50 protein-coding genes and 2 pseudogenes (1 of these 52 cut by a window edge) are annotated in these 57,535 nt (G+C 66.6%); 30 read left to right on the top strand and 22 right to left on the bottom strand.

Annotated elements, in window-relative coordinates; all coding sequences use genetic code 11:
• The 4 genes in view from prsK to VF643_RS09040 are tightly spaced (at most 24 nt apart) and all read left to right on the top strand, a layout consistent with a single transcriptional unit that may run on beyond the window.
• Nucleotides 1–1,454, top strand: the 3' portion of a protein-coding gene (prsK, locus tag VF643_RS09055) for an XrtA/PEP-CTERM system histidine kinase PrsK (RefSeq protein WP_331043060.1). It extends 562 nt beyond the left edge of the window; 1,454 of the gene's 2,016 nt are visible here — the last part of the coding sequence; its start codon lies off the left edge, out of view; the stop codon is at nt 1,452–1,454.
• A complete protein-coding gene (gene prsR, locus VF643_RS09050; RefSeq protein ID WP_331043059.1) occupies nt 1,451–2,800 on the top strand; it encodes a PEP-CTERM-box response regulator transcription factor in 1,350 nt (449 codons plus the stop codon). Before prsK ends, prsR begins: the two co-directional genes overlap by 4 nt.
• Complete coding sequence (locus tag VF643_RS09045; protein WP_331043058.1) at nt 2,793–4,745, top strand: tetratricopeptide repeat protein; 1,953 nt, start codon at nt 2,793–2,795, stop codon at nt 4,743–4,745. The genes prsR and VF643_RS09045 overlap by 8 nt, the downstream gene beginning before the upstream one ends.
• 24 nt (nt 4,746–4,769) lie before the next feature.
• A complete protein-coding gene (locus VF643_RS09040) occupies nt 4,770–5,582 on the top strand; it encodes a DUF815 domain-containing protein (protein ID WP_331043057.1) in 813 nt (270 codons plus the stop codon).
• Nucleotides 5,583–5,874: 292 nt separating this feature from the next.
• Here the strand turns inward: VF643_RS09040 and VF643_RS09035 are convergent, their stop codons facing one another.
• The 3 genes from VF643_RS09035 to VF643_RS09025 are packed head-to-tail and all read right to left on the bottom strand — an operon-like array spanning nt 5,875 to nt 9,427.
• Entirely contained in the window at nt 5,875–7,311 is a 1,437-nt protein-coding gene (locus VF643_RS09035; protein WP_331043056.1) for a M20/M25/M40 family metallo-hydrolase, read from the bottom strand.
• 50 nt (nt 7,312–7,361) lie between these two features.
• On the bottom strand, nt 7,362–8,765 hold the full coding sequence (locus VF643_RS09030; RefSeq protein WP_331043055.1) for a sensor histidine kinase: 1,404 nt from the start codon (nt 8,763–8,765) through the stop codon (nt 7,362–7,364).
• Entirely contained in the window at nt 8,762–9,427 is a 666-nt protein-coding gene (locus tag VF643_RS09025) for a response regulator transcription factor (RefSeq protein WP_331043054.1), read from the bottom strand. Before VF643_RS09025 ends, VF643_RS09030 begins: the two co-directional genes overlap by 4 nt.
• 58 nt (nt 9,428–9,485) lie before the next feature.
• Here VF643_RS09025 and VF643_RS09020 point away from each other — a divergent pair, with 58 nt between their 5' ends.
• The gene (locus tag VF643_RS09020; RefSeq protein ID WP_331043053.1) at nt 9,486–10,589 is read left to right on the top strand and encodes an ABC transporter substrate-binding protein; all 1,104 of its coding nucleotides are present in this window, start codon (nt 9,486–9,488) and stop codon (nt 10,587–10,589) included.
• Nucleotides 10,590–10,601: 12 nt separating this feature from the next.
• On the opposite strand, the gene VF643_RS09015 is transcribed toward VF643_RS09020, so the two are convergent.
• Both VF643_RS09015 and VF643_RS09010 read right to left on the bottom strand, forming a co-directional pair.
• The gene (locus tag VF643_RS09015; RefSeq protein WP_331043052.1) at nt 10,602–11,912 is read right to left on the bottom strand and encodes a CitMHS family transporter; all 1,311 of its coding nucleotides are present in this window, start codon (nt 11,910–11,912) and stop codon (nt 10,602–10,604) included.
• A 210-nt stretch (nt 11,913–12,122) separates the two neighbouring features.
• Complete coding sequence (locus VF643_RS09010; protein ID WP_331043051.1) at nt 12,123–14,405, bottom strand: TonB-dependent siderophore receptor; 2,283 nt, start codon at nt 14,403–14,405, stop codon at nt 12,123–12,125.
• Nucleotides 14,406–14,617: 212 nt separating this feature from the next.
• Between VF643_RS09010 and VF643_RS09005 the strand changes: the two genes are divergently transcribed.
• A complete protein-coding gene (locus VF643_RS09005) occupies nt 14,618–16,186 on the top strand; it encodes a serine hydrolase domain-containing protein (protein WP_331043050.1) in 1,569 nt (522 codons plus the stop codon).
• 22 nt (nt 16,187–16,208) lie between these two features.
• Here VF643_RS09005 and VF643_RS09000 read toward each other — a convergent pair whose 3' ends face one another.
• Nucleotides 16,209–16,820, bottom strand: coding sequence for a 2-hydroxychromene-2-carboxylate isomerase (locus VF643_RS09000; RefSeq protein ID WP_331043049.1), 612 nt, complete (start codon nt 16,818–16,820; stop codon nt 16,209–16,211).
• A gap of 171 nt (nt 16,821–16,991) precedes the next feature.
• Here VF643_RS09000 and VF643_RS08995 point away from each other — a divergent pair, with 171 nt between their 5' ends.
• Both VF643_RS08995 and VF643_RS08990 read left to right on the top strand, forming a co-directional pair.
• Complete coding sequence (locus VF643_RS08995; RefSeq protein ID WP_331043048.1) at nt 16,992–17,750, top strand: SDR family NAD(P)-dependent oxidoreductase; 759 nt, start codon at nt 16,992–16,994, stop codon at nt 17,748–17,750.
• A 4-nt stretch (nt 17,751–17,754) separates the two neighbouring features.
• Entirely contained in the window at nt 17,755–18,294 is a 540-nt protein-coding gene (locus VF643_RS08990; RefSeq protein WP_331043047.1) for an AMP-binding protein, read from the top strand.
• A 367-nt stretch (nt 18,295–18,661) separates the two neighbouring features.
• On the opposite strand, the gene VF643_RS08985 is transcribed toward VF643_RS08990, so the two are convergent.
• Both VF643_RS08985 and VF643_RS08980 read right to left on the bottom strand, forming a co-directional pair.
• Nucleotides 18,662–19,126 carry a helix-turn-helix domain-containing protein gene (locus VF643_RS08985; RefSeq protein WP_331043046.1) on the bottom strand — a complete coding sequence of 155 codons (465 nt, stop codon included), beginning with the start codon at nt 19,124–19,126 and terminating at the stop codon, nt 18,662–18,664.
• Nucleotides 19,127–19,309: 183 nt separating this feature from the next.
• Nucleotides 19,310–20,029, bottom strand: coding sequence for a Crp/Fnr family transcriptional regulator (locus VF643_RS08980; protein ID WP_331043045.1), 720 nt, complete (start codon nt 20,027–20,029; stop codon nt 19,310–19,312).
• Between the two features lie 255 nt (nt 20,030–20,284).
• Here VF643_RS08980 and VF643_RS08975 point away from each other — a divergent pair, with 255 nt between their 5' ends.
• Nucleotides 20,285–22,201 (top strand): peptidase M61, encoded by a 1,917-nt coding sequence (locus tag VF643_RS08975; RefSeq protein WP_331043044.1) that lies wholly within the window; start codon nt 20,285–20,287, stop codon nt 22,199–22,201.
• A gap of 132 nt (nt 22,202–22,333) precedes the next feature.
• Here VF643_RS08975 and VF643_RS08970 read toward each other — a convergent pair whose 3' ends face one another.
• The 6 genes from VF643_RS08970 to mnmA form a co-directional block, all read right to left on the bottom strand.
• Nucleotides 22,334–23,563, bottom strand: a complete 1,230-nt coding sequence (locus VF643_RS08970) for a dicarboxylate/amino acid:cation symporter (protein WP_331043043.1) — start codon at nt 23,561–23,563, stop codon at nt 22,334–22,336.
• 25 nt (nt 23,564–23,588) lie between these two features.
• Nucleotides 23,589–24,587: a methyltransferase gene (locus VF643_RS08965; RefSeq protein ID WP_331043042.1), complete on the bottom strand. Its 999-nt coding sequence runs from the start codon at nt 24,585–24,587 to the stop codon at nt 23,589–23,591.
• Nucleotides 24,588–24,600: 13 nt separating this feature from the next.
• Nucleotides 24,601–24,777: a hypothetical protein gene (locus tag VF643_RS08960; protein ID WP_331043041.1), complete on the bottom strand. Its 177-nt coding sequence runs from the start codon at nt 24,775–24,777 to the stop codon at nt 24,601–24,603.
• Between the two features lie 56 nt (nt 24,778–24,833).
• Complete coding sequence (locus VF643_RS16130) at nt 24,834–25,139, bottom strand: DUF6894 family protein (protein ID WP_414713835.1); 306 nt, start codon at nt 25,137–25,139, stop codon at nt 24,834–24,836.
• Between the two features lie 472 nt (nt 25,140–25,611).
• On the bottom strand, nt 25,612–25,902 hold the full coding sequence (locus VF643_RS08955; protein WP_331043040.1) for a UvrB/UvrC motif-containing protein: 291 nt from the start codon (nt 25,900–25,902) through the stop codon (nt 25,612–25,614).
• Complete coding sequence (gene mnmA, locus VF643_RS08950) at nt 25,899–26,996, bottom strand: tRNA 2-thiouridine(34) synthase MnmA (RefSeq protein WP_331043069.1); 1,098 nt, start codon at nt 26,994–26,996, stop codon at nt 25,899–25,901. Before mnmA ends, VF643_RS08955 begins: the two co-directional genes overlap by 4 nt.
• 170 nt (nt 26,997–27,166) lie before the next feature.
• Between mnmA and VF643_RS08945 the strand changes: the two genes are divergently transcribed.
• From VF643_RS08945 to VF643_RS08935, 3 genes are all read left to right on the top strand, one after another.
• Nucleotides 27,167–27,394 (top strand): hypothetical protein, encoded by a 228-nt coding sequence (locus VF643_RS08945; protein WP_331043039.1) that lies wholly within the window; start codon nt 27,167–27,169, stop codon nt 27,392–27,394.
• Nucleotides 27,395–27,518: 124 nt separating this feature from the next.
• Complete coding sequence (locus VF643_RS08940; RefSeq protein ID WP_331043038.1) at nt 27,519–27,818, top strand: DUF1153 domain-containing protein; 300 nt, start codon at nt 27,519–27,521, stop codon at nt 27,816–27,818.
• Between the two features lie 111 nt (nt 27,819–27,929).
• The gene (locus tag VF643_RS08935) at nt 27,930–28,202 is read left to right on the top strand and encodes a GlsB/YeaQ/YmgE family stress response membrane protein (RefSeq protein ID WP_331043037.1); all 273 of its coding nucleotides are present in this window, start codon (nt 27,930–27,932) and stop codon (nt 28,200–28,202) included.
• Nucleotides 28,203–28,269: 67 nt separating this feature from the next.
• On the opposite strand, the gene VF643_RS08930 is transcribed toward VF643_RS08935, so the two are convergent.
• Nucleotides 28,270–29,001 (bottom strand): SIMPL domain-containing protein, encoded by a 732-nt coding sequence (locus VF643_RS08930; protein WP_331043036.1) that lies wholly within the window; start codon nt 28,999–29,001, stop codon nt 28,270–28,272.
• 207 nt (nt 29,002–29,208) lie between these two features.
• On the opposite strand from VF643_RS08930, the gene VF643_RS08925 reads away from it, so the two are divergent.
• From VF643_RS08925 to VF643_RS08880, 10 genes are all read left to right on the top strand, one after another.
• Nucleotides 29,209–30,384 carry an efflux RND transporter periplasmic adaptor subunit gene (locus tag VF643_RS08925; protein WP_331043035.1) on the top strand — a complete coding sequence of 392 codons (1,176 nt, stop codon included), beginning with the start codon at nt 29,209–29,211 and terminating at the stop codon, nt 30,382–30,384.
• Nucleotides 30,385–30,388: 4 nt separating this feature from the next.
• Nucleotides 30,389–33,502 (top strand): efflux RND transporter permease subunit, encoded by a 3,114-nt coding sequence (locus VF643_RS08920; protein WP_331043034.1) that lies wholly within the window; start codon nt 30,389–30,391, stop codon nt 33,500–33,502.
• Nucleotides 33,503–33,559: 57 nt separating this feature from the next.
• On the top strand, nt 33,560–34,819 hold the full coding sequence (locus VF643_RS08915; protein ID WP_331043033.1) for a DUF445 domain-containing protein: 1,260 nt from the start codon (nt 33,560–33,562) through the stop codon (nt 34,817–34,819).
• A gap of 105 nt (nt 34,820–34,924) precedes the next feature.
• Nucleotides 34,925–36,034: an ABC transporter permease gene (locus tag VF643_RS08910; protein WP_331043032.1), complete on the top strand. Its 1,110-nt coding sequence runs from the start codon at nt 34,925–34,927 to the stop codon at nt 36,032–36,034.
• Nucleotides 36,034–36,885, top strand: coding sequence for an ABC transporter ATP-binding protein (locus VF643_RS08905; protein ID WP_331043031.1), 852 nt, complete (start codon nt 36,034–36,036; stop codon nt 36,883–36,885). Before VF643_RS08910 ends, VF643_RS08905 begins: the two co-directional genes overlap by 1 nt.
• Nucleotides 36,885–37,847, top strand: coding sequence for an MlaD family protein (locus tag VF643_RS08900; RefSeq protein WP_331043030.1), 963 nt, complete (start codon nt 36,885–36,887; stop codon nt 37,845–37,847). The genes VF643_RS08905 and VF643_RS08900 overlap by 1 nt, the downstream gene beginning before the upstream one ends.
• 1 nt (nt 37,848) lies before the next feature.
• Nucleotides 37,849–38,433: an ABC-type transport auxiliary lipoprotein family protein gene (locus VF643_RS08895; RefSeq protein ID WP_331043029.1), complete on the top strand. Its 585-nt coding sequence runs from the start codon at nt 37,849–37,851 to the stop codon at nt 38,431–38,433.
• Between the two features lie 274 nt (nt 38,434–38,707).
• Nucleotides 38,708–40,291, top strand: coding sequence for an EAL domain-containing protein (locus VF643_RS08890; protein WP_331043028.1), 1,584 nt, complete (start codon nt 38,708–38,710; stop codon nt 40,289–40,291).
• A gap of 100 nt (nt 40,292–40,391) precedes the next feature.
• Nucleotides 40,392–41,402, top strand: coding sequence for a type VI secretion system-associated FHA domain protein (locus tag VF643_RS08885; RefSeq protein ID WP_331043027.1), 1,011 nt, complete (start codon nt 40,392–40,394; stop codon nt 41,400–41,402).
• Between the two features lie 8 nt (nt 41,403–41,410).
• Entirely contained in the window at nt 41,411–42,154 is a 744-nt protein-coding gene (locus VF643_RS08880; RefSeq protein ID WP_331043026.1) for a PP2C family protein-serine/threonine phosphatase, read from the top strand.
• A 27-nt stretch (nt 42,155–42,181) separates the two neighbouring features.
• Here VF643_RS08880 and VF643_RS08875 read toward each other — a convergent pair.
• The 3 genes and pseudogenes from VF643_RS08875 to VF643_RS08865 form a co-directional block, all read right to left on the bottom strand.
• Nucleotides 42,182–42,715: pseudogene (locus VF643_RS08875) on the bottom strand (hypothetical protein); the annotation flags it as partial.
• A gap of 327 nt (nt 42,716–43,042) precedes the next feature.
• Nucleotides 43,043–43,228, bottom strand: coding sequence for a hypothetical protein (locus VF643_RS08870; protein WP_331043025.1), 186 nt, complete (start codon nt 43,226–43,228; stop codon nt 43,043–43,045).
• A 35-nt stretch (nt 43,229–43,263) separates the two neighbouring features.
• Nucleotides 43,264–43,893 carry a hypothetical protein gene (locus tag VF643_RS08865; protein ID WP_331043024.1) on the bottom strand — a complete coding sequence of 210 codons (630 nt, stop codon included), beginning with the start codon at nt 43,891–43,893 and terminating at the stop codon, nt 43,264–43,266.
• 166 nt (nt 43,894–44,059) lie between these two features.
• On the opposite strand from VF643_RS08865, the gene VF643_RS16125 reads away from it, so the two are divergent.
• The gene (locus VF643_RS16125) at nt 44,060–44,803 is read left to right on the top strand and encodes a PEPxxWA-CTERM sorting domain-containing protein (protein ID WP_414713834.1); all 744 of its coding nucleotides are present in this window, start codon (nt 44,060–44,062) and stop codon (nt 44,801–44,803) included.
• A 1-nt stretch (nt 44,804) separates the two neighbouring features.
• Here VF643_RS16125 and VF643_RS08860 read toward each other — a convergent pair whose 3' ends face one another.
• A complete protein-coding gene (locus tag VF643_RS08860; protein ID WP_331043023.1) occupies nt 44,805–45,236 on the bottom strand; it encodes a retropepsin-like aspartic protease family protein in 432 nt (143 codons plus the stop codon).
• 184 nt (nt 45,237–45,420) lie between these two features.
• Here VF643_RS08860 and VF643_RS08855 point away from each other — a divergent pair, with 184 nt between their 5' ends.
• The gene (locus tag VF643_RS08855; protein WP_331043022.1) at nt 45,421–45,666 is read left to right on the top strand and encodes an XrtV sorting system accessory protein; all 246 of its coding nucleotides are present in this window, start codon (nt 45,421–45,423) and stop codon (nt 45,664–45,666) included.
• A gap of 16 nt (nt 45,667–45,682) precedes the next feature.
• Here VF643_RS08855 and VF643_RS08850 read toward each other — a convergent pair whose 3' ends face one another.
• Nucleotides 45,683–46,522: a hypothetical protein gene (locus VF643_RS08850; RefSeq protein ID WP_331043021.1), complete on the bottom strand. Its 840-nt coding sequence runs from the start codon at nt 46,520–46,522 to the stop codon at nt 45,683–45,685.
• Nucleotides 46,523–46,710: 188 nt separating this feature from the next.
• On the opposite strand from VF643_RS08850, the gene VF643_RS08845 reads away from it, so the two are divergent.
• From VF643_RS08845 to VF643_RS08820, 6 genes are all read left to right on the top strand, one after another.
• A complete protein-coding gene (locus VF643_RS08845; RefSeq protein WP_331043020.1) occupies nt 46,711–47,598 on the top strand; it encodes an archaeosortase/exosortase family protein in 888 nt (295 codons plus the stop codon).
• Complete coding sequence (locus VF643_RS08840; RefSeq protein WP_331043019.1) at nt 47,595–48,290, top strand: exosortase C-terminal domain/associated protein EpsI; 696 nt, start codon at nt 47,595–47,597, stop codon at nt 48,288–48,290. The genes VF643_RS08845 and VF643_RS08840 overlap by 4 nt, the downstream gene beginning before the upstream one ends.
• The gene (locus VF643_RS08835) at nt 48,287–48,835 is read left to right on the top strand and encodes a hypothetical protein (protein ID WP_331043018.1); all 549 of its coding nucleotides are present in this window, start codon (nt 48,287–48,289) and stop codon (nt 48,833–48,835) included. The genes VF643_RS08840 and VF643_RS08835 overlap by 4 nt, the downstream gene beginning before the upstream one ends.
• Nucleotides 48,836–48,970: 135 nt before the next feature.
• On the top strand, nt 48,971–53,563 hold the full coding sequence (locus VF643_RS08830; protein ID WP_331043017.1) for a Calx-beta domain-containing protein: 4,593 nt from the start codon (nt 48,971–48,973) through the stop codon (nt 53,561–53,563).
• 172 nt (nt 53,564–53,735) lie between these two features.
• Entirely contained in the window at nt 53,736–54,116 is a 381-nt protein-coding gene (locus VF643_RS08825) for a hypothetical protein (RefSeq protein ID WP_331043016.1), read from the top strand.
• 40 nt (nt 54,117–54,156) lie between these two features.
• Nucleotides 54,157–56,133, top strand: a complete 1,977-nt coding sequence (locus VF643_RS08820) for a M10 family metallopeptidase (protein WP_331043015.1) — start codon at nt 54,157–54,159, stop codon at nt 56,131–56,133.
• A gap of 601 nt (nt 56,134–56,734) precedes the next feature.
• On the opposite strand, the gene VF643_RS08815 is transcribed toward VF643_RS08820, so the two are convergent.
• The gene (locus tag VF643_RS08815; protein ID WP_331043014.1) at nt 56,735–57,235 is read right to left on the bottom strand and encodes a class I SAM-dependent methyltransferase; all 501 of its coding nucleotides are present in this window, start codon (nt 57,233–57,235) and stop codon (nt 56,735–56,737) included.
• A gap of 184 nt (nt 57,236–57,419) precedes the next feature.
• A pseudogene (locus VF643_RS16120) lies at nt 57,420–57,533 on the bottom strand (polysaccharide pyruvyl transferase family protein); the annotation flags it as partial.
• Nucleotides 57,534–57,535 lie beyond the last annotated feature (2 nt).

The raw sequence follows: 57,535 nt of genomic DNA, 5'->3' as shown, positions 1-57,535 counted from the left end.
CCGCATTGGCGATGGCGGCGCTGATCCTTCTGGCCGGGCAGCGCCGCGACGACCGTCACGTCGTGATGTCGCGCACCGTCGCGGTCCGCTCGCTGTCCGCGGCTGCATTGGCCGCCTACACCGGCATCATCGCGCTGCTGACGAGCGTCGCCGCGGCGGTGGGCGGCGATCACGCGCGCCTCGTCCAGACCGCGATCGTGATCGGCGCGACTGCCGCACTGCTGACCCTGCTGTCCACCCCGTGGCTGCGCGCCTGGGCGAAGGTAAAGATCGCCAAGCATCTGTTTAGTCATCGCTACGACTATCGCGTGGAATGGCGTCGGTTCACCGACACCCTGGGTCACCCCGACGCAGGGCCGCTGGCCACCCGCGTCGTCAAGGCGATCGCCGACCTGACCGATTCGCCTGCCGGGCTGTTGCTGGTCGCCGATGGCGCGCGGCTCGATGGTGGAGTGGCGTGGAACTGGGAGGGGATCGGGCAGCAGGCCGATTCGGTTGCGCTGGCGAGTCACCTCGCGCGTACCCAGCGCATTGTCGAACTGGACGCGGTTCGCGCCGGCACGGCGGAGGCGGACGAGACCGCGGCGATCCCGGCGTGGCTGGCCGCGCGCGCGGACGCCTGGGCGGTCGTGCCGCTCGCGCACGGCGGACGCTTGGCCGGCGCGGTGGTGCTCGCCCGCCCGCCGGTGGATCGCGCGCTGGACTGGGAAGACCTGGACCTCCTGCGGCTCGCCGGCACCCAGGCGGCCAGCCATTTGGCCGAGGATCGCGCGCATGCCGCGCTCGCCGAGGCGCAACGCTTCGATGAATTCAGCCGCCGCTTCGCGTTCCTGATCCACGACATCAAGAACGTCGCCAGCCAGCTGGCGCTGGTCGCGCGCAATGCCGAGCGCCACGCTGCCAACCCGGATTTCCGCGCGGACATGGTCGCGACGTTGAAGGATTCTTCCGAGCGCATGGCCATGTTGCTGGCTCGCTTGGCGCCGCAGGAGAATGCGCGCCCCGCGACGCTGGCGCCGGTGGACGTCACCCGGCTCGTGCGCGATCTCGCGCACGCCCGCCGCGCGCAGCATCCGGTGATCGTCGATGGCGAACCGGCCCTGGCGATCGCGCATCCTGCGCGGATCGAACAGGCGATCGGCCATCTGATCCAGAATGCGATCGAGGCAAGCCCCGCGGGCGTCCCCGTCCACCTGTCCGTCTCGCAGGAAGGGAACCGGGTCGCGATCACGATCGCGGACGAAGGCGCTGGGATGACCGCTGCCTTCGTCCGCGACGAATTGTTCCGCCCGTTCTCCTCGACCAAGCCGACCGGCTTCGGCATCGGCGCGTTCGAGGCGCGTCAGCTGATCGCCGCGATGGACGGCACGGTGAGCGTCACGACGCGCGAGGGCGAGGGGACGTGCTTTCGCATCCTGCTGGCCGCGGTTCCGGCGATGGAGAATGCGGCATGACCAGGCCCGTGCTGCTCGTCGTCGAGGACGACGCCGGCCTCCAGCGCCAGCTGCGCTGGGCGTATGAAGGCTATGAGGTCGTCATCGCGGGTGATCGCGCGGCGGCGATCGACGCGGTGCGGCTCCACGAACCCGCGGTCGTCACCCTCGACCTGGGGCTTCCCCCCGACCCGGACGGCACCGCCGAAGGCTTCGCCACGCTCGCCGAGATCCTTCGCCATGCGCCGCATACCAAGGTGATCGTCGCGTCAGGCCACGCCGCCCGCGAGAGCGCGCTGCGCGCGGTCAGGGAGGGCGCGTGGGACTTCTACGCCAAACCGATCGACATCGACGCACTTGGCCTGATCGTCGCGCGCGCGTTCCACGTCCATGCTCTGGAGGCGGAGAACCGCCGCCTCGTCGCGCGCGACGGCGCAGGGGGGTTCGGCGGCATGATCTACGCCTCGCCGGAAATGGCCAAGGCGATCCGCACGCTGGAGCGCGTCGCCCCGGCCGACGTGTCGGTCATGCTGCTCGGCGCCAGCGGCACCGGCAAGGAATTGCTGGCGCGCGGGCTGCATGAGGCATCGCCGCGTCGCAAGGGCACCTTCGTCGCGATCAACTGCGCGGCCATCCCCGAGACCCTGCTCGAAAGCGAATTGTTCGGGCATGAGAAGGGTGCCTTCACCGGCGCGTTCAAGACGACCGAGGGCAAGATCGAGCAGGCGCAAGGCGGCACCCTGTTTCTGGACGAGATCGGCGACGTGCCGCTTGCGCTCCAGGTCAAGCTGCTGCGTTTTCTGCAGGAGCGAGTGATCGAGCGCGTCGGTGGGCGGCGAGCGATCCCGGTCGACACGCGCATCGTCTGCGCCACACACCGCGATGTCGATGCGATGGTTGCCGGCGGCAGCTTTCGCGACGACCTCTATTATCGCCTTGCCGAGATCGTCGTGCGCATCCCTGCGCTCGCCGAGCGCACCGGCGACGCCGGCCTGCTCGCCCGCGCCTTCGTCATGCGGCACGCCAAGGCGCTCAACCCCACCATCGTCGGCCTAGCGGCGGACGCGCGGGCGGCGATCGACGCATATCGCTGGCCAGGCAACGTCCGCGAGCTGGAAAGCCGGATCAAGCGCGCGGTCATCATGGCCGAGGGACGCCACGTCACCGCCGCCGATCTGGATATGGAAGATGGCGTGGACGACGGCCTCGCCGTCAATCTGCGCGCGGTGCGGGAGGCCGCCGACCGTCGCGCGATCGGCCGCGCGCTGGCCCGAGCGGACGGCAACATCTCCGGCGCCTCGCGGCTCCTGGGCGTCAGCCGCCCCACGCTGTACGACCTGCTCAAGAGCTACGATCTGCATGGCTAGCCGTTCCATCCAGCGCCCTCGCGTGTATCCGCTGCTTCATCGTCGCCGCAGCCGGCGGCGACTGCACCTTTCGGTGCGTCCGCGCCTGCTGGCGCTGGCGGTCCTGTGCATCGCGTTACTGGCGGCCGGCGTCCTGGTCACCCGGCGGATCGTGCGGCCGAACGCGCAGCAGCTGCTCGCCGAAGCGACCGCGACGCTGGCGGCGGGCAATTACAATGCGGCGCGCAGCAATGCGGGCGCCGCGGTCGCAGCGGGCGCGAAGGGAAGCGCGGCGCATATCGTGCTGGCACGCGCCTATCTGATGCTCGACGATGGATTGGCGGCCGAGGCCGAACTCGATCGCGCCCGCACCGCCGGCGAACCGGCGCTTCCTGCGCTGCGGGCGCATGCGCGCCTGCTCCAGGGCGATGCGCAGGGCGCGCTGATCCAGGCGAGGCGCGCGGACACGCGCAACACCTACGCTCTGCGCATGCGCGCCCGCGGGCTCGCCGCCCTCGGCAAAGCCGGCGCCGCGAGGACCGCGCTGGAGGAGCTGGTCGCGGCCGCACCGCAGGACGGCGCTGCGTGGACCGATCTGGGCCGGCTGCGCCTGACCACCGGCGATGTCGGCGGCGCGGCGCAGGCGAGCGCGCGCGCACTTGCGTTTGCCCGGCGAGACCCGGCGGTGTGGACGCTGGCGGGTGAGATCGTGCGCACCCGCTATGGCCCACAAGCGGCATTGCCCTGGTTCGCCTCGGCGCTCCGCCGCGACGCCTATCATTATCCGGCGCTGATCGAACAGGCTGCGACGCTCGGCGATCTGGGGCGCAACCGCGAAATGCTGGCAGCGACCCGCCGCGCGCTTGCCGCACGGCCGGGCAGCCCGCAGGCATTATACCTTCAGGCCGTGCTCGCCGCGCGCGCGGGCCGGGCCGCTCTCGCGCGTCGGTTGCTTCAGCTGACCGGCGGCGCGATCGACGACATGCCCGGCGTGCTGCTTCTCGGCGGGGTACTCGACTACCGCCGCGGCGATACCGATCAGGCAGTCGCTAAATGGCGCCAGCTGGTCGAGATGCAGCCGATGAACATGGCGGCGCGCCGTCTGCTCGGCCTCGCGCTGCTGCGCTCCGGCGATGCGCGCGCGATGATCGACACGCTGCGCCCGATGCTGCTGCGCGGCGATGCCGACGGCTATACCTTGCGGCTCGGTGCGCGCGGGCTGGAGCGGCTGGGCGACCGCGCGGGGGCGGCGATCCTGCTCGATCGAGCGGCGCGTGGTGCTGGTCAGGCTGCACCCTTCGCGTCGGATACCGCGGTCGGTGCGCTGGCGGCCGGCGCTGCCGGCGCGGCCGGCGACCCGACCTATCAGATCGGCCTGATCCGCGGACTGATCGGTGCCGGCGATACGGCGGGTGCGCTGGCGCGCGCACGCGCTTTGGTCGAGGCCAGCCCCGGCGCGCCCGCTGCCCGCGTCGCCCAAGGTGACGCCTTCATGGCCGGCGGGCTGCGCGACGATGCCGGAGGCGCCTATGCGCGCGCCGCCGACCTGGCGTTCGATGCGCCGGTCATGCTGCGGCTGGTCGACGCGCTAAGCACCGGCGCTCGGGCGCGCGAGGCCGCGGCGGCGGTCTCGCTCTACCTCGCGCAGAACCCGCGTTCGGTCGACGCCCGGCGCATCCTGGGCCGTTGGCAGCTTGCGGCGGGTGACGTCGCCGCCGCCATCGCCACCTTGGAGGGCGTGCGCCGCACCGTCGGCAATCGCGATGCCCGCCTGCTCGCCGAACTCGCCTCGGCCTATGCCGCCAACGGTGATGCCGGCGCGGCTTTGCGCTATGCTCGTGACGCCTATGCGCTGGCGCCGATGAGCCATGAAGCGGTGCACGCCTATGCCCAGGCACTCACGGCCGCCGGTCGGCACGACGGCGCACGCCAGCTCGCCGAAAAAGCACGCCTGCTTGGCGGCTGACCGGCCGCGCGCTAGCAGGCGGGCATGTCCGAGCCGCTAGAACGCATCGCCGCCGCCCTCGAACGGCTGGCGCCACCCCCGCCGCCTGCCGCCGATCCGCTGGCGCATTCTGCCTATGTCTGGCGGGCCGGAGCGCTGGCACCGTCGTCCCTGGCAGCGCAGCCGCTCGATGCGCTCGTCGGCATCGAGCGGCAGAAGGAGGCGCTGGTGGCCAATCTCCGTCGCCTGGCCGCCGGTCATGCCGCGCACGACACGTTGCTTTGGGGCGCGCGTGGCACAGGCAAGTCGGCGCTGGTGAAGGCCGCCGTCGCCGCGGTGCAGGGGGAAGGGGGCAACCTCGCCCTCGTCGAGGTCTTCCAGACCGAAACCCTACCCGCTCTTTTCGCTGCCGTCGGCTCCGTTCCGCGCGCCTTTGCGGTGTTCATCGACGACTTGGGCTTCGACGCGGCGGGCGAAGGGCGTGCGCTGCGTTCGATGTTGGAGGGGGGCGCCGCCGCACGACCCGACAACGTCCGCCTGCTGGTCACTTCGAACCGCCGCCACCTGCTGCCGCGCGATGTCGGCGAGCAGGAAAGCGCAATCAACCCGCGCGACTCGATAGACGACCAACTCGCGCTCGCGGACCGCTTCGGTCTCAGCCTCGGCTTCCACGCGCTCGACCAGGACGGCTATCTCGCGATCGTCGCGGGCTATGCCGCCCTGCACGCGCTGCCGTTCGACGCGGCGGACGCGGTGCAATGGGCAACGCGCCGCGGGAGCCGATCTGGCCGCGTCGCCTGGCACTATGTCGTGGAGGTCGCCGGGCGAGAGGGACGGGCGCTGCCTTATGGCGCCTGAGGGTCCGATGGTGATGGGTTAAGCGATTCGAGTAGCCGGTGCCGAGCAGCGAGGCGTCGTCGAGATCCTCGAGCACGAGCAGATAATGGCTCGACAGCAGCGGTACGGCTTCAGCGAACCTCACCGCGGAACGGTGGACTTCTCGGCCAGCACCTTGCGGTCGGCTGCAAGTATGGTCATTCCCGGCGCCAGGCTATAGCCACAGGTGAGGTCGACGTCGGCGTCGCAAACCGGTCTGCCAACCAGTTCCGTGACTTGATCGCGCTGCTTATGCCGCGATCATCCCCGTCCGTCATCGCGCGGGTTTCCGGTCGCCCTTGGCGTAGCCGCGGACCAGGCGGTATAGGAATACGCGGCCGTTGAGCAGCGATTTCACCCGGATGCGTTCGTCCAGGCCGTGGACGCCGTTGCCGTCGGGATCGCCGAACATGCCTGAGACGCCGTAGGTGGGAATGCCGGCCGCGTTCAGGAAGCGGCCGTCGGTTGCGCCGCTGCTGATCGCCGGGATGACGGGCACGCCGGGCCACATCGTGCCCGCGATCTGCTCGATCGGCCCCATGATCTCGGGGCTGAGCGGCGGGGCGGGGGGCTGCGGTCCCGGCGGGGCTGCGAGTGTCAGCGTGACCTTCGGATCGTCGATCGTCCGCACGAGCCGGGCACGCACCTGATCGACCGTTTCGCCCGGCATGATCCGGCAGTTGACGTTGCCGCGCGCGCTTTGCGGCTGGGCGTTCTCGGCATGCCCGCCTTCGATGAGGGTCGGGATGCAGGTCGTGCGCAGGAAGGCGTTCCACAGTGGGTTCGTGCCTGCGACGCGCTCGAACGCCGCTGCGTTCGCGGTGCCGCCGCCGATCGCGGCCATGTCTGCACGCAGCGGTTGCGGATGCAGCGGCGCCGAGCGCGCGAAGAAGCCTCGCGAGGCCGGCACCAGCATGATCGGGAAGCGCATCGCGGCCACCCGCGCCATGGCGCCGGCCAGCCGGGCGATCGCGTTGTCATCGGTCGGGCGTGCGCTGTGCCCACCGGGCGCGGTCGTCGCCAGCGAGAAGTCCTGATAGATCTTCTCGCCGGTCTGCACGCCAAACGACACCGGTTTGCCGGCCTCGTCCAGCTGGCCACGCCCGCCCTCGTTGATCGCCCAGCCGGCGCGGAGCGTGTCGGGCTCGCGGGCCAGCAGGTAGCTGACACCGTTGAACGTCGCGTCGGTCTCCTCGCCGCAGGTCAGCGCCAGCTTGATCGTGCGGCGGGGGCGGAAGCCTTCCTCGCGATACCGCACCAGCGCATCGACGAACGCCGCCGCCATCGCCTTGTCGTCGACCGCGCCGCGGGCATAGAAGAAGCCGTTCTCCTCGACGAGCTTGAAGGGGTCGCGCTGCCAGTCGGCGCGCCTGGCCTCGACCACGTCGATGTGCGCCAGCAGCAGCACGGCGGGCAGGCGCGGTTCCGATCCGGCCAGTCGCGCCACGAGATTGCCCTGTTTCGGGAACGCATCCGGCACGATCACGCGGGCGTCGGCGGGCGCGAAGCCCGCGGCGTGCAGTCGCGCCGCCATGCGCTCCGCCGCGAGCGTACAGCTGCCGTTGCTGAGCGTCGTGTCGGTTTCGATCAGCTCCCGGTAGGTCTCGCGGAACCGCCGCTCGCCGGCGTCATCGGACGCGGCGGGCGCGGCGACCGACGACAGCAGCATGGAGGCCGCGAGCGCCGGGACGATCAGACGATATGGGGTCACATTGGCCTCCCTTCGATTGCTTGTGCACGGTGCAGGCTTTCAACCGGCTGTCATGCGGTGCCGGGGAACGCGATCCGCGCCCGCATGCCCGGGGCTGGGGTCCGCGCCTCCACCGTAACCTTGGCGCCGATTGCTTCGGCGAGCGTAGCGACGATGGCAAGTCCCAGGCCGCTGCCTTCGTGCTTCTGATCCCGAGCGAGCCGGCGGAAGCGGCGGAACATGTCGTCGCGCGATGCGGCTGGTATGCCCGGACCATCGTCCTCGACCGTGACGAGCACGCCGGCGCCCGCCCGCTGGACCGCGATGCACACCCATCCGCCGGCGCGATTATAACGGATCGCATTGTCGACGAGGTTTGCGAGGATTTCGCGCGCCAGCACCTCGACACTGGCCACGACGGCGGCGTCGTCCCGCGCGTCGAACTGAAGATCGACGCCGGACGATAGCGCGACGGGCACATAGGTTTCGGCCACGCCGCGCGCGAGCGCGACCATCTCGACCGGTTCGACGAACGACGCCACGGCGCCCGCCGCTCCATCTGCGCGGGCGAGCGCGAGCAACTGGGTCAGCAGGCGCTGGAGGCGGACGGCCGCCGCCTCGACGTCGGCGAACGATTCCCGACCGGCGGCGCTGTCCAGCCCCTCGCGCCGAATGACCGTCAGATGCGTCCTGAGGATCGACAGCGGCGTGCGCATCTGGTGCGACGCATCGGCACTGAACCGGCGCATCCCCTCGACCGCCTCCTGCAACCGCGACAGCAGGCCGTTAAATGCTTCGAGCAAGCTTCGCAGCTCGATCGGAACGCGGTGCGACGCGAGCGGCGTGAAATCGGTCGGCGAGCGCCCGTCGATCTCCCGGCGCAGCCGCAGCAACGGCGCCAGACCCCACCGCACCGCGATCGGGAGCAGCACCACCAGCAGCAGGATCAGCATCGCTTCGAGTATCACGACCCCGCGCAGCAACTGGCCGCGCAGGCCGATCCGCGCATCGAGGGTCTCGCCGACCTGGATGACCACCGGTTCGGTGAGGCGGGGCACGCGGCGTGTGATCGCGGCGAGGCGGATGCGCGCTCCACGGTATTCGGCATAGTCGAAGACGATGTCGCCTGTCGCTGCGCCGGCCCCGGTTGCCACCGGCAGGTCCGGATAGCCGGTGACAAGCTCGCTGCCCTTGCGGACGCTGTAGTAGACGTTGTCGCGCGCGTCGTTTTCGAGCATGCCGAATGCGGATGCGGGCAGGTCCAGCGTGACTTCGTCGTCCTCCAGCGCGACGGTGTCCGCGATGGCGCGCGCCGATGCTTCCAGCAGCCGGTCGTTCACGCGCTCCACGATGCCGTCGATCGCCCAGGCCCCGCCGACCCCCAGCAGCAGTGCGAGCGCCGCCGTCGGCAGGATCAGCCCGACCAGCAATCGCACCGTGAGCGAGGAGCGCACCGCCGCGGCAGCGATCCTCATTCTGCCATCACATAGCCCAGCCCGCGCATCGTCCTGATGGGCGGGCCGTCGGGCCCCAGCTTGCGACGCAACCGCGCGATATAGACCTCGATCGCGTTGGGCGCGACCATGTCGTCATATCCGAACACCTCCGCCGACAGCCGCTCCTTCGACACCACCTTGCCCACCCGCACGACGAGCCTTTCGAGCAGGACCCACTCCCGGCGGCGCAGCTCGATCGGCTCGCCGTCGACGCTCGCCACGCACCGCGACCGGTCGACCTCCAGCTTGCCGATCGTGATGACGGGTGAGGGATCGACGTTCGGGCGCCGCAACAGGGCGCGCAGCCGCGCCGCGAGTTCCTCCGGCTCGAACGGCTTCACCAGATAGTCGTCGGCGCCAAGATCCAGGCCGGTCACCCGGTCGAGCAACTGGTCGCGCGCGGTGAGCATGATGACCGGCACCCTGCAGCCGCGCGATCGCAGCCGCTTGAGCACATCGAAGCCGGACATGTCGGGCAGCCCGACGTCCAGCGTGACGAGCGCGTAGGGCTCGTCGGCCATCATCTGCAAGGCGCTCTCGCCGTCGGCGGCGACATCCACCGTGTAGCCGCCCGCCTTCAGCGCCGCGGAGAGGCCGCGCGCGAGCGCCACGTCGTCCTCGACCAGCAGAATACGTGCCACGGACTGTACCCCCCCCCCACGAATTGGCAACCTGGCCGCCGTCTGGCATAGACGCCGCATGGGGTGGGGGGAAGGCAATGCTCCGGCGCGGGTCCGCCGGCTGCTCCGCGCGGTGGCGCTGGCGGCATGCGGCGCGGTCCTCACGGCTGCGGCGGTTCCGCGCCACTATCCGCGATCCTACGGTGCGACCGTCGAGGGCGCCCGGCGCGAAGGCGTCGTCGTCATCGCCTCATCGACCGATATGCACGAGGTCAGCGGGCTGCTTGCCGCGTTTCAGCGCGCCTTCCCGTTCGTGCGGGTCGATTACCGGGAGCGCAAAACGCACGAACTTTACAACCAGATCGTCGATGCGACGCGGCGACGCGCCGCCACGCCAGACCTGGTGTGGAGTTCGGCGATGGACCTGCAGACCAAGCTGGTCAACGACGGCTATGTCCAGGCCTATGCATCGCCGGAAAAGCCATACTTGCCGCCCTGGGCGATCTGGAAGAACGAGGCCTATGGCGTCACCGCGGAGCCGTTCGTGTTCCTCTACAACAGCCGGCTGGTCCCACCGGCCGACGTGCCGCGCACCCATCCCGATTTCGCCCGGCTGCTGCGCGGCAAGCCGCGCTACCGGGCAAGCATCGCGACATATGATCCGGTCCGGTCGGGCGCCGGATACCTGAGCATGACGCAGGACGAGGCGGTGAGCCGCGACGTGTGGGAACTGGTCGCGGCGTTGGGCGCGAACCAGGTGCAACTGCACGATTCCAGCCGCGCCATCACCGCGGCAGTCGCGTCGGGACGGCAGGCGCTGGGCTATAACGCGATCGGATCCTACGCGTTCGAGGCATCGGCGAGGAACCCCGAGCTGAAGGTCGTCGTGCCGCAGGACTATGCCCTCATCATGTCGCGCATCGTGCTGATCCCGAACGAGGCGCGGCACCCGAACGCGGCCAGGCTGCTGCTCGACTTCCTGCTGTCGCGTCAGGGGCAGGTTGAGCTGGCCAAGGCCTATATGGGTCCGGTGCGCAGCGACGTGCCGATCCACCCCGGCACCAGGCCGGTCGCGGCGGTCGCGCGCCCGGTCCGGCTGGGGCCGGCGCTGCTCGCCAATTTGGACCAGATCAAGCGCCGGCGGTTCCTGACGCGCTGGCGCCGGGCGCTGGCCGGAAAATAGCCGCGCATGGGGTCACCCGGCGCGCCAGGGGAAGAGCCCGAACGCGAGGGATATGACGAAGAACACGACGCATGCCCCCAGCGCCCACTTCATCGTGAAGCGCTGATGATCGCCAAGTTCGATGCCAGCCGTGCCCACCAGCAGATAGGTCGATGCCACCAGCGGGCTGAGCAAGTGGATCTGCTGTCCGACCAGCGACGCGCGCGCGATGTCGATCGGCGCGACGCCGTAGCCCGCCGCCGTCTTGGCGAGGATCGGCAGCATCCCGAAGTAGAAGGCGTCGTTCGAGATCAGGACCGTGAACGGCACGCTGAGCAGCGCGGTGATCGGCGCCATGTATGGACCGAGCGTAGACGGGATCGCGGCGATGACGGTCCCCCCCATCGCATCGACCATCCGCGTGCCCGAAAGCACCCCGGTGAAGATCCCCGCGGCGAACACCAGCCCGGCGGTCGCCAGTGCGTTGCCGGCGTGCGCCGCCACGCGCTCGCGCTGCGCCTCGATCCCCGGATAATTGACCATCAGCGCGACCGCGAACGCCAGCATGAAGACGATCGGCAGTGGCATCGTCCCGAACACCAGCATGCCCATCAGCGCCAGGGTCAGCGCCGCGTTGAACCAGAACAGCTTCGGCCGCCGGGTGACGAGGTCGCCGGCCTCCTCCTCAAGCACTTCGTCGGCGTCGGCCTGCTCGCCAAGGTCCGCCGAGGCGGCCAGCCGCGCTCGCTCGCGGCGGCCCAGGACATAGGCGACGAACACCACCCATAGCGCGGTGGCGACGACCGGCGGAATCATCGAGATGAACAGCGCGCGCGCGTCCAGGCCGAGCGCCACCGCGACGCGCGACGTCGGCCCTCCCCATGGCAGTAGGTTCATCGTGGCGACCGACATGATGAGGATGCACGCCATCACGCGGACGTCCATCTTCATATGGCGGTACAGCGGCAGCAGCGCCGACACCGTAATCATATAGGTGCTCGTCCCGTCGCCATCGAGCGCGACGACGAGCGTCAGGATCGCGCTGCCCACGGTGATGCGGACGGGATCGCCGTGAACGACCCGGACGACGAACCGAATCAGCGGGTCGAACAGCCCGGCATCGATCATCACGCCGAAGAAGAGGATCGCGAACAGCAGCATCACGCCGGTCGGGGCGAGATCGGTGACGCCCTTCAGCATCATGTCCCCGACGCCCGGCCCGAAGCCGGCGGCGAAGGCGAACAGCGTCGGCACGAGGATCAGCGCGAGCAGCGCCGACAGCCGCTTCGTCATGATGAGCGTCATGAAGGTAGCGACCATCGCGAACGCGAACAGTGCCAGCATCAAACCCGTCCTCTCCCCTTGCGTACCCGTCGCCGCGTGGGCGCGGTCGGCGCCATAGCCCCTCCCCTTCGGGGGAGGGTTCGGGGTGGGGGAGTGCCGCAAGCGCATCGCTCATGGATAGCCCCCACCCCCAGCCCCTCCCCCGAAGGGGAGGAGAGAGCAAACCTGTTCGCGAGCAACTCTAGCGGCGCTTCTCTGTCCTCACGCCGCTCAGAAGCCGGTCGAAACGGCGAACTTCACCGTCGAAGGCGTTCCTTGCGCAAGGAAGTCGGCGCCCGCGGTCGCCCAGTAGCGCTTGTCGCCGACATTCTCCCAGTTCAGGCGGAAGTTGGTTCGCGCGCCCGAGATTTCCAAATCGTAGCCGGCGCCCATGTTGAACGTCGTGTAGCCCGGAACGATCAGCAGGTTGCGGGCGTCGAGCGCGCGGCTGCCGACATGGAAGACGCCGGCGTTGACGCTGAGACCCGGCAATACCGCGGAGAGCTTGTAGTCGGCGGAGAGCGAAAAGGTGTTCTTCGGCGCGCCATCGACCCGGTTGCCGACGTTCGTGGTCGTCTGGCAGCGCAGCGTCCCGGCGTTGCTGGTCGGCACCGTCGTGGTGCAGGCCCCGGTCGTCGCGTTGAGGTAGGTTGGGACGCCGGCGGCGTTGGTAGACAGTACCGTCCCCGAACCCTCGACGTACTTCGCATCGAGGATCAGCGCGGTGGCATAGACCGTCAGGTTGCGGGTGAAACGCCCGGTCGCGCTGAACTCGCCGCCGCGATAGGACTGGCGACCGTCGACCACGTAGACGTTGGCGCCGTTCACGAAGGCGGCCGAGCGGGCGATGTCGAAATACGTCGCGGTCAGCAGGACGCCGGGCTTGGGCTCGAACTTGATCCCCGCCTCATATTGCTCGCTCTGCGAAGGGGGAAGCTGCGCGCCCGAATTGACTGCCGTCTGAGGCGCGGCCGGCGTCGGCTCGAGACCCTCAATGTAGGTGCCGTAGATGCTGAGCGAGCGCATGGGCTTAAGCACCGCGCCATAGGAAAACGACGTCGGCGTATCGTGGAACGTCGTCACGCCCGTGAACCGCTGACGCTCCGTATAGTCAGAGAAGCGCACGCCTCCGAGGACGTCGACCACCTCACCGAAGCTAAGACGATTGAATACATAATAGCCGATGTCATTGATCTGAACCCGTCGGGCGTTGACGACAGCACCGGTGTTGTAGTTGGGGGCCGCAAACGGCACTTCGGCGAAGGACAGGGGGTTGGCGATGTTCTGCCGGAACGTCGTGTTGACGGTGTTGGGATTGTCGCGGTTGCGAATGTTCTGCGACGCGCCGGCAAGGATGTTGTTCTTGATCGAACCGAGCGAGATCACGCCGGCAAGTTCGGCGCGGTAGTTCGTGTTGAGGTTGCGCTCGCGCGGCGCATTGCCGATCGTGAGGGTGTAGACGTCGCCGCCGAGCGGCCGGCCGAAGTCGATGAAGCCGGATTTTCGATATCGGTAGGAGTCCGACGAGCCGATGCTGCCGCTCAGTTCCCAGGCGCGCGCGAACTTCCACCGGACGCTGGTCAGCACGTTCGTCTCGCTGGCGTAGGTCTTGACCCAATCGCCTGCGCCGAAGTTGAGCGTGTTGCGGCGAAACGCCGGAAGGGTGCCCATCGGGTCGGGGTTGCCCACGGTCTGCGCCGGGAAGGTCGCGTAGCGATAGGTGGCGGGCTCGCCGGCGCGGGTGTAGATGTGCTCAAGGTCGAGGGTGACGATCAGGCTGTCGGTCGGCTTCATGTCGAACGCGCCACTGATGAGCGACCGGCGCCCGGCGGTGTTGTCGATACCCGAGTCGAGATGCGCGTAGACGCCGTTCAGTCGCGCGCCCAGCGCACCGTCCATCCAGGTGTTGCCGTAATCAGCCGAACCGCCGAGTTCGCCGTGCGAATTGCCGAACACGGCCGCTCCGAACGTCTGCTCCGACGTGGGCCGCTCCATAATCATGTTGATGATGCCGGACGGGCTCGTGAAGCCGTAGTAGAGCGCAGATGCCCCCTTCAGCGCCTCGACGCGCTCCTTGTTTTCGAGGGGCAGGCCGACGAGGTTAACGATCGGCAAGCTGCCGTTGAGGCGGTAGTTTCCGCGATTGTCGATGTCGATACCGCGGATGGCGAGGTTGCTGTAGAAGGTCGAGGACACTTGCGACGTGGATACGCCCGCGGAGTTCTTCAGCGCGTCGCCGACCGAGCGTGCCAGCTGGGTTTCGATCAGCTCCTTGGGGATCACCGAGATAGTCAGGGGGACGTCGAGCTGCCGGGCGCCGCGGAAGCTGCCGACCTGCACTGCTTCGGTGCCGGTACGGTCCGCGGTGACGACGATGTCCTCCAGCCCGCCGCCATCGTCCTGGGCGGGCGAAGTCTGCGGTACCTCCTGGGCAAAGGCCGCGGGCATTGCGGTCAGGGCGGCCATGCTGACGGCGATCAGCAGCGCGCGCTTCTTGAGTTCGATGCAGGACATCAACTTGCCTCCCTTGCTGCGACGCCGAATGGTTCCGGTCGACGCCCTTTGCGACTCCGCGCCGGCCCCTCCCGTCGGGTCGGTCGCGCAGGTGCGTGGGGATAGAGGTAGCGAGAAGTTTCTGACACAAAGCTGTCGCGGCCGTTTCCGCATGACAGGATGGTGAAAGCTCGGCGTTTATACGCGAGCAGGATAAAGCAGGGAGCCGGATCGTGCCGAACTCGAACACTTCGCCGCCCCTCACCGATGTCTCGCGTCGGCGCTTCGGCACGCTGGTCATGGGCGGCGGCGCCTACCTTCTGACTGGCGGTTGCGCGCGCCCGATCGCCCTTCGCGGCGCTGCTGCCACACATCCGGACGGTCTTCTGCGCAGCACGCCCGAGGAGCAGGGCGTATCCTCCGCCGCGATCCTCGCCTTCCTGGCCGAGGCCGAGGCGGCGGGCCTGGAGCTGCACGGCATGATGCTGATGCGCAACCGCCACGTCGTGGCCGAGGGCTGGTGGTGGCCGTATCGCGCCGACCGCGTGCACATCACGCATTCGCTGACCAAGAGCGTCACGGCCTGCGCCGTCGGCCTGGCGATCGACGAGGGTCGCTTTGGCCTGGATGACAAGGTCGCCGGGTTCTTTCCCCAATATCTGCCGGCCGACGCGAGCGCGAACCAGCGCGCGATGACGGTCCGCGACCTGCTGACGATGCAGACGGGCCAGGTCGTCGAGACATCGGGATCCGTATGGCGTCCGATCGAGACGAGCTGGGTAGCCGAATTCTTCAAGATCCCGGTGCCCGAGCAGCCGGGCACGCGGTTCCTCTACACCAGCGCCGCCAGTTACATGCTGTCGGCGATCATCACGAAGACGACCGGCCGGCCGATGGCCGAATACCTGCGACCGCGCCTGTTCGAGCCGCTCGGCATCGACGCCTGGCGCTGGGATACCAGCCCCGGCGGCATCAGTCCCGGCGCCAACGGTCTGACCTGGACCACCGCGGCGTCGCTGAAGCTCGGCGACCTGCATGCGCAAGCCGGCATGTGGAACGGCCACCGCGTGCTGTCCGACGAATGGGTGCGCGCGGCCACGAGCAAGCAGGTGGCGAACAAGGACGACGGATATGGCTATCAATGGTGGATGGGTCCGGGAGGATCCTATTATGCGCTGGGACTGTTCACCCAGTTCGCGATCGTCTTTCCGGCGGCAAACGCCACGCTCGCGATCTTCGGCGCGATCGACAAGAGTTCGCGCCTGAAGCCGTTCATCTGGAAGCATTTTCCGGCCGCGTTCGGCCCCGCGCCTTTACCCACGACCGCGGCCGCGACGGCGCTCGCGGCAAAGACGGCCAGCCTTCGGCTGCTGCCGCCGCTGGCACCCATCGCGGCCCCGGACAGCCGGGCGCGGAGCGGGCGCTACGGGGTCGAGGCGAACGACCAGGGCGTGCGGTGGGTGTCGTTCGACCTCTCCGCCAGCGCTTGCGACTACCGCATGGCGGACGCGCACGGAGAACACCGGATTGCGGCCGGACTGAGCGACTATGTCGAACAGGACACCACGATGACCGGCAACCGCCTGCACCACGAGTATCGCCCGGCGACGATGCGAGTCGTCGCCGGCGCGCGATGGCGCGACGCCGATACGCTGGAAATGACGTGGCAGTTCGTGGAATCGGCGTTCCGCGACACGGTGGTGTGCAGATTCCACGGCAACGCGGTGTCGATCGACCGGAGCGTGAACGTCAATTCCTCGGAAATGAGCCTTCCAACTCTGGAGGGCATCCGGACAGCGTAGATTGGCGGAGACGATTTGCCCGTCAGGCAGCGGAAGACCTTGCGATGGCCTCCTCCACGTCGCGCAAGCGGTCCTTGCCGAAATACAGGTCGTCGCCGACCAGGAAGCTGGGGCTGCCGAACGCGCCCCGATCGAACGCCGCTTGGGTATTGTCGAGCAGGCGCTGTTTCACCTCGGGCGTCTGGGCCAGCGCGCACAGCCGCTCGACCGGCAGGCCCGCTTCGCCGAGCGACGCCGCGACCAATTCGGGCTGGCCCATGTCGAGCCCGCGGGTCCACATATCGTCGAAGACGCGGTCGACATAGGCGTCGACCACACCGAGTTCCTCCGCCGCCACCGCGCCGCGCATCAGCAGAAGCGTGTTGATCGGAAAGTGCGGGTTCATCCGGAAATCGGCGATGCCGTGCCGCGTGATGAACCGCTGCATCTCGACGCGTTCGTACTCGGGCTTGTTCTTGACCCCGGCGAAGGCGGTCGCGGGCGACTGGTTGCCGGTCAGCTTGAACAAACCGCCCAGCAGGATCGGCACATAGGTGAACGTGGCGCGCGTCCGCTTTTCGACCGCAGGGATCACGCGGTGGCACAGGAAGGCGTTAGGACTGCCGAAATCGAAATAGAACGCTATGTCTGGCACCGTGGCTCTCCATCGACCCGTGATACGGGTTCCGATATCCTACTGACCATCAGGCGGGGGTCAAGGGATGGGCCTATAGCGGCGTCGCCCGCTTGACGAACGCACGTCGGTGAGTTCTACATTGAAACCGACAACGATATTCCGGCCGCAGCGACGGGGAGGAGAATGACGGTGGAAAGGCACGAGACGGGCCAGCGCAACGCGACCGCAGCGATCATCGGCGCGGGCGATTTCATCGGGGCTGCAATAGCGAAACGCTTCGCCGCCGAAGGATATACCGTCTTCATCGGCCGACGGCAGGCCGAGAAGCTGGAACCGCTCAGGCTGGAGATCGAAGCGGCGGGTGGCCGCGTGGTTGCCCGCTCGCTCGATGCCCGCGACGAGGATCAGATGGCCGCCTTTCTCGCCGAGGCGGAGGCATACGCGCCGCTGGAAGTGTGCGTGTTCAACATCGGCGCGAACGTCAGCTTTCCGCTGGTCGAGACCACCGCGCGCGTGTTCCGCAAGGTTTGGGAAATGGCCTGCTTCGCGGGTTTCCTCGCCGGGCGCGAGGCGGCGAAGCACATGCTGGCGCGGGGCAAGGGCTCGATCTTCTTTACCGGCGCGACCGCGGGCCTGCGGGGCGGCGCCGGCTATGCGGCCTTCGCCAGCGCCAAGTTCGGCCTGCGCGCAGTGGCGCAGGCGGCGGCGCGCGAATTGGGGCCGCAGGGCATCCACGTCGCGCATCTCGTCATCGACGCGGGCGTTGATACCGCGTGGGTGCGCGAACGGATCCGTGAGCGCGCCGGCGACGCGGCGGCGGACGGCATCCAGCCGGGACAGCTGATGCGGCCCGAGGCGGTTGCCGACACCTATTGGGCGCTCCATCAGCAGCCGATCGACGCCTGGACCTTCGAACAGGAAATCCGCCCCTTCGGCGAGAAATGGTGAGCCTGTGAACGCCTCCGCACGGTCGCGCTTCGCTCCCCGTGCGGTCGAGGTCAGCTACCGGACGGACGGCGCGATCGTGCTGCGCTCGCCGATCCCGCTCGACGGCTGCGAACGCCACATCTGCGCCTATCTCGAACGCTGGGCGGGCGAGGCGCCCCGCCGGACGTTTCTGGCGCAGCGCGATCACACGGGCGAGTGGCGGCATTTGCCTTACGCGGAGGCTTGGACACGTGCGCGCGCGATCGCGCAGGCGCTGCTCGATCGCGGCCTCGGGCACGACCGTCCCCTTGCGATCCTGACCGCCACCTCGATCGAGCACGCGCTGATGACTTTCGGTGCGATGATTGCCGGGGTGCCCGTCGCACCGATCTCGCCTGCCTACAGCGCGAGCGCAGGCGGACGGCGGCGCCTCGCCGAGGTCGCCGCCATCCTGAAGCCCGCGATGATCTGCGCGCAATCGGCCACGGCGCTGGGCGACGTTCGCGTCATGCCGGAGCTCGCCGGCGTTCCCTGGGTAACGGTCTGCGCTTCGCGGGGCGGCTGAGCGAGAATTTCAAGCTTTCGAACGGCAGCTGGGTGCTGACCGGCGAATTGCGCGCCGCGGTGCTGGCTGCAGTACCGGACGTGGCCGAACTCGTCGCCGCGGGACACGGCCGCCACGATGTGCGGCTACTGGTCTGGTCGGCCGGCAAAGATGATCCCGAGCAAGTCCAGGCCGCAATTGCGCGCGACCTGGCGGCGTACAACGCCACGAACCCCGGCGCGACGCGCCGCGTCGCCGGTTTTCTATTAGTGGATGCCCCGCCGTCGATGGCTGACGGCGAACTGACCGACAAGGGCATGTCAACCAGCGCGCCGTTCTTGCGAACCGCGCGGAACTGGTCGCGCGGCTCTACGAGCGTGACGGTTCGCTATGACCGGCTGATCGGCCGCCGCGCGCTTGCGGCAACCGTCGTGCGTCGCGCAGGCCCGCCCCGGGGCAGCACCCGCACGTCGCGCGGGTCGATCGGCGCTGCGCACGCCGAGCACGTGGTCACGGGATCGAAGACGTGCCCGCACGCGACATGTTCGTGCACCACCGGCCGCCCCGCGCGCCCGGAGAGGTGGACATCGCCCCAGTGCACGATCGACAGCACGACCGGATAGAGATCGAGGCCCTTCGCAGTCAGCCGATATTCGTAGCGGGTCGGGTGCTGCTGATAGGCGACCTTTGTCAGCACGAAATTGTCGACCAGCTTGCGCAACCGATCGGTGAGGATCGGTCGGCCGATCCCCAGCCTTTCCTGAAACTCGTCGAACCGCCGCACGCGCAGGAAGCATTCGCGGAGAATCAGCAACGTCCAGCGGTCCCCGATGACGGCCAACGTCCGCGCCATCGAACAATCCTGTTCACCAATGGCGTTCCATTGCATCGACCACCGGCTCCTTTCGGTTCGAGACCAAAAACCTTAGCAGTGCTCCCCGCGCGACGCTATCACATCCCTCGTCCCGACTTTTGGCACGAGGTTGTCTCCCAAGATGAATTCTCGAGCATCCCGTGTTGCGGCCGAACGTCGATCTCAGCGCGGTCGGCGTTCAAGATACAAATAGGTAGGGTCGAACTCCGCGATCCGCTCGAGCATCGGCAGGTCGAGGATCGTCACACGGCCGCCCTGGATGGCGACCACACCCTGTTCGCGCAGTTCGCGCACGGTGCGATTGACGTGGACATTGGTCAGACCGAGACATTCGGCCAGATCGGTCTGCGTGAGCGGGAGATCGAACCCTTGGGCGTTGGCCAGATCGACGACCTGCAACCGCAGGCGAAGTTCACACAGCAGTGCCGAGACTTTCGCGATGGCAGTACGTCGGCCTAGCGACAATTCCCATTCCCGGTGAATGGCGGCATCGAGGTTCGTGCTGAACCAGTAGAGCCGAGTCAAATGCGGCGATGCGCTGGTGATCTCACGAAGGCGGCTGTGGGGTACGATCGCGACCTTGGAGGGTGTCAGCGTCATCACGCTGTGGTCCAGGTGCTTCAGGGTGAAGCTGTGCAGATCGGCGAAGTCCCCCGCGACGTGAAGTTCGGTGATCTGGCGTTGCCCGCTGCGTAGATCGCGGTATCGGCACAGCCATCCCTTCACCACCAGCGTGCTGTGGTTCAGCTCTTCGCGCGGGCGGATGAAGGTGTGATCGGCCGGATACTCGCGATACTGCGAAACTGCGCTGCGGATCATCTGCTCCTCCCCCGCGCTCAACTCGTCGCGCGCGCGTATCTTGGCCAGATGTCGGTCGATCATGACTGTTCCCGTGATGACGTTGTCCGATGTGGTCAGTTTGATGCAAGTCCGCCAAGTCGATGCTTCTGAAATAAATTGCACACGTATTGGCGGGCCGGTCGTGCCCTTGCGCCGTCTCAGGAACAATCGCGTTGATCTAGGTTGGCCAATCGTCCCGGCAGGCAACCTTGCCGCACGACGCGTTGTTGTCTGGGTCGAACGCTTGTATTGGGAGGTGACGATTACCGTATTTTCGATGACGCTATCCGGTGACGCATGACATTGCGTGATCCAGCCGACATGCCGGTGCTTGATCGCGGCGACGACGCTTTAGCCGCGCCGCAACCGCTGCCCGATCTGCCGACGGTGCCCGAGCCGCGCGACACGCCATATCCGGGAACCCTTATCCTGGAGGTCGATGCCACCGACGTTGCGCGACGCATCTACCGCGTGCGCGAAATCATCCCGGTCGCGTGCGCTGGACCGATGATGCTCCTGTATCCGAAATGGTTGCCGGGATTTCATGCGCCGCAAGCGCCGATCGAACTGTTCGCGGGGCTCGTCATTCGTGCGGCGGGCGAGACGCTTACGTGGAAGCGGCACCCCGTCTCGGTCAACGCCTTCCATATCGAGGTGCCCGAAGGCGTCGCGCAGATCCAGGTGGAGTTCCAGTTCCTGTCGCCGACCGACGCGGAACAGGGGCGTGTGATCGTCACGCCGGACATGCTCAGCCTTCAATGGAATACCGTACTGCTCCATCCGGCGGGTCATTACGCCCGGCAGATCGCCGTTCAGCCCAGCCTGACGCTGCCCGAAGGGTGGGAACCGGCGTGCGCGCTGGATCGCGCGGGCCGCGACGGCGCTACGTGGCATTTCAAAGCCACGCCCCTCGACGTGCTCGTGGATTCGCCGGTGTTCGCGGGTCGTCATCTCCGCCGCATACCCCTAGACGATCTGGGCGCGGTACATCTCAACCTGGTCGCCGATGAGCCGCACCTGCTCGCAGCCACCGAAGCGCAGATCGCGCTGCACCGTGCCCTGGTGACTCAGGCCGACCGGCTTTTTCGTGCGCGCCATTTCGACCGTTTCGAGGTTCTGCTGGCGCTCAGCGAGGAAATGACGAGCATCGGCGTCGAGCACCACCGGTCGTGCGAAGCCGTCAGCGTGCCCGGCTACTTCACCGAGTGGGAACAGACGTTCGTCCGCCGCGACACGATCCCGCACGAATATGTCCACAGCTGGAACGGCAAACATCGGCGAGGCGAGGATTCGTGGCAGCCGTGTTTCGAAAAGCCGATCCGCAACAGCCTGATGTGGGTCTATGAAGGGCAGACGCAATATTGGAGTCATGTGCTCTGCGCCCGCTCCGGGCTTTGGAGCAGGGAGCAGACACTCGGCGCGTTGGCGCAGACGGCGGCGCGTTACGACGTGCGGCCCGGCAGCCGCTGGCGGCCCACTATCGACACCACGCGCGACCCGATCATTGCGGCGCGGGCGCCGCTGCCCTGGCCGAGCTGGCAACGTAGCGAGGATTATTACGCCGAAGGGTCGCTGATCTGGCTCGACGTCGACACCCGGCTGCGCGAACTGACCGATGGCGCGCGGTCGCTCGACGATTTCGCGCGGGCCTTCTTCGGCGACCACGACGGAGCGTGGATGACCGATACCTACGATTTCGACGATGTCGTCGATACGTTGGGTGGAATCGCCGCGTTCGACTGGACGGGCTTTTTCGACGAGCAGCTGAAGGACACGCACGATCGCGCACCGCTGGGCGGCATTGAACGCGGCGGTTACCGGCTCGTCTACCGCAATGTGCCGAGCGACTATGAGCGGGGTACGCAGGCGGTCTTCGGCCACATCGATCTCAGCCATTCGCTGGGGTTGACGACCGACCGGGGGGGCAGGTTGTCCGACGTGCTTTGGGATGGGCCGGCATTTCAGGCCGGTCTTACGGTAGGCGCCACGATCGTTGCAGTCGCGGGCCGAAAGTTCGACCCCGACGCGCTGCAGCAGGCAGTCGCCGATGCGGTCGACGGTTCTCCCGTCGAACTGACCGTCGCAAAGGGCCGGTACGTCACACCTGTGCGGATTGCCTATCACGGCGGGCTGCGCTTTCCCGCGCTCGAGCCGATCCCCGGCGCGCGCAGCTACCTGAGCGACATCCTGCGACCGCTGGACGGCGGCGCGTGACACTACGATTCTTGAACCAACGGGAGAGACGACCATGAACGAGCCGCCGATCAAAAGCCGCAACTATCTGCGCGGCGCGCTGACGATCTTCGTGATCGTCATTCTCGTGATTATCGTCGTGACCACGGCCGATTACTGGCTGCGCTTCGCGTGAGGTTCCAGCCGGCGCCCGACGATGCGGGCGACCGCCAGATCGGCCGTGACGTTGCCCAGCGTCCGGAACACGTCCGGCAGCGTCTCGATGGCCAGCAGCAGCGGCAGCAGGACCACCGGCACGCCCATCGCAATGCAGACGGGGGCGATGATGGCGAAGAACGACACTTGGGCGGGCAACCCCACCGCCGCGACGCTGACCGCGGCGGCGACGATCGCGCCGGCGATCATCGTTCCTACGCTCAGTGGCACCGCATGCAGGTGCGCGAGGTAAATCGCTACCGCGACGTTGGCACCCGCACTGGTTGCCCTGAACAGCGAGACCGCCAGCGGGATCACGATGCCGCCGGTCGACTTCGCGATGCCAAGCGGGTGCGAGGCTTCGACCATCGCCGGAAGCGACGCGAGCGAAGACTGCGTACTGACCGCTATGATCTGCGCCGGCAGCGCCGCTCGCGCGAAGGAGGAAAGGCCGATGCGCCCGAATAGCATCGCAGCGGCGTAGCTCAGCAACGTCGTCGCCAGACACGCTGCGACGACCACCATGACGTAATGCGCGAGCACGCCTGCCGCGCCGCCGCCAAGGCGTAGCCCCACTCCGAAGCCCAGCGCCAGAACCCCGAGCGGCGCCAGCCACAGCACCCATCGCACGATCATGAGCATCGCCTGCGCGATGCCGCGAAAGGTGCGCTCGATCTGCTGCGAGAGATCGCTTTCGATGCGTGTGGCGGCGATCCCGAACAGCAGCGCGAAAAGGACGAGGGGAACCATCGCCGTATCGGCGGCCGACCGGATCACGTTGGTAGGGACGATCCCGCCCAGCCAGTCGGCGGACGCGGGCGCTGCCGGACCCACGCCGCCGGACGCCACAAGCGCCACCGCAGCCTGTGGCAGCGGTGATGCCCGCAGCACCAGCGACGTCACCGCCACGCTCAGCAGCGAAGCCGCCAGCAGCAGCACCGCGAACCAGAGCAGCGCGCGCGTCGCGATCGTGCCGTTGGACGCATGCGCGGTGGCGCTCATCACGCCCGAGACCAGAAGCGAGAAGACGAGCGGCACCACCGTCATCGTCAGACCGTCGAGCCACAGCTTGCCGACCGGCTGTGCGATCCGCAGCGCGGTCAGCCCGCCTGACGAACCCGCGAGCAGCGCACCCGCAACCACACCAACGAACAGACCCGCAAGGATGCGCAGCGACGTGCTTTTCATCCCGCAGCGGCGCAAGCGCGCCGGATCATAGCGACGGCTCGCCCGGTGAGCGGGTTATACAAAGGCCGATGGCCGCGATCCGTTCGACGTCAACCTCGACGTAGGCGGGTTCGGCAAGGTCTTCGCTGAAGATATCGGGATCGAGTTCGTGATAGTCGAATTTCCACCCTGGGCCGCTGACTTCCTGGCGCAGTAGATCGAGCAGCACGTCACGCCCGTCGATGATCGACACGCCCGTGTGCAGGATCAGCTTGCCGCCTGGCACCAGCTTGTCGACCCCCTCAAGTACCCAGTCGCGCGCGAGCCGCGCACCGAACAGGTCGCCGCCGTCGCGATACGCGCGCTTCTCGCTGTCCATCATGAACGGGGGATGGGTAACGATCAGTTCGAATTCGCCTGCCACCGCACTGGGGGAGCTTGCTTCCACCGTCGCGTGATCGACCCCGGCGAACTCGGCGTTGATCGACGACAGGAACAACGCCTTTGGATTGACATCAGCCAGCGTGGCCGTCGCGTTGGATCGACTGCGCGCCGCCGTGATCCCGCCAACGCCTGCGCCCGCGCCATAGTCCATGATCCGGGCGCCAGCGGGCAACACCCCCATGTGCGCTGCAATGAAGTCGGCGAAGCGGTAGCTGTCGGGTCCGAGAAAAACCGAGTCGTAATCGGCCGTGGGGTAAGCGGAGTGCAGGAACAGCGCGCCACGCACGCACGACACGCGAATGTCACACCCGAGCAGACCACCGGGGCGATCCGATATCACGTCAGCCGCGCGCAGCAGGCTCAGCAACCCCGGCGGCAAGATGTCGGGCGCGAAGGGCAGGCTCCAGCCGAGCACGTCACGCAGCGATCGAGCTTCGCGACGCCCGGGCCGCGAAACCACGCGGGCATGCGATCCCGGCGTGACCGTGACGAAATCGTAACCGTCGCGCGCAAGGACGTGGAGCAGTTCCAGCAAGGCGTCGCGCCGCGCCGGCCGAGCCTTCGGCCCCGTACCTGCACGGGTTGCTTCGATTATGTTCATGAGTCTCTTGCCGTCACTTGCTGCCGCCTGAAGAGCCGCCGCCGCTGTTGCCGCCGCCACCGCTTTTGCTGCCGCCCGAGCGTCCGCCGCCGCCTTTGCCACCGGTCGCCTTGCTCTTCGCGCCCGAACCGGGATCACCGCCCTTGGTCGAGATTGCTCCCGGGTTACCGCCAGCACCTTTTTGCGCCATGATATAGATCCCTTGAATACAGAAACGCCAGGTCGGTCATGCCGACTTGATCCGTGTCAGATAAGATGTGGAAGGGATCGGCTATCCGATCCCCGGTTGGATGCTTGCGCGTCGGACGCCTGGCAGAGTGGCATGGTGGCGATTGCCTCGGCGCACATTACTCGGGCCAGGATCCGTCCTTCGCAGTCTGCGACTTCGATACGTCCGTCCGGATCAACAAACCTGGGGGCGGCATCCTCCATCATCCTGCATAGACTTCGATTTGCGTGGGCGAGAGCTCTGTAGACATCAGCTGCCTCCACGGGTCTCCGGTGCAGGATACGTCCGCCGCGATCCAGCGTATGCAAATGGAAAAGGTTCATGCAAATACAACGCATCATCAAATTGCAGGTTTCGTATGTTAACCTGAGTTGACGCGATTAAATAACTATCCGCGAAGATGTGCATCGGGAGACAGAAAGCCGCATTACGCAACCTTCGACCCAGGCCGAAGGTTATACCGTATGATCTCCGATCGGCGCAGATTTGCTCAACCGGCAATGCGAACACGCTGAGGCTGTGTCGGCAACGACACGATGATCGGCGGCGCAAGCCATGACAATATTGGCAGGTTCGGATGCGAGGCGCCAAGCCGCTGTCTTATTGATCCGGACTAAAAAACTGTCACAGATGTGCCAAGGGCGTGCTCGGACGGTTCACCGAAGGGACGTGGTAAGGGGGGCACCAAGCGCGCGGACTGCCGATCTTGGGTTCTCGGTACGTGGCGCCCGCCGTCCGCCACTGCTCGCGTCACCGGCTCCAAAACCGTGGGAACGAACAGCCGTTTGACCAGGCTCAACCCCGTCGCGGGCCGCCGCGGGTCACCGGATCGGGCTTCTTCGGCTTCACCCAGCCTTGTGGCGGGGTTACCCGTTGCCGGCTGGTGCCCAGGCCCATCGCGCCGGGTTGCTGGCGCGTCAGGCCATTGAGGTCGAGCGCTGCCGGATCGACCGGTTCGGCCGCACCGCGCATGACGCTGATCCGGTCGCGCAGGTGACGGGCCCGTTCGAAATCGAGCACGGCGGCAGCGGCGTCCATCTGTCGTTCGAGGTCGGCTACCGTCGCGGTCGGGCGCGCGTCACTCATGCCGCCAGCAGCGCGGGTTCGGTCTGCGCGATCCAACCGCCGCCGAGCACGCGGTCACCGGCGTACAGCACAGCTGCCTGGCCGGGCGCGACGCCATATTCGGGAGCGTCGAACAGCAACCGGTCACCATCGACGCGCGCGGGCACGGGCCGGGCCATCGAGCGCACTTTCGCAGTCAGCGGCCCTTGCAGCGGAGCCAGGCTGTTCATCCGCTCCAGCCGTGCCGCGCTGACCGCCAGTGCGGCGCGCGGCCCGACGACGATCCGCGCCTCCGCCGCCTCGATCCGCACCACGTAGAGCGGCTCGGCGGTGCCGCCGATCTCCAGACCGCGGCGCTGGCCCACCGTATAATGGACGATGCCGCGGTGCGTGCCCAGCTGGCGACCCGCAAGATCGACGATGTCGCCGGTCGCCCCCGCTTCCGGGCGGAGCTTGCGGACGAGCCCGGCGTAATCGCCGTCGGGTACGAAGCAGATGTCCTGACTGTCGGGCTTCGCCGCAACGCCCAGCGCCAGTTCCGCGGCGATCTCCCGCACGCGCGACTTTGGCAGGCCACCCAGCGGGAAACGCAGATAATCCAGCTGCGCTTGCGTGGTGGCGAAGAGAAAATAGCTCTGGTCGCGCGCCGCGTCCGCGCCGCGGTGAAGCTCGGCGCAGGCAAGGCCTTCGACGCGGCGGACGTAATGGCCCGTCGCCAGGCAATCGGCTCCTAGATCGCGGGCAAGCGCCAGCAGATCGGTGAATTTCGGCCCCATGTTGCACTGGACGCACGGGATCGGCGTGCGCCCGGCGAGATAATCGTCGGCAAAGGCATCGATTACCTGGGTACGGAAGTTGCTTTCGTGATCGAACACGTAATGCGCGATCCCCAACCGATCGCAGACCGCGCGCGCGTCGCGGATGTCGCGGCCCGCGCAGCAGCTTCCCGCGCGGCCTGTCGCTTCGCCGTGGTCGTAGAGTTGCAGGGTGACGCCGATCACCTCTGCGCCGGTGCCGTGTGCCAGCGCGGCCACGACCGAACTGTCGACCCCGCCGGACATCGCGACGACGATACGGCGGGCTCCGGGAGCAAGCTGGAAATCGGCGAGGTCCATGATTCCGATCACATAGGCGCGGCGGGCGGGGATGCAAAGGCGGGGCGGGCGGCGCGCCGGGGTAACCTCCATGTACGAAGCGTTGCACCCGGCTTTACCCCGCCTTCACCACGGCCGCGCTAGAAGCCTGAGCAGCCGGTGCTTTCCGGTGATCCGCTGAGGGCGCAGCATTGGACCTGAGTTTCAACCGTTTCGACGTCGATGCCGAACCCGTCGCGATGCCGCCCGATCTGGCGGTGCTGATGGTGGGCATTGCCGCGCGCCAGGCGGCAAGCCCGACCGCAGCGGCGCAGGCCGAGTTCGTGCGCGCCACGCCGGACCCGCGCCTGTTCGCGCCTGTCGATGGCGCATTCAACGGCGCCACCGCCCACGCAATCGAAGCGTGGAACAAATCATGAGCCAGGCCGAAAGAGTGAAGGCCGCATTTACCGCGGCGTTTCAGTCCATCTTCAAGGCACAGGCGCTACCAACCTCAACATCAGGAACGATTAGGGGGCGACACGCCCCAAGCAAGGGTTTGGCATGATCGAGAACCAGAAGATTCGGCCTGCGCAGGTGATCGGTCCCTTGGGCGAGCCGCTGACCGTGGATTCGCTGCCGCCACCGTCCACCACCCGCTGGGTCGTGCGTCGCAAGGCCGAGGTCGTCGCCGCGGTCAACGGCGGGCTGCTGTCTGTTGACGATGTGTGCGACCGATACGGCCTGACCGTCGAGGAGTTCGCCGGCTGGCAGCGTGCGATCGACCGGTCGGGCATGCCAGGCCTGCGCGTCACCCGCATCCAGCATTACAAATCGCTGTACGAGCGCCAGCAGAAATATTGAATTTTTACGGGGAGCCCGCAAAAGGACGGAACGCGGCCGGAACAATCATCCCATTTCACGAGTCTTGGCTCCACACCCGCGCAGTGGCGGGATCAACGGAGGGACCGTGTCATGAACTTCATCATCTGGCTTATTGTAGGCGGTGTCATCGGCTGGCTGGCCAGCATCATCATGCGCACCGACGCCCAGCAGGGCATCTTCCTGAACATCATCGTCGGCATCGTCGGCGCGTTCATCGGCGGCTTCCTGGGCAGTGCGCTCGGCTTCAGTGGCGCGAACATCAACGATTCGGGCCTCAACATCACCTCGTTTCTGGTGTCGTTGCTCGGCGCGGTCGTTCTGCTGGCGATCGTCAACCTGATCCGCCGCGGTAGCGTTCGCTAAGCGACGCGCTTGCCCGGATCACCGGTGAAGGAAGGGCCGTCCGGGATGACCGGGCGGCCCTTCGTGCTTATTGAAGCAGGAAGCGCACCGACAGGGTGACGCTGACGTCCTTCTCGCCGGACGCGATCTGCGTGTCTGCGGATTCGCCGCGGGCGGCGCGCATGAACGCCATCGGCGGCGCGGGATCGCCCGCATTCTCGCCCGCCTCCGCGATGGACACGATCCGCGCGATTCGCAGGCCCGCCGCCTTGGCATAAAGTTCGGCGCGCGCGCGTGCTCTGGCCACGGCATCGGTGCGTGCCTCGTCCAGCGCGGCATCTGGATTCGCGATCGCCAGGTTCGGCCCGTCGATTTGATTGGCGCCCTCGGCCACCAGCGTATCGAGGATTGCACCTGACTTCGCCACGTCGCGAAAGCGGATCGCGACGCTGTTCGTCGCCTGATAGCCGGTGACCACCGGCGGCTGATTCTCGACATAGCGATATTGCGGCGCCAGCCCGACCTGCGCGGTCCCAACATCGCGTGCGGCGATGCCGGTGCGCTTCAGGGCGGCGAGCACCCGCGCCATGCGCGCGGCATTGTCCGATAGGGCGGCCGCTGCGGTCGGCGCCTGCGTCACCACGCCCGCGCGGATCGTTGCCTGATCGGGGACGCGGGTTGTGTTACCCCGCGCACTGACGTCGAGCACGGTTCCGCTAGCCTGGATCATCGGCACGACGCCGGGAATGGCGTCCTGCCCCGCGACGGGAGCGGCAACCGCGGTCAACGCTGCCGTGGCTATGGCCTGGGTGATCTTCATGCGTCGCTCTCCTCTGGCCAATGCGGCACGGCGACCCCTGCCGCGACAAAGCCCAACAGGGGATGAACGTGCCGCAACCCTGCCATAATGATGGCGCGAATAAACGACGGTGAACGGGCATGCGACGATGCCCCTTGAGCGAAGTGACTTATCGCTCTAATACAGTTTGCAGCCGGGTCGGCGGATGGGACGGAAAGCGTGGCGGGCATGAACTACGAATCGGGGCGGATCGAAGGTGGCGAGACTCTGCTGTTGCCGAGTGTCGATGAACGTCCCAGGCGCCGCCGGCGCCTCATTGTCGGGGCGGTCGTCCTGGTTGCCGCGCTGGCACTCGCCTGGTTCTTCTTCGGCCGCACGCCCGAGGCTGCGCCGAAAGTCACCGAGCAATTGCCTGCGGTTACCGTCGTGGTGCCCGGACGCCAGACGATCGACCGCACGGTGTCCGCCACGGGCACGCTGGCGGCGCGGCGTGAGATGCCGGTCGGCGTGGCGGGCGAGGGCGGGATGATTACCCGCGTGCTGGTCGAACCCGGTCAGTGGGTGCAGGCGGGTCAGGTGCTGGCGACGGTCGATCGCTCCGTGCAGACGCAGACCGCCGCCGGCCTGGCCGCGCAGGTGAGCGTCGCGCAGTCCGACGTGACGCTGGCACAGGCTGAGTTGGATCGTGCGCGCACGCTCGTCGATCGCGGATTCATTTCCAAGGCCGATCTGCAGCGCCGCACCGCGACGCGTGACGCCGCAGTCGCTCGCGTGAAGGTGGCGCAGGCGACCCTGTCCGAAGCGCGTGCGCGCAACGGCCGGCTCGACATCCGCGCGCCCGCCGCCGGACTGGTACTGACGCGGCAGGCCGAGCCGGGGCAGATCGTCAGTTCGGGGACGGGCATGCTGTTTCGCATGGCGGCCGGCGGACAGATGGAACTGCGTGCGTCCCTTGCCGAAAGCGATCTCGTGGGCCTTCGTCCCGGCGCGCGCGCTTCGGTTACCCCAGTGGGATCCCCCCGGAGCTTCGCCGGCGAGGTCTGGCAGGTGTCGCCGATCATCGACCCGCAGACCCGTCAGGGTGTCGCCCGGGTCGCCCTGAAATACGATCCCGCGCTTCGCCCCGGCGGCTTTGCCAGCGCGTCGATCACCGGCGGGGCCAGCGTGGCGCCGTTGCTGCCGGAAACCGCGATCCAGACCGACGACAAGGGCAATTACGTTTATGTCGTCGATGGCGCGGGCAAGGTCGCGCGTCGTGACGTGAAGATCGGTCAGGTTTCCAACGCCGGTGTCGCGGTGGCCAGCGGGCTGACCGGCACCGAGCGCGTTGTGCTGTCGGCCGGCGCCTTCCTCAATCCCGGCCAGGCGGTACGTCCCGTCGCCGCAGCCTCCAAGGCGAGCTAGCCCCATGTTTCGCAACATGTCCGCCTGGTCGATCCGCAACCCGGTGCCGTCGATCGTTCTCTTCATTGCGTTGACGATCGCCGGGATCATCTCGTTCAACCGCATGCAGCTGAACGAAAGCCCGGAGATCACCTTCCCTGCGGTCTGGGTCCAGGTCAGCCAGCCCGGCGCGGCGCCGACCGAGATCGAGACCCAGATCACCCAGAAGGTCGAGGCCGCGTTGCGCGGACTGGAAGGGGTCGAGGAGATGAACTCGACGGTAAGCGAAGGCTCGAGCGGCACGTTCGTCCAGTTCGGCTTCTCCACCCCGGTCGATCGTGCGACCAATGACGCGCGCGATGCGGTGGCCAAGATCCGCAGCGAGCTGCCCGAGGGAATCACTGAACCGCGAGTTGAACGGATCATCATCAATAACGATTCCATCGCGAATTACTCGGTGGAAGCGACTGATGCGACGCTCGAGGAGTTGTCGTGGTTCGTCAACACGGTCGTGGTCAAACGGTTGCTGGCGATCCCGGGCATGCAGAACGTCGAGACTTCCGGCGGGGTGGATCGTGCGATCCGGGTCAATCTCGATCCGGTCAAGATGCAGGCGGCGGGCGTGACGGCAGCGCAGGTCAACCAGGCGTTGCGCGGGATCAACGTCAACGCCGCGGGCGGTCGCGCGGAGGTCGGCGGTTCGGAGCAGTCGCTGCGCATCCTCGGCAATGCGGCCGATGCGTATGCGCTGGGACAGACGCAGATATCGCTGGGTGCGGGCCGCACGATCAAGCTGGCCGACATCGCAACGGTGCGCGACGGATCGTATGAGCAGCGCAAGATAGCCAAGATGAACGGCCATCAGGTCGTCGGCTTTGGCATCTATCGCGCGCGCGGCGCATCGGAAGTCGAACTCTACGATCTTACCCAGGAGGAACTGAAGAAGATCGAGAAGGAAAATCCTAAGTTCCACTTCATCGAACGATTCACGAGCGTCAAATATACCAAGGCACAGTATAATTCGGCGATCCATGCGATGATCGAGGGCGCGATCCTCGCGGTCATCGTCGTATTCCTCTTCCTGCGCGACAAGCGTGCGACGTTCATCTCGGCGCTCGCGATCCCGCTGTCGGCGATTCCGACCTTCTGGGTGATGAGCCTGTTGGGCTTTACCCTGAATTTCATGACACTGCTCGCGCTCAGCCTGGTGGCGGGCGTGCTCGTCGATGACGCCATCGTCGAGATCGAGAATATCGTCCGCCACATGCGCATGGGCAAATCGGCCTATCAGGCGTCGATCGACGCCGCCGACGAGATCGGGCTGGCAGTGGTGGCGACCACGTTCTCGATCGTGGCGGTATTCTTGCCCGTCGGGTTGATGCCGGGTATTGCAGGCCAGTTCTTCAAGAACTTCGGCATCACCGTCGTCGTCGCGGTGCTCATCAGCCTGCTCGTGGCGCGGCTGGTGACGCCTATGGTCGCGGCCTATTTCCTGAAAAGCCACGGCGCCGCCGAACACGGCGAAGGCCGCGCGATGGACCTCTACATGCGCGTGCTGCGCTGGACGCTGGCCAATCGTTGGAAGACGATGGCGATCGGCGGGCTTGCGCTGTTGATGACGATATGGGGTTTTGCCACCACCCCGTTCACCTTTCAGCCGGTCAAGGATCAGGACTTCAGCCGCGTCTCCATCACCATGGCGCCCGGTACGACGCTGGCGCGTACCGAGGCTGTGGCGGATCAGGTTGCGGCGATCCTGAATCGCCAGCAGGAGGTGAAGACTGCGGTCGAGTATATAGATGTGGGCAAGGCCACGATCGCGATTACGCTGCGCGACGATCGCAAGCGCACCAGCATCGACTTCGAGCGCGAGACGCAGCCGTTGCTGAACGCGATTGCCGACGCACGGATCAATTTCCAGAGCCAGGACGGCGGCGGCGGCGGGAGCAGCCGGGCGGTCTCGGTGCTGCTGGCGGGCGACGATCCGGTGCTGTTGAAGCAGGCGGCGGAGCGGGTTGCGGAAGGCATGAAGTCGCTGCCCAATCTGCGCGCGCCCCGAGTCGAAGGCGACCTGCGGCGTCCCGAAATGGTCATCACGCCGCGGATGGACGTGGCGGCCGACCTGGGCGTGACGACACAGGCGCTGAGCCAGACGATCCGTATTGCGACGCTGGGCGAGATCGACCAGAATGCCGCCAAATTCTCTCTTTCCGATCGCCAGATCCCGATCGGCGTCGCGCTGGACCCGGCAAGCCGGCGGGATCTGTCGACGATCGAGAACCTGCCCGTGCCGGTCGCACGCGGCGGCACCGTTCCGCTCAGGGTGGTAGCCGACATCGGCTTCGGGGCGGGGCCTTCGGAAGTAAAACGCTTCAACCAGGAGCGTCGCATCGTGATCGACGCCGATCTTGCGCCCGGTGCGGTAAGCGGCGAGGAGCGCGCGAAGGTGATGAACCTGCCCGCGATGAAGAACCTGCCCGCCGGCGTTCATTACGCCGCATCGGGATCGGCCAAATGGCAGGCGGAGATGGTCACCAACTTCGCGATCGCGGTGGTCGCGGGCGTGCTGCTCGTGCTGGGCGTGCTCGTGCTTCTGTATCGCCAGGTGATGCCGCCGTTCGTGAACCTTGGATCGCTGCTGCTCGCCCCGCTCGGCGGCATCCTCGCGCTCAAGCTGACCGGCGAGCCCGTTTCGCTGCCGGTGCTGATCGGGCTGCTGATGCTGCTGGGCATTGTCGCCAAGAACTCGATCCTGCTGATCGACTTCGCGCTGGAGGAAATGCGCAAGGGCGTGCCGTTCGGCGCGGCAATCCTGGATGCCGGGCACAAGCGTGCGCAGCCTATCGTGATGACCACGGTCGCAATGGTCGCCGGGATGATCCCGACTGCGCTGTCGCTCGGCGGCGACGGATCGTGGAACCAGCCGATGGCGATTACCGTGATCGGTGGGCTGCTGCTGTCGACCCTGCTGACGCTGTTGATCGTACCGGCATCGTTCAGCCTGGCGATCGGCGTAGAGAATTGGGCGGGTCCGCGGCTCAGCCGTCGTCTGCTCACCTATCGCCCCGGCGATGGCGACGGCCCCGCGATCGAGGGGCGCCCGGTCGGCCCGGCACTCGGCTACGGTCCGGCGGAGTGACGGAGGTACGTCCCGCACGCGCATGAACAATCCCGGGCTTCGGGGATTGTCCCTGGCATGAGTCCGACGATCCGCGCGAGCGAGGCCCCTCCGGCCGCCCTGGTGCGGATGCGAATCGTCGCCACCGCGCTGCTCGTTGTGATGGCGGCGGTGTTTCTGCTGAGCCGGACGTTGGTGCAGCTTCATCCGGGATGGGCGTTCGTGCGCGCCTTTGCCGAGGCGGCGATGGTAGGCGGCTTGGCCGACTGGTTTGCGGTGACCGCGCTGTTCCGCCACCCGCTCGGCCTGCCGATCCCGCATACCGCCATCGTGCCGCGCAACAAGGACCGGATCGGCGATCAGCTTGCCCAGTTCCTGCGCGACAATTTCCTCGTCACCGCGGTGATCGCCCGGCGGAGCCGCAGGCTGGACGTGGCAAGCGCGGTAGCACGGTGGTTGACCGATCCCGCCGAGGGGGCAGGCGGACGTTTCCGCCACGGCGCGTCGAAGCTGGTCGCGCAGATGTTGGAGGCGCTCGATCCTCAGCGGCTCGGCGGGATGGTCAAGGGGGCGGTCGGCAACCGTTTGCGGGAGACGCAGGTGGCGCCGCTGATGGGCAGCCTGCTGGCGGCGACGATGAAGGAGGGGCGGCACAAGCCGCTGCTCGATTCGGTGATCCGCTGGTCGTCGGACGCGCTCAGAGCGAACGATCACCTGATCCGTCAGATCGTCCATGATCGCGCGGGTTCGCTCCTGCGCTGGACTGGGCTTGACGAAACGGTGGCCGACAAGCTCATCACCGGGCTGGAAAAACTGCTCGCCGACATGGCCGACGACCCGACCCACCCGCTGCGGATACGCGCGGAGGACGGACTTGATCGGCTGGCGTTCGACTTGCGCTACGACGATGCGATGCGCGCCAAGGTCGAGGCCATGAAGGAGGAGTTGCTGGCCAATCAGGCGATGCAGCGCTGGCTGGATGGATTGTGGGAACAGGCGCGCGGCGCGCTGCTGGGTATCGCGCGCGACCCCGAACGCGCGATGGCGGGCAAGCTGGGCGATCTGCTGCGCCAGCTCGGCGACACGTTGCGCGACGATGCGCGGCTGGCGCGCACGATCAATCGGTTCGTCCGCCGGGTCGGCGTGGGCATCGCGGCCGACTATGGCAACGTGATCGTGCGGCTTGTGTCGGAGACGGTGCGGGGCTGGGACGCGCAGACGATCACTCGGCGGCTGGAAAATGCGGTAGGGCGCGATCTGCAATATATCCGGGTGAACGGCACGCTGGTCGGCGGGATGGTCGGGCTGGTGATCCACACGATTGACGTGATGCTGTGATCGGCGACCATCTTCAGCGGCGCTGAACGGCGCGCTACGCGAACACTCTGCCGCAGTGCGCAATCGCCTTGCCCCGCGCGCGGCTTTCGCCCAAAGGTGCGCGCGATGACCGGCGCCCAGAGCTCTCGCGCGGATTTCCAGCAGGACGGCGGCACGCTGCGTTTCGTGGGCGACCTGCTGCTGGCCCGGCTGGGCGATCTGCCCGATCGCCTGGAGCGTGTCGGCAGCGACGTGAAGCAGGTCGATCTTTCGGGGGTGGGCCGCATCGATACCGTCGGCGCCTGGATCGTCCACCGCTTTGCCGCGCGCAACGATGCCGCAATCGCCGGGCTGGACGTCAATGCCCAGGCATTGTTCGATCAGGTGGTCGCCGCCGATCGCCCGGCGGAGGCGCATGCACCCGCGCCCTCATCGCTCAACCGCGTCCTGGGGGAGATCGGCGACGCCGTCGTGTTGTCGTTCAGGACGCTCTACGGCTTGCTCGGCTTTTTGGGCGCGACCGCGATCGCGTTCGTGAACGTCGTTCGCCACCCGTCGCGCTTCCGCTACAATGCGACCGTCCAGCGGTTCGAGGTGGTGGGCGTCGCAGCTTTGGGCATCGTCGGGCTGATGAGCTTCCTGATCGGCATGGTGATCGCGCAGCAGGGCGCGGTTCAGCTGCGTCAGTTCGGCGCGGAGGCCTACACGATCAACCTCGTCGGCCGGCTGACCTTGCGCGAACTCGGGCTGCTGATGACCGCGATCATGGTCGCAGGGCGATCCGGATCGGCATTCGCCGCCCAATTGGGCACGATGAAGCTGACCGAGGAGATCGACGCCATGCGCACCATCGGCGTGTCGCCGATGGAGGCCTTGGTGCTGCCGCGCACGATCGCGGTCATCGTCATGATGCCGCTGCTCGCCTTCTACGCCTCGATGGTCGCAATAATCGGCGGCGGGCTGCTCTGCTGGCTGTCGTTGGGCATCCCGCCGGTGACCTATATCGCGCGCATCCGCGAAGTGGTGCCGATCACCGATCTGTATATCGGCCTCATCAAGGCGCCCGTGTTCGGCGCGATCATCGCGGTCGCCGGCTGTTTTCAGGGGATGCAGGTGGAGAGCGATGCGGAACAGGTCGGCCTGCGGACGACCTCTGCGGTGGTTCAGGCGATCTTTCTCGTCATCGTGCTCGATGCCTTCTTCGCGATGTTCTTCAGCTGGGTGGGCTGGAACTGATGGACGAACGGGCGGATCCGATCATCGCGGTACGCGGCCTGCGCAATGCATTCGGCGATGCGGTGATCCATGAGGATCTCGAACTCGACGTACGCCGTGGCGAAATCCTAGGTGTGGTCGGCGGATCGGGCACGGGCAAATCCGTGCTGATGCGCTCGATCATCGGGTTGCAGACGCCCACGGCGGGCGAGGTCCACGTCTTCGGGGAGCCGACGATCGGCCGTGAGGAGACGGAAGCGGTCGAAATCCGCAAGCGCTGGGGGGTGCTGTTCCAGGGTGGCGCGTTGTTTTCGACGCTGACCGTCGCCGAGAACGTCCAGGTGCCGTTGCGCGAGTTCTATCCCGATCTGCCGATGTCGCTGCTTGAGGAGATCGCGTCCTACAAGGTCGTGATGACCGGCCTGCCAAGCGAGGCTGGGCCGAAGTTCCCCGCCGAATTATCGGGCGGCATGAAAAAGCGCGCCGGCTTGGCGCGTGCGCTGGCACTGGACCCAGAACTGCTCTTTCTGGACGAGCCAACCGCGGGACTCGACCCGATCGGCGCGGCGGCGTTCGACGAACTGACCAAGTCGCTCCAGCGAACACTGGGGTTGACCGTGTTCCTCATCACCCACGATCTCGATACGCTGTACGCAATCTGCGACCGGGTGGCGGTGCTGGCGGATAAGAAGGTGATCGCAGTCGGCACGATCGACGAACTGCTGGCGCTCGACCATCCGTGGATCGCGGAATATTTCAAGGGGCCGCGCGGCCGCGCCGCGGTGGCGACGCAGCAGGCGCATGCGGCGGACGCGCACACGAACAACAATGCGCGCGGGGACGAACCCCCGCGGATCGCAGGGGCAAGCTGATGGAAACCCGCTCGAACCATGTCCTAGTCGGCGCCGTCGTGCTGATCCTGCTGGCGCTGCTGGCGCTGTTCACCGTGTGGATCGCGCGCCTGGGCGGCACGTCGGAAAAGGAATATGACATCTTCTTCCGCCAGTCGGTCGATGGCCTCGCGAAGGGATCGACGGTCGCCTATTCGGGCGTGCCGTCGGGCCAGGTGAAGGAGATCACGCTGTGGAAGAACGATCCGCAGTTCGTCCGCGTCCGCATCTCCGTCCAGGACGAGACGCCGGTGCTCCAGGGCACCACCGCGACCGTGCTCGGCAGCTTCACCGGCACCAGCACGGTGGCGCTCGACGGCGCGCGCAAAGGGGCGCCCGCGATCGTGTGCCCGGCGCAGAACACCGAATCGGTCTGCCCCTACGGCGTGCCGGTGATCCCGACCAAGCAGGGCGGCATCGGCGCGATCCTGAATTCGGCGCCGCAGCTGCTCGAACGCCTCTCGACGCTGACCGAGCGGCTGACCGCCCTGCTGTCCGATCGCAATCAGGCGTCGATCGCGGGCATTCTGGAGAATACCAACCGCCTGTCCGATGCGCTGGCCGATCGCGGGCCGGAGATCGCGGCGACGCTGGCGCAGACCCGCATCGCGATCCAGCAGGCGGGCAATGCCGCCGAGCAGATCGGCGCGCTGGCGGCGACCACCAACGGCGTGCTCGCCAACGACGTCCAGCCCGCGATGCAGAACCTGAACCGCGCGATCGGCTCGGCGCAGAAGAGCGCCGATTCGCTGAACGCGGCGATCGGCGATGCGCGGCCGGGGCTTCAGGCCTTTTCCAAGCAGACGATCCCCGAGGTCGGCCAGCTCGTCCGCGACCTGCGGGTGATGACGACCGCCTTGTCGTCGGTCGCCGAAAAGGTCGACCAGCAGGGCGCGAGTTCGCTGATCGGCAGCCCGAAACTCCCCGACTACGAGGGCAAGTAAGATGAAAACACGCCTAGCGATCATCGCCGCAGCCCTGCCGCTGGCGTCCTGCGTCAGCTTCGGCGCCAAGCCGCCGCCGTCGCTGCTGACGCTGACCGCAACAGCGGCGGTGCCGGTAGGACAGCAGGTCAGCTCGGCGACCGCCAAGTCGATCACGATGCAGGTTCCAGTCGTGCCGCAGACGCTGGCGACCGCGCGGGTGCCGGTGCAGGCGACCCCGACGACCGTGGCCTATGTGCCCCAGGCACAATGGACCGAACCTCCCGCGCGGCTGTTCGCGCGGCTGATGTCGGACACGGTTTCGGCGCGCACCGGGTTGGTCGTGCTGTCCACCGCACAGTCGATCAGCGATCCCGGCGCGCGACTGGGCGGCGAATTGCGTACCTTCGGGCTGGACGCGACGACGCGAGAGGCGATCGTGACCTTCGACGCCGCGCTGGTGCGCGCCGGCACGACTGCCGTCGACAAGCGCCGGTTCGAGGCGCGTGTGCCGGTAAGCGCGATCGACCCGGAGCAGGCGGCGACCGCGTTGAACCAGGCCGCTAACGACGTCGCGCGGCAGGTTGCGGACTGGGTAGGGCGGTAGAATTCGCCGCCCGGGACGTCTCTCTCGAGCGAAACGCTTTAGTGGCGCGCGCCCGATATAAGACAGTGCAGTCCGACCCGTAGAGCGCAGACGTTCCGCTTTGCACCCGCCGTAGCCGCTTGTGGGGGAGCGGTTGGTAGCCTGCAAACCCTGACACCAAAGCCGTTGGCGCCGATCACCGGGCTGGGAGCGTCGGTGCCCTCGCGAAATGGCCAGCACGAAAACAACGCCGCCGCTTAACGGCTTGGTATCCCTGAGGGCGTTAGGCCAAGGGGTGCGATGGCGTAATCTGACCTTCCTGCGCCCACCGGGCGTTCTCGTCCCTCTGGCCGCGCTCGCCGTGGCGGGACTGGCGGGGCGTGGCGTCGAAGGTGCCTTTGCCGCGGTCGCGCTGGTTCTGGCAGCCTGGGGTTCGACCATGCTCCACGACCGCGCGATCCGCAGCGCGTTACGACGGATCGAGACGCTACACCCCTCAGCTGCCGCCGGATCGGTGCTGGCGCGACTGTCCGAGGGGATCGACCGGATCGAAGAAGCTACCGCCGCCTGCGCAGAGCGCGCGCAGCAGCGGCATCCCGTGAGCGGTTTGCCGACCCGCGAGCCGCTGCTGGCGCGGATGGCCGATGACGGAGAGGGCATGCTCGGCGGGGTCGCCTTTGCCGATTACGACCGGTTGTCGGCCTTCGATCCCACGCTCGCCAATCGCGTCCTGCTGGCCTTGGTTGCACGGATCACCCGGATGGTGTCGGCCGATCGGTTGGTGGCGCATGTCGATCGCGGGCATCTGGCGATCTGGTTCGGACCCGAGACGCCAGCCGACGCGGCCACGGCGGCGATGTGCGCGATCGGCTATGCGTTGGGCGATGTCTTTACCGACGACACGCGTGAGATCGTTCCCGAGGTGGTCGTTCGCCAAGTGCGTCATGAGCGCGACGCGGACAGTCCGCAGGTCTCGCTTTTTCGCGTCCTGGCAGCCTTTTCCCTTCCCGAAGGCGCGTCTGCCGCGGTTGCGGCGATCGACCCTGTAGCCGTGGCCCGCGAGCGATTCACGCTGGAGCAGGATCTGCGTCAGGCGATTGCGCAGCAGCAATTCTCGTTGGACTTCCAGCCATTGATTGACTCGCGGGAGGGGCGGGTCATCGGCGCCGAAGCGCTGATCCGCTGGAGCCACCCAGTTCACGGGCGGGTGCCGCCGGCATGCTTCATCCCGATCATGGAGGCGGGGGGGTTGGCGGACGAGATCGGCCTCTGGGCGCTCAATGCCGCCGTCCGCGAGGCCAAGGGGTGGGCGCAGGCCGGGTTGGGCCCGCTTACCGTTGCGGTAAACGTGTCCGGGCACCAGCTGGAGGATGAGGCACTGCCCGTGATGGTGGCGCGCACGCTGGAACGCCACGCCCTTGCCCCGACGGTACTCGAAATCGAACTGACCGAAAGCGTCGCGATGGCCGACGGCGAGCGCGCCGCGCGGCTGTTCGAGCGGCTCCGCGCATTGGGCGTGCGGATCGCGATCGACGATTTCGGCACCGGCTATTCCAGCTTCAGCAGCTTGCGGCAGCTGACCTTCGACAAGATCAAGATCGACCGTGAGTTCGTGACAAGCGTCGACACGCGCCGCGACAGCCAGGCGATCTGCCAGAGCATCCTGGCGCTGGGCCGGGGGCTGGGCATTCGGGTGTTGGCCGAGGGGGTGGAGCGGCCCGAGGAACTGGCGTGGCTGCGCCGCCACGGATGCGATCATTTCCAAGGCTATTGGTTCTCCCCGCCGCTTCCTGCGGCGGATTTTGCGGCGTTCGTTCGGGATACCGCTACGTTGGCCGATCGGCTGGCACCATCGTCCGTCCAGAGGCTACTCGCATGATCTTTCGTTTGCGCGGCACCGGCGCTGTCTCGATCTCGACGCCTGCGGGCTTCGCCGACGAGGCGTACCGCACGGGCGTGCGGCAGGAGGCCATCTAACCATGTACATACTCCAACTCTTCGACAAGGACGATGCCGTGCAGCCGCGCGACGTCCGGCTGCTGCGCGACGGGACGCTCAGGATAGGTCGCGATGCCGCCGCGGACTGGTCGATCGCAGACCCGGAATGTGCCCTGTCGCGGGCGCATTGCGAAGTGACTGCGCATGCCGATGGACTGACCCTGCGCGCCCTCGGCACCAACGGCGTCTTCGACGGGGAAACCGGCGCGCGATTGCCCGACGCGGTGGATACGCCGCTGCATGTGCCCGGTGCTGTGCGTATGGGGCGCTTCCGCATCGTCGCCACGCGCGCACCGCTGCCCGATCCGCCTGCGGACACCGGGCGCCCGATCAGCCTGGTCGCACCGATCGCCTGGCCGAGCCGGGCGCCCGCGGACTGGGCGGACTGCGCGCCGGCGAATGCGGCAACGACGGGATCGCTGCTGGAGGCGTTTTGCGACGGCGCGGGCCTGGATTCTTCCTTATTTTCGAGCGAGCCGCCCGAGGAGATCATGCGGCGTGCAGGCGCGGTATATCGCCAGATGGTGCTGGGCGTCGGGGATTTGATGGCCGAGCGCGATCGAGCCCGCGGGCGCTACAAACTCAACCGCACGACGATCCGGGGCCACCATGATAATCCATTCAAATGGGCACCGACCCAGAGGTTGGCGATCGACCTGCTGCTGACCAGCTCGACCGGTTTCCTTTGCGGTGCCGAAGCGCTGAAGGCATCGTTTCGCGATCTGAAATGCCATCTGGTCGGGACTTTTGCGGGGTTGCAGGGATCGCTCGGCGCGGCGGTGGCACGGTTCGATCCCGCCGCGATCGACGCTGTGGTTGCAAGCAAGGCGTCGCTATTGAAGTCGCGCGCTTCGATGCAGATGGCCGAAGTTGCCGAGCGCCACGCCGATCTCGTCGCGCAGGTGGAAGATGCGATGCCGGGTTCGCTCGACCGCGCCTTCGTCAAGGCGTATGATGCTGCCGAATGGACTTCCGATCGCCACAAGCCGTGAGAACCGCGATGGTAACGCTGCGCGCCCTGCTGCGACGCGTGGCGTCCGCGCCTCCTACTCCTTCGGCGCCGGTGGCGGCGACTTCGCCCCGGTCGGCGGCGAGGACGCACGTCGGGCGGGTGCGCACCATCAACGAGGATCGCGTGCTCGACCGGCCCGGCCGCAGATTATGGGCGGTCGCCGACGGCATGGGCGGCCTGAGCGCAGGAGATGTTGCGGCCGATCTGGCGGTCGCGACGCTCGATGCGCTGGCTTCGGTAACCGAAGCCGCGCTGCTCGAAGCGCTGCAACACGCCAATACCGAAATCCTGGCGGCGGGTGGGGGGCGCAGCGGTACGACCATCGTTGCCGCGCACATCGCAGGCGACTTGCTCACCGTCTTCTGGGCAGGCGACAGTCGTGCCTATCATGTCCGCGGCACCCGCGTGCGCAAGCTGACCCGCGATCATAGCGTCGTCCAGGATCTGATCGATGCCGGCCTGCTCGACGAGGACAAGGCGGATGGCCATCCCCGTTCCAACGTGGTCACGCGTGCGCTGGGCGTCGTGGCGCCGGTCGCGATCGACACGGTTCGCGTGACGCTGGAACCCGGAGACCGAGTAATGCTGTGTTCGGACGGCGTCTCGCGTTCGCTGATCCTGCGCGATCTGGCGCGCGGCGGCGCGCTGAATGCGCTGGCGGACACTCTGCTGACAGGAGCGATCGAGCGCGACGGCAGCGACAACGCCAGCCTGGTGCTGATCGAGGTGTAGGTTCCCGCGCGGGATCTGCGCCCACTAGGCGACGCATTGCTCCGCGAGCCATAGGTTGGGGGCGTCGATGTCGGGAAATGCGGGCAGTCTCTGCCACAACCGGCGACGCGCATCCTGGACATTCTTCTTGACCGGTCCCTTCTCCCAGCCCGACGCCGGATTGCAGAATTCCGGCTCGAACAGATAGTGGCTCGCTGTCGCTGCGAAGCGTGCGTTGACCTGCCGCGCCTTGCCCGTGCCGATACGGTCGACCGCCGTCTTGCTCGGCGGCCGATGATCCCCGGGATCATCGCCTGTTCGCCTCACTTGTCGTAGATCCCGCGCCGCGGCAATCCCCCCAGCACGACCCGGTCGGCGTGGATATGCTTGCCCGTGCGTCGTTGCTTGCGCGATTTGGCCGCCTCGGTCTTCAGCCAGCCCGACAGCCGCTCGGCGAACGGATCCAGCTTGCTCGGCCGGTCGGCCATCTCGAACGTCGGCTCCACCGCGTCCGACCCCAGGTATTTGCGGATCGTGTTGCGCGACAGCCCCCTTAAGTCGAGTTGTCTCCCGAATCGACATCCCGTCCTGGAATACCCAGCGCCGGATGACGCTCAGTAACGCCAGGTCTATCACTCCTTGATCCCCCGACAGCCTGCAGGGGTGAGGTGAGACACGGGTCAGCGCCCAGTGGACATCAACACACCAGCCTTGATGCATGCGGCGCGCCCAAGGGATTCTGAAATCTGGCTGAAACCCGGATCGTCGCAACACGATGGCGCCGGTTTTCGCCAGCGCCTCTCGAGAGGATAATCACGCCGATCACGCGGATCGGACCGGATCCATCCTATCAGCGGCTTCGACGTACCAAACAGGGCATGACTCGGTTCCGGTGAACCGCAACCCCGGCTAGGATCGCAGCGCAGCCGAGACCGAGTTTATCAGCGTTGACAAAGGCTCGCGCAAAATCGCCATCACGATGACAAACGCCGCGGGCCATCGCACAAGATCAAAGATGCTGACCGAAAACTGCTTCCAGCCAATATCTTTGGTCCTCGATCCGCCGTTACGGCCAAATTCGCGGTCATCCGTCATGCTTCTTTGACTCCCCAGTGTTGGAAAAAAGTTGTTTAATACAACCAGCGACTCCACTCCGCCGTAACACGCCACTCGCCGGATGTTTGCCTGAGCGCATATAGCGTACCCCAATGCTCCGCACGGACCGAAACGAAGGCTAACTCACGATCGCGCACTGGGTCGCTGATCTCGAACCGAGGCCAACAATCCCGGCGCAGACGGTTCAGCGGCCACCAGCGTCCGACTACGCCCGGTGGCGCCCAGGACCGTCGCACTGCAACGCTTTCCTTGATCGTTCCTACCGATTTTCCCAGCCGCTGCGCCGCACCATCGAGCTGAAGCTGCTCCAGGCCGGGCAAAGCGTCTTTGCGCACCCCGGGTTCGTTTATTTCCAGCTTCTCGTTGTTGAACTCTGACCGTTTGATGTCCTGCGTGGTCACCCGTGCATCCGGGCGCAACGGCAACGGCGCGTGCCAGCGCAGATCGGCCCGCGAGGCGCGGGGTGCCAGCGCCATCTCGCGGAACTCGGCCAATGCGTCGCCTGCGGTCTGGTCGTCTGTGCAGACGGGCTTGCCCGTCGATACAAGCAGGCCCAGCACCGACCGAACGATCTTTTCGCGATCGTCGAGCGGACGCTCCGACGATCCGCAACCGACGAGCACGGTTGCCGCGATGCCGACCAACGATGTCGCGGCGTAACGGCGCTTGCGCGTCGCTTGGCATAGTCCGTCCAATAAAGGGACGGGGCGCCCGACGGTTATGTTCATGCGCGGTCTTCCATGTGACGGATGGATGCGATACAATAGCCGACTGGGATTGCCGCGTGGCAGGTGAGAGCGCAAGGCCATAATGGCGCAACGCTCTGGCGATAACGGATCCCGGCGTCACGACGAACTTCACGACTGGGGCGAGATTATGGAGCAGAGCACGACCGATTTGAAGTCTGAGGAGCGTCGCCGCCAAGTGACGCTCGCGGTGCTCGGCGGTTTGCTTTTTGTAACGACGTTGCCGGTCGTGAACCAGAGAGCGTTGTTCAGCCCCTTGGGTGATGTGCCCATCCTAGGCGACCTTTCACCGGTCGCCTACGCGGTTACGTTCGGGGGAGTTCCCGGCCCGTTCGGAGGATTCTTCCGGCCAGATGGCGGCAGCCCCCGATCCGGTGGCGGCGTCCCGCCTGGGGCCTTTGCACTGCGGGTGCCCGGCGTTCCTGCTCCAGGTAGCCCGGTTGGGCCGGGGGTAAACACGCCTGGCGCGCCGGGATCAACCGTTCCGGGCACGCCTGTTCTAGCGGCGTCCCCCCCCTTTCCTGGCGGCGTGAATGGCGTACCGGGCGCGCCGGCGGGTGGTGGAGCATTCCCGGGCGGTGGCGGTGCTCCGGGTGGCGGTGCCCCAGGTGGCGGCGGTGCGGGTGAAGGACCCGGAGTTCCCGGCGGTGGCGCCGGTGGTGGTGGCGGACCTATCCCGGGGTCGACGGGCGCGGTGCCCGAACCCGCGACATGGCTGACTATGATCCTGGGCTTCGCGGTCATCGGTACGATCATGCGCCGCGCCCGGCGTCGGTCGCTAGGGTCTACGCGATCGCAATCGGCGTAGGTCAGTCGAGGGTGAGGCGATCGGCGGTCATGGTGACCGAGTCGAGTTGCGAGAGCATGTTTTGGCCCAGCAGAGAAACCCCCAGGCCGCTGCGTACCACGGCGGCGCGTAGTCCGCGTACCTCGTGGCCAGCAAGGTCGACCTTGTCCAACGTGGCCCATGCCATGGGGGTGCTCCCACCGACCGTGTCGACCTTCCGGTCATAGTGCCGGTCGGAGACGACCAATCCGACGGCGCGCGCATCGTCCGCGGTGAGCACGACGACACTTGCACCCGTATCCACGAGAAATCTAACGGGCCGGTCATTAACCGAAGCATGGACGTAGAACAGCCCGTCGGCACCGCGCGCGACCTCGTGCGCGTTCGGGCGGACAACAGGAAGCGCGGCGCGGTTGTTTGGCGCGATCGCCGCAAGAGCTGCCGGGTCCGGCATGTGCGACAAGGCGTCCCGATTGGCGCGTGCACCTCCCGCCGCAACGGAGAGGGCCATTAGGATGGCGGAAGCGGAGCATATCCTGGACATGCGCACGGATTGCGGGCTGAGCCTTCAAGGTGAGGTGCAAGATAATGGATAACTGCGCATTAGCGACGTGCCGCCAAGTGGCGACCACAAGAGCATGACGACGATTTACGACTGGGCCACCGTGGCTGTATTCGCCGCGCTGGTCGTCCTGTTCCTGCACCGGTCCGATCAGATTGCACCGCCGCGAGACTCGCTATGGCAGTACATCGTTGCTGCCAGCGGGTGCGCGTTGGTTAATTGGCTGGGCAACGACGGCCGGCATATCGCCGCGACAGCAGCATCCTTGTGCCTGATCGGCTTCATTCTATGGGCGCTGACGCCGTTCTTTCGGGGAAGTTAGCGGGTTCGGCGATGCCTCACTCTGGCGTGAGCGGGTCGGTTCCGGGGGGAGAAGACGCGATGGACCGAACGTGGCGGTGCTGCAGCAACCCGGCAATGGCCGCAACGAGCGCAGCGATCGCGAGCTGTGCGGCCGTTACGTAATAGGGCCAGCGTAACGTCTTGGATGATACGTAGAGAATGTAAACGGGCGCTTCCACCTCGTATCCAGCGTAGCGATACAGCCGCACGATCGATCCCGGGAGCTGATTGCGCATCAGCAGACCAGTTCGGTCATCGAGACGCAGCGCGGCTCGCGGATCGCCGAATTCACGGGGTAGTAGCTCGACGAAGAAGCGGATCCGATTGCCGTCGCCGGGAGCGACGATGGGCGCGAAGCGCACGCCGCGAGCTGTCAGAACCACATTTTGTGCAAATACCGATGTGCGCTTGAATAGTATCTGTCCACGCAGGGTCACCGGACCCAGGGGCGGGTTGACCGCCCGAGCCCCGCCCACCGGGATGAGGGCGCGTGGCGGCGCCATTCGCGGCAGGGTCAGCGTCCAGAGCAGTGTCACTAGCGCAGCTCCACCGAGTCCCCCGGCGAATGCGAACAGCGAGCGACGAAAATTCATGCTCGTCGACACCGCTGCCGCGTAGCCGTAGCGGTCGGGGATATCGCGCCGGTCGGCACGTCGCCGCTTCTTCATAAGCCACGCTGCAGGCGATCCGAAACCGATCACCAGCACGGCAAAGGTCAGGATCGGGAAATAATGACCGAGCTGTTCGAACTGCCACTCGGCGAGGAACGCGTACAGGCCCCGGTAGCGATCCGCTTCCCATAGGAAGTACAAAGCCACAACGAGTACCCAGACCATGAGGAGGCGCCCGACAACGGCTCGCCGTCCGGTCGCCCGCCAACGGGTGCTCCACCTCTCACGCCAACCCTGAAACGCTGCCGCCAACCGCTGTCCCCCGCCAAGATCCACTGGCATGATCTTAAAGTCCGACGTTCCGACAGCAATCCGGCTTCCGGTCGTGCCTTGATACGCTTAAGGGATAACCCATGACCAGTGGAGTAGTTGCAGCCGGTTCATGGAGGAACTGGCCAAATGGCGGGTCGTGGCTCTGTCGGCACTGGTTCATCCTGTCGGCCGCCGTGCTGTTCGCGGTGCCGCCGTTCCTCCGACTCGCCCGCGATGAATGGACCGGAGAACAGGGCGCGGTCGGTCCGGTGATCCTGGCCAGCGGGCTGTGGCTGATGCTGCGGGAGGCGCGGGGCCTGGTCGCGGAGCCCGGGCGAACCGCCGTCGCCTTGTGGTGCGCTGCACTGCTGCTGCCGGTCTTTGTGTTTGCGCGCGTCGTAGGGATGCTCTGGCTCGAATGGCTGAGTACCTATCTCGTGCTCGTGACGTTGCTCTACGCCTTTATCGGCGGGCGCGCTCTGGCCCGGTTGTGGTTTCCGGTCGTTTACCTCCTGTTCCTGGTGCCGCCCCCGTATTTCCTCATCGCGCCGATCACCCATTCGCGCAAACTCTGGCTGTCGGTCACGTCGGTCGACCTGCTTTCGGCAATAGGGTTCGAGGCAGCGTACAACGGCACCACATTGTATATCGACCAGTACGAACTCCTGATCGCGGACGCGTGCGCAGGAATGAACTCGCTGATCAGCCTGCTCGCGATCGGATTGTTCTACGTCTATGTGCTGCATCGCGCCGATTGGCGCTATGCCGCGATCTTGGCGCTGCTGACCGTGCCAATCGCGATGGTGGCGAATCTCGCGCGCATTCTGCTGCTGATGCTGGGAACGCATTACGGCGGTGCAGCGACGGTCGCGGCGGGGAGCATCCTGCATGAATCCGCGGGGCTGGTGATGTTCCTGGTCGCGCTCGGTTGCCTGATCGGGCTCGATCTGATGCTCGCGCCGCTGCGAGGATGGCTGGCGCGCCGATGACGACGTCCGCATGGAAGCTCGGCACGCCCGACCGCCGTCAGATCGTCATGGGCGGTGCTCTCCTCGCCGCGGCTGCCACGGCGACGCTGCTGCGCCCGGTCCGGACCACCCGGGCGCTGTCGCGGGGGGCGATGGCTGCGATGGTACCGCTCCGCATCGGCGAGTATCGCTATGCCAGCTCGACCGGACTGATCGTGGCGGACCCGAACGAAACCGGCGAAACCTATGACCAGGTGCTTACCCGAATCTATGTCGCTGACGGCAAGCCGCCGATCATGCTGCTGATCGCCTATGGCGGAGCGCAGGACACGGGGCTGGCGCTGCACCGTCCCGATGCCTGCTACCCGTCGGCGGGCTATCAGCTTAGCGACCGCGAGACGACCGGCCTGAGCGGCGTGCCGAGCGGAACCGCGGTGGCGCTGACCGCGGCCCGGGGCGACCGCATCGAACAGCTCTATTACTGGACCCGGATCGGGCGGCAATTTCCCGCAACCGCGGTCGAGCAGAAACTGGCGGTCTTTGCCGCCAATCTGCGCGGCGTGCTGCCCGATGGCGTGCTCGTGCGGCTCTCGGTCCGCTCGACCGATCGTGCCGCTGCGGTTGCCGGCATGCGCACCTTCAACGAACAGCTGGTTGGCGCATCAGGCGCCGCGGGTCAACGTATCCTGCTCGGGGGGGACGCAGCCGCATGAGCCGCGGGTGGGTGATCGCGCTGTCGCTCGCACTGGCCGGGTGCTCGAAAGGCCCCCCCACGGGGCAGGTATTGGCGCGGGTGAACGATGTCGAGATCACCCGGCGCGATGTCCTGATCGAGTTGATGGCGAGCGGCGCGCCAGCCGACGCCGATACCCGCAGGGTGCAGCCCGAACTGCTCGACCGGATCGTTACGCGCAAGCTGCTGGCCGAGGAAGCCCGGCGCCTGTCGGTCGACCGGTCGCCGGAATTTCTCGGCGAGGAACGGCGCAGCCGCGAGACCATCCTGGCAGAGCAATTGATGCGCCGGCTCATCGGCCGGCTGCCTCCGCCCTCCGACGATGCGATCACGCGCTTCGTTGCAGACAATGCACCACGCTTCGACGGCAACCCCCGCCTCGGTACTGATATGGCTGAGAGACGGCGTTTCGCAGCTGCGACGCTGGGGGCGGCGGCGGAACGGCGGCTGATCGAGCAAACGATCGCACGGCTCAGGGCGCAGGCTCGCGTCGCCTATCGGGCGGCGCCGCCCGATAGGCCCTGAGCGCCGCGTGCAAAACTTAAAAAAGATTTAACATCACTGTCACTTGCTGCTTCTATCGCGTGATTCGCTGACCTGGGCGTCGCCGATGATCGGCACCGCGACTCGGAATGGCAGCAGCTTGCAGGGAATGCTTACATGGCCGTTATCGGAGACATCGCAATCGTCGGCTACGGTGCCGATACAGGCGTCAAGTCATTCGCGTTCGTGCTGCTCGCGGATCTCGGCGGCGAGACGATCAACTTCACCGATAACGGCTGGTTCGCGGCAGGCGGGTTTCGCTCGGGCGAGGGCGTTTTTAGCTACCCGGTGCCCGTCGGCACGCCCGTCGGCACCGTGGTCACCATCTCCGGGCTGACCGGCAGCCTCAACCCGTCGACATCGGGCGACCAGATCATCGCCTATACGGGTACGGCGACCAGCCCCAATCTGTTGTTCGCGGTCGACTTCTCCGACGGCAATACCACGTATGCGGGCGACGCGACGAGTTCGAACACCAGCGCGGTCCCGACCGGGCTCGTGTTCGGCGACACCGCACTTGCCTTCGCAACCGACAACGCCGCCTATAGCGGCCCGACGAGCGGCAGCCGTACCGAGATCCTGGCGGCGATCGCCGATGAGGCGAACTGGACCACCGACGATGCGGCGGGAGTCGCTTACCCGGCTTCGTTCGCGGTAGCGACCGGCAACCCCGGCACGTTCGGTGTCGCCGACGCGGAGGTCGCCGAAGGCGACGCCGGTAGCGTGGCGCTGAGATTTACCGTTACCCGGGTCGGCGGCAGCACCGGCGCGGCGACGGTGGACTTCGCGACCGCATTCGGCACCGCGGATGCGGGCGACGCCTTGGGCGCGCTGCCTGCGGGCACGCTCACCTTCGCCGACGGCGAGACCGAGAAGGTCGTGACGGTCCAGATCGCGGGCGACACGGCGGTCGAGGCGGACGAGACGATCACGCTGACCCTGTCCAATGCCACCGGCGGCACGTCGGTCGGCGACGGAACCGCGACGGGCACGATCCTGAACGATGACGCTCCGCCGCCGGTCGCGAGCGACGTGTGGATCAACGAATTCCACTACGACAACGGCGGCGCGGACTTGGGCGAGTTCGTCGAGGTCGCGGCCGCGGCGGGTACCGATCTCGCCGGGTGGCAGATCGTCCTCTACAACGGCAATCCGGCGCAGCGCACCACCTATGGCGCCGCTGTGGCGCTGACGGGAACCGTCCCCGACCAGCAGAACGGGTTCGGCACGGTCAGTGTGGCAGTGAGCGGCCTGCAGAACGGCAACGCGCCGGGCGATGAGCCCGACGGCCTGGCGCTGATCCGCCCCGATGGGACGGTCGCGGAGTTCCTGAGCTATGAGGGCAGCTTCGTCGCAGCCAACGGTCCGGCCGCCGGCCTGACCAGCATCGACGTCGGCGTTTTCGAGGACGGCACCCAGCCGGGCACCGCGATCGGCCGCGTAGGCACCGGCGACGAGGCATCCGATTTCACCTGGGCCCTGATCGCCGACGACACGCCGGGGGGCGTCAATGTCGGCCAGAGCTTTGCCGCGGCGGGGCCGCAGCTTTCGGTCAGCGACATCACCTTCTCCGAAGGCGATGCGGGCACGAAAGTCGCGACTTTCACCGTCACGCGTTCCGGCGGAACGGGCGCGTTCACGGTCGCTTACGCCACTGCCGACGGTAGCGCGACGTCCGGCTCCGACTATCAGGCGACGTCGGGCACGCTGACCTTTGCCGAGGGGCAGAACGACGCCGTCGTGGAGGTGACGATCCTGGGGGACACGCGTTCCGAAGCCGACGAGACCTTCTTCCTGAACTTGTCGGAGTCGACCGACGGCGCGACGCTAGCGGATGGGCAGGGGCAGGCGACGATCCGCAACGACGACGGCGCACCGCCAAGCGTGGTGATCGACGACGCAAGCATCGTGGAGGGCGATACCGGAACGACGCTCGTCAGTTTCACCGTCATCCGCACCGGCGGCACGGGGGCGTTTACAATCGCCTATCAGACGATGAGCAACACCGCAGTTGCGGGTAGCGACTTTGTCGCTGCCTCGGGCACGCTGAGCTTCGCTGAAGGCGAAACGACGCAGACGGTCACCGTCGCGGTCAACGGCGACACCACGTCGGAGAGCGACGAACGGTTCTTCGTGTCGCTGTCTGACGCGACTGGCGGGGTCACGCTGGCCGATTCGCTGGGCGAAGGTACGATCCTGACCGACGACGTCTTTCGGATCAGCGATATTCAGGGGCCGGCGGCGTTCAGCCCGATCCTGGCGGCGGAAGGCATAGCGGCGTTCAACACTCGTTCCGCCGCCACCGTAACGATCCGGGCGGTCGTGACCGCGCTTGACGGCGTGGGCTCGCGGCAAGGCTTCTACTTGACGGAAGAGACCGCCGATTGGGACAACAATGCACTGACGTCGGAGGGAATCTTCCTGATGACGCGCACCGACGGCAACGTCGGCGCGACGCTCGCGGCCACGGCACCGGACGTAAAGGTCGGTGACCTCGTCACCGTCACCGCGCGCGTTACCGAATATCAGGCGTTCCAGAACCTGCCGCGCACCATGCTGGTCGATCCTGTCTCGGTTACGATCGGCGCGAGCGGGCAGGCGTTGCCGACGCTGGTGCTGGACGGATCGGCGGGACGCAGCATCCCGAGTGCCATCCTGACCGACGAGACGCCGAACTATTTCGATTCGGTCGGTCTGGCGGGCTTCGATCCCCAAAATGATGCGCTCGACTTCTTCGAGACCATTGAGGGCATGCGCGTCACCGTACCCGATATGGTCGCCGCAGACGGCTTCGTCAGCCTGTCGGGGGGCGATCCGTTCTTCAAGGCCTATTCCCTCGTCCACGCCGATGCCGCGCAGATCAACAGCCGCGGCGGCTATACGATCGGCGGCGATCCGGCACTGTCGCCGCCGAATACGGTCACGACCGAGGACGACGTGCGCGCGGGCGGCCGCTACGTCCATGACGGCGACGTCAACCCGGACGTGCTCGAACTCGACTTCTCCGACTTCGCCACGCCGCCGCCTGAGGGCCTGACGACCGCGATCTCCATGGGCGACCGGCTGGGCGACGTTACCGGCATCCTCGACTTCGATTTCACGGACTTGAAGCTCTACGTCACGGACGCGATCACCCCCCGGGCCGACACCACGCCGGTGCGCGAGGTGACGACGATCCAGGCCGACACGCGCGCGCTGACCGTCGCGACCTTCAACGTCGAGAACCTCGATCCGACCGATGGCGCGGCCCGGTTTACGGCCATCGCGCAGGCGATCGCGACCAACCTGAAGGCACCCGACATCCTGACGATCGAGGAGATCCAGGACAACAACGGTGCAGCGGCCGGCGACGGTTCGTCCGCAACCGGCTCGGACGCCTCGCAGACGTGGCAGATGCTGGTCGACGCGGTCAACGCGGCGACAGGGCAGGCATATCGGTGGGTGGACGAGGCGCCGGTCTACAATGCCGAAGGTGGCGAACCGCGCGGCAACATCCGCGTCGGCTTCCTTTACAACACCAACCGCGTCCAGCTGGGCGATCTGCCGGGCAATGCGACGATCACTGAACGGCGGGCCTTTACCGACCGGGTTGGCGACGGTGTACGCGCCGAGGGCGACCTCATCGCGTTCGACGACGGCCTGATCGCGGGCCAGGTGAATACAGCCGACTGGACCAACACACGAAAGTCGCTGCTGGGCGAGTTCACCTTCAACGGCAATGCGGTGTACGTGCTCGCCAATCACCTGCCGTCGAAGGGCGGCAGTGGCACCTTCTGGCAGGTCGACCAGACCTTGCCCGAGGATCCGGAGAACGCTGCCTGGGCGAAACGCAACGAGATCGCCGAAGATCTGTGGTTCATGATGGACACCATCCAGGGCGCGTCCGCGGACAACCGAATCGTCGCGGGCGGCGACTTCAACGAGTTCCAGTTCAACCGCGCAATGGAGGCGGCAGCCGGCCATGTCGACGCGAACGGCGCCGCGCGTTCGGGCGGCGCGCGGTTCGACAACCTGACGCTGACCGAGCTTTCGGAGGCGGAACGCTATACCTACGCCTTCGATGGGCGGGCGCAGGCGATCGACCATGTGGTGGTCGACCAGCAGCTGAGCGCGGTCGCGACCTACGACGTGGTCCACATCAACACCGGCTACAACAGCCGCGGCGGTGCCAATCCGGCGTTGTCCGATCACGATCCGGCGCAGGCGCAGTTCGACTTCCGCTCATTCGGCGAGCTGCTGCGGGGAAGCGCCGCCGCGGAGACGATTGACGGGCTCGGCGGCAATGACCAATTGTTCGGGCTTGGCGGCGTCGATCGCCTGAACGGCGGCATTGGGGACGACCGGATCGAGGGCGGCGGGGGCGCCGATGTGCTGACCGGCGGCGCGGGCGCGGACCTGTTCGTGTTCGGCACGGACCTGGACGGCGCGCGCGACCGGATCACCGACTTCGCCGCGGAAGATGCGATCGTCTCCACCGTGCGCTTCCTTGACGGCAACAACGACGGAATCATCACGCAGGGGCGCAACAAGACCTTCGACTTCGCGCAAGGCGGCAGCCTGACGGTGACCCGCAGTTCGGGTGCGACGGCGACGAGGCTCGCTTTCGAGGGCAGCTACCTCGAAGAAGGCGTGACCTATTACGTCTACGGCTTGCCCGGCACCGCGACGTCCGCAGGGTCGGGGATGCGGGACATGGCGGATATCGTCTGATCGCGTTTTATCCCGCGTCGGTAAAAGAACGTTAACGTCTCTTGACAGGAACCGCAGACGAGAGAAGCATCGTGCTCCAATCACTTAGCGTGGAGCCGGTCGGCTGCCTGTCCATTCTGCCGTTCTGATTCTCCCCTTCGCTTCGGCCATGATGGCGGGAAGTAGCGATGCCATGATCGCGCCATTATGGCGGGGAGTCGATCGCGTGCTCGTCCAGTGCGCGGCGGACGACCCGGCGGCGGGGCGGCGGCTGTGTACGGCGGCTCTCGAGAATTTTCGCCGCGACTCGCCCTGGCCGGTCGCGGCACACGCGGATGTTCCCGTGCCAGAACGGCGCGACGTGATCGTCCGGCTACGCATCGCTGCCGGCGTGCTGCTGGTGTCGGTCGAGCGCGGTGTCGTTGTCGACGAGAGCGAGGGCATGCTCGTCGGGAGCCCCGTGCCGCTGGCCGCGACCGACGCGGCAACTCTGGCCATGTCGGTGGAAAAGGGACTGGACCGGTCGCTGCCATGGCGTCATCATCGGCGTATGGCGGGCCGATCACCCCGCTAAGATGATCTATTATAACAGCAAACACCAGGGAGACTAATCGATGTCCGATCTCATGCTCGCGGAGCATCCAGCCGCCTGCAACTGCCCCGGCTGCGGGGGCGGTATTGATGATCCCGATGCGATGTCGCTCGATCCGTCTGCTGGTCAGACCTATGCGGGCAAGCCGATCTGGAACATCACGACCGTCGAGTCGAACCTGAACCGGTCGGGATGGGACTGGTACACCAACAATTACGGCGAGCTCAACGACGGCGTCCTCAATTACGGCTTCTGGCTGAACTACGAGGAGCTGGCGAACAGCTATTACGTCAACGCCACGGGTACGATCGCGTTCGATGAAGCCTTCTACGCCGAGGACTTTTCACCGTTCACCGCCGGACAGCAGGCGATAACGCGCGCCAGCGTCGGCCTCTGGGACGAATTGGTTTCGATCTCGTTCCGTGAGACCAAGTCCGGTAACGCCGACCTCACCTACGCCAATACGTTTACCGGTGGCGCGCAGGCCTATGCCTATCTGCCGTTCGGCAACATCTTCGACAGCTTCTACGAGGAGAACGGCGACTTCGAGGATGTCGGGCGGCTGAGCGGCGACGTGTGGATCGACGGCTTCGTCGCGTCCAACTTCTTCCCGCTTGCAGACAGCTATTACGCGAAGCTGACCATGATCCACGAGACCGGACACTCGCTCGGCCTCAGCCATCCGGGCGACTATGACGCGCTCGACGACGATGATGGCGACGGCGTTCCCGATCCGATCACCTATGCCAACGACGCTGCGTATGCGCAGGATTCGCTGCAATATTCGGTGATGAGCTATTTCGATGCCTACGAGACGGGCGCGCAGCACATCGACTGGTCACTGCTCAACTTCGGCTATGCCGCGACGCCGCTGATCCACGACATCGCTGCCATTCAGGCGATCTATGGCGCCGATACGACCACTCGGACGGGCAACACGGTGTATGGCTTCAACTCGACCGCGGGCCGCGCCGAATACGACTTCACTCAGAACAAGCGTCCGATCGTCGCGGTATGGGATGCGGGTGGCACCGACACGCTCGACTTCTCGGGCTGGAACACCCCGTCGACGATTGACCTGAACGAGGGCGCTTTCTCTTCGGGCGGCGGCATCACCGAGTTTTTGACGCTGGAGCAGGTCAACGCCAATCGCGCCGCGCTCGGGTTCGCGCCGCGCAGCCAGGCCACCTACGAATTCTACGAGGAATTGCGAGCGCAACTGGAGCTGGAGAGCCCGCTCTTCACCGACAACATATCGATCGCCTATGGCGCCATCATCGAGAATGCGATCGGTGGCGGCGGCAATGACCGTCTGGTCGGTAACCAGGTCAATAACGTGCTGACCGGCAAGGGCGGCGCCGACCTGTTCGAGATCCGTAACGCGGGGGTTTCGGGCAGCGACCGTATCGCCGATTTCGGGCGCTCGGACGTGCTGGCGGTCAACAAAACGCTCGTCGACAACAACAACGACGGGATCATCACCTGGAGCGGGACCCTGACCGTCGATCCAAGCGACGGCGACAAGGTGACCTTCACCGGACTTTCCGGCAGCTCGGGTCTGCGTTTGCTCGGTTCGGAAGACGGCCTCACTTATTACGGGGCTTCGACCGCACGCCCGATCGCCAAGTCGGGGCAGAAGGTGTTCGAGAGCAAGATCGGCAACGATACGCTGAACGGATCGAGCAGCGCGACGGTGCGGGACGTCTTTTTCTTCGACACCGGCAATGCTGCGCCCGGACAGGGCAATGATCGCGTCAACCTGACCACGCGCGACATCCTGGTGACCACGACGAAAATCGCGGACAATAACGATGACGGCGTCATCCAGTTCGGCAGTTCGCTCGGGCTGGCGGGCAACGGTGGCTCGGTGCAGCTCACCAACGGCACAGCGGCGTTGAGCTCGATCGAATATGACGGCAGCCTGACTAAGAATGGCGTGACCTATTACGTCTACAGCAATATCGGGTCGACTGCGGGACTGGCCGATCTGAGCGTCTGATCGCATGACGCTACCGGACTTATGCCCCCGCGCTGCGTGCGTGGGGGCATATGTGCGATCGCCGTCGGCGAAGCCCATAGGTTGAAAATGCCCGTTGCGCGCTTGGTTCCGAAGAGGATCCGCCGCGCCTTGGGGGCGACGATCTCATCCCGAATGGCACGAGCGTGCGGCGGCAGCTCTCGGCGATGCTCCGAGGGGCGGCGTTCCGTCGCGTGCGTCATCGGCCAGTGCCTGATAATACTTGGGCGAGAAACGAAACGAGCCGGTGCATTCGACCTGTGCGCGTCCGTACTTGCACCTTTCACGGTACGGTAGAGCGATTTGGTTGATCGTGCGTGCATGCCGCGACCAGTCTCAGCGACTGACTGTACGGCAAGTCTAAACGGCTTGCCGCCCTCGCCGCCGCTGTCGGCCGTCTAGCATCCGAAGAGCCGAGTCTGTCCCACCGCTCGCCTAATTCGGCGAGCGGTGGGGCTTGGCATCCCTCAGCCGTTCGATCCGACGACGCCGATCGCGCCATAATCGAGCACATAGCCGACGTCCGGATCGTTTCGAATGGTTTCCCAGGCCTGCTTCATGCCGTCGACCAATTGATGTCGTCTTAAACGAGAACCGCGCCGGGCGACGCGACGCGTTTGAACGCTTCGTGGTAGCGGACGGTGGCTGCGCCTTCGTGAAAACCGTCGACGAACGCGAGATCGACGCGGCCCGCACGCTTCGGGGTTTGGTCCGGCGCGTCCGCGAAGTCGCCGACGACGACCTCCGCGGGCATCTGGAGTTGCTCGAATCCATTGGCGGCGAGAACGGCCTTGGATGGCGCACCCTCCATGGTGAGCAGGGCGCCGCGACGTTCGGGCGATGCGGCGAACCAAGGCCGCTCCCATGCGCCGAGCATCTCCTGCGATGCGAGCAGTTCCGCCCGCCTTTTCTCGATGGCGAGCGCGCTCGCCTCGGCCGCTTCGGACAAGCTCGTGCGCGCGATCGCATTTTGCAGGTCGTTGCCGCGGCCGACTATGCGGCTTCCCGGCCCCGATTGCGAAGCCTCGCCGCTGCCGCGAGTCAGCCCTGTGCAGCCCTGATCGTCCCGATCGTTTCCCGCCACATCGCTTCGCTAAGCCCGTTGCTCCGCCGGCCGCCGTGGCCAGTCGGGCGCGGAAATTGGCAGAGGCGGCGGAGTCCAGCAGCGCTGCGATGTTGCCGCGCCATGCCGCCTCGTCACCCAGTTTGACGCTCAGCGTGCGGGCACCGTAATCCGCCATCGATTCGTTGTACTTGTGCGACCAGCCGACCGCGAGTGCGGGCACCGCGTTGGACAGCGCGCTGACCAGGCCGTGAAAACGCGATGACACGATCAGCTCGGCGGCCGCGATCGCAGCCTTGGTGTCGAGCGGGGAGGGCAAGT

This window comes from Sphingomonas sp., assembly GCF_036387595.1.
In the GTDB taxonomy this organism is placed as follows: Bacteria; Pseudomonadota; Alphaproteobacteria; order Sphingomonadales; family Sphingomonadaceae; genus Sphingomonas.
Note: the sequence above shows the minus strand (reverse complement) of the source record. Positions and strands in the feature narration are given on the sequence as shown.

What these genes read in the sequence shown, in the direction of transcription:
- prsR (WP_331043059.1), top strand. Translation starts at nt 1,451, where the DNA reads ATGACCAGGCCCGTGCTGCTCGTCGTCGAGGACGACGCCGGCCTCCAG.
- VF643_RS09045 (WP_331043058.1), top strand. Translation starts at nt 2,793, where the DNA reads ATGGCTAGCCGTTCCATCCAGCGCCCTCGCGTGTATCCGCTGCTTCAT.
- VF643_RS09040 (WP_331043057.1), top strand. Translation starts at nt 4,770, where the DNA reads ATGTCCGAGCCGCTAGAACGCATCGCCGCCGCCCTCGAACGGCTGGCG.
- VF643_RS09030 (WP_331043055.1), bottom strand. Translation starts at nt 8,765, where the DNA reads ATGAGGATCGCTGCCGCGGCGGTGCGCTCCTCGCTCACGGTGCGATTG.
- VF643_RS09020 (WP_331043053.1), top strand. Translation starts at nt 9,486, where the DNA reads ATGGGGTGGGGGGAAGGCAATGCTCCGGCGCGGGTCCGCCGGCTGCTC.
- VF643_RS09015 (WP_331043052.1), bottom strand. Translation starts at nt 11,912, where the DNA reads ATGCTGGCACTGTTCGCGTTCGCGATGGTCGCTACCTTCATGACGCTC.
- VF643_RS09010 (WP_331043051.1), bottom strand. Translation starts at nt 14,405, where the DNA reads ATGTCCTGCATCGAACTCAAGAAGCGCGCGCTGCTGATCGCCGTCAGC.
- VF643_RS08985 (WP_331043046.1), bottom strand. Translation starts at nt 19,126, where the DNA reads ATGGCGCGGACGTTGGCCGTCATCGGGGACCGCTGGACGTTGCTGATT.
- VF643_RS08980 (WP_331043045.1), bottom strand. Translation starts at nt 20,029, where the DNA reads ATGATCGACCGACATCTGGCCAAGATACGCGCGCGCGACGAGTTGAGC.
- VF643_RS08975 (WP_331043044.1), top strand. Translation starts at nt 20,285, where the DNA reads ATGACATTGCGTGATCCAGCCGACATGCCGGTGCTTGATCGCGGCGAC.
- VF643_RS08970 (WP_331043043.1), bottom strand. Translation starts at nt 23,563, where the DNA reads ATGAAAAGCACGTCGCTGCGCATCCTTGCGGGTCTGTTCGTTGGTGTG.
- VF643_RS08965 (WP_331043042.1), bottom strand. Translation starts at nt 24,587, where the DNA reads ATGAACATAATCGAAGCAACCCGTGCAGGTACGGGGCCGAAGGCTCGG.
- VF643_RS08960 (WP_331043041.1), bottom strand. Translation starts at nt 24,777, where the DNA reads ATGGCGCAAAAAGGTGCTGGCGGTAACCCGGGAGCAATCTCGACCAAG.
- VF643_RS16130 (WP_414713835.1), bottom strand. Translation starts at nt 25,139, where the DNA reads ATGAACCTTTTCCATTTGCATACGCTGGATCGCGGCGGACGTATCCTG.
- VF643_RS08955 (WP_331043040.1), bottom strand. Translation starts at nt 25,902, where the DNA reads ATGAGTGACGCGCGCCCGACCGCGACGGTAGCCGACCTCGAACGACAG.
- mnmA (WP_331043069.1), bottom strand. Translation starts at nt 26,996, where the DNA reads ATGGACCTCGCCGATTTCCAGCTTGCTCCCGGAGCCCGCCGTATCGTC.
- VF643_RS08940 (WP_331043038.1), top strand. Translation starts at nt 27,519, where the DNA reads ATGATCGAGAACCAGAAGATTCGGCCTGCGCAGGTGATCGGTCCCTTG.
- VF643_RS08935 (WP_331043037.1), top strand. Translation starts at nt 27,930, where the DNA reads ATGAACTTCATCATCTGGCTTATTGTAGGCGGTGTCATCGGCTGGCTG.
- VF643_RS08930 (WP_331043036.1), bottom strand. Translation starts at nt 29,001, where the DNA reads ATGAAGATCACCCAGGCCATAGCCACGGCAGCGTTGACCGCGGTTGCC.
- VF643_RS08925 (WP_331043035.1), top strand. Translation starts at nt 29,209, where the DNA reads ATGAACTACGAATCGGGGCGGATCGAAGGTGGCGAGACTCTGCTGTTG.
- VF643_RS08920 (WP_331043034.1), top strand. Translation starts at nt 30,389, where the DNA reads ATGTTTCGCAACATGTCCGCCTGGTCGATCCGCAACCCGGTGCCGTCG.
- VF643_RS08915 (WP_331043033.1), top strand. Translation starts at nt 33,560, where the DNA reads ATGAGTCCGACGATCCGCGCGAGCGAGGCCCCTCCGGCCGCCCTGGTG.
- VF643_RS08910 (WP_331043032.1), top strand. Translation starts at nt 34,925, where the DNA reads ATGACCGGCGCCCAGAGCTCTCGCGCGGATTTCCAGCAGGACGGCGGC.
- VF643_RS08905 (WP_331043031.1), top strand. Translation starts at nt 36,034, where the DNA reads ATGGACGAACGGGCGGATCCGATCATCGCGGTACGCGGCCTGCGCAAT.
- VF643_RS08900 (WP_331043030.1), top strand. Translation starts at nt 36,885, where the DNA reads ATGGAAACCCGCTCGAACCATGTCCTAGTCGGCGCCGTCGTGCTGATC.
- VF643_RS08895 (WP_331043029.1), top strand. Translation starts at nt 37,849, where the DNA reads ATGAAAACACGCCTAGCGATCATCGCCGCAGCCCTGCCGCTGGCGTCC.
- VF643_RS08885 (WP_331043027.1), top strand. Translation starts at nt 40,392, where the DNA reads ATGTACATACTCCAACTCTTCGACAAGGACGATGCCGTGCAGCCGCGC.
- VF643_RS08880 (WP_331043026.1), top strand. Translation starts at nt 41,411, where the DNA reads ATGGTAACGCTGCGCGCCCTGCTGCGACGCGTGGCGTCCGCGCCTCCT.
- VF643_RS08870 (WP_331043025.1), bottom strand. Translation starts at nt 43,228, where the DNA reads ATGACGGATGACCGCGAATTTGGCCGTAACGGCGGATCGAGGACCAAA.
- VF643_RS16125 (WP_414713834.1), top strand. Translation starts at nt 44,060, where the DNA reads ATGGCGCAACGCTCTGGCGATAACGGATCCCGGCGTCACGACGAACTT.
- VF643_RS08860 (WP_331043023.1), bottom strand. Translation starts at nt 45,236, where the DNA reads ATGCCGGACCCGGCAGCTCTTGCGGCGATCGCGCCAAACAACCGCGCC.
- VF643_RS08855 (WP_331043022.1), top strand. Translation starts at nt 45,421, where the DNA reads ATGACGACGATTTACGACTGGGCCACCGTGGCTGTATTCGCCGCGCTG.
- VF643_RS08850 (WP_331043021.1), bottom strand. Translation starts at nt 46,522, where the DNA reads ATGGTCTGGGTACTCGTTGTGGCTTTGTACTTCCTATGGGAAGCGGAT.
- VF643_RS08845 (WP_331043020.1), top strand. Translation starts at nt 46,711, where the DNA reads ATGACCAGTGGAGTAGTTGCAGCCGGTTCATGGAGGAACTGGCCAAAT.
- VF643_RS08840 (WP_331043019.1), top strand. Translation starts at nt 47,595, where the DNA reads ATGACGACGTCCGCATGGAAGCTCGGCACGCCCGACCGCCGTCAGATC.
- VF643_RS08835 (WP_331043018.1), top strand. Translation starts at nt 48,287, where the DNA reads ATGAGCCGCGGGTGGGTGATCGCGCTGTCGCTCGCACTGGCCGGGTGC.
- VF643_RS08830 (WP_331043017.1), top strand. Translation starts at nt 48,971, where the DNA reads ATGGCCGTTATCGGAGACATCGCAATCGTCGGCTACGGTGCCGATACA.
- VF643_RS08825 (WP_331043016.1), top strand. Translation starts at nt 53,736, where the DNA reads ATGATCGCGCCATTATGGCGGGGAGTCGATCGCGTGCTCGTCCAGTGC.
- VF643_RS08820 (WP_331043015.1), top strand. Translation starts at nt 54,157, where the DNA reads ATGTCCGATCTCATGCTCGCGGAGCATCCAGCCGCCTGCAACTGCCCC.